Here is a 55,450-nt window from a genome sequence, read left to right as displayed (position 1 = left end):
ACCTCATGAGCCGCCGCCTCACCGGCGAATCCACTCCCACATGGCGGGGCACCTGACCCGAAATCAAACGGAACTCGCAGGATGAAACGCCCAGTAAGAGGAGCGATCATGGCGGCCACCAAGGACAGCGGTTACGAAGGCTTCACGGCCGAGGAGCGGGCCGCGATGAAGGAGCACGCCAAGGAGCAGAAGAAGGCGGCGAAGCGCGCCTCGGCGGCGGAGAAGGCGGCGGAGGCGGAGCGGGACGTGCTCGAGAAGATCGCCGCGATGCAGGACTCGGATCGGGTGATGGCCGAGCGGATCCACGCCGTCGTGAAGGCCGCCGCCCCCGAGCTCGCGCCGAAGACCTGGTACGGGATGCCCGCCTACGCGCTGGACGGCAAGGTCGTCTGCTTCTTCCAGAGCGCGGAGAAGTTCAAGGCGCGCTACGCGACGCTCGGGTTCAGCGACCTGGCGAACCTGGACGACGGCCCGATGTGGGCGGCCGGTTTCGCGCTGACCGAGGTGAACGACGAGGTCGAGGCCCGCATCGCCGACCTGGTGAAGCGCGCGGTGAGCTGACCGCAATGAGCAGTGGCGAGCCGACCGCGATGAGCCGTGGTGAGCCGTGGTGAGCCGTGGTGAGCCGACCGCGGCTAGCTGACCGCGGCTAGCGGACGGCCATGGGGGCGAGGTCGAGAACGGCGAGCGCGGCCTGCCCGGCGGCGGCGTGCTCGCCGCCGGCGAGCACCAGCGTGCGCGCCGCCTGGTAGCGGCAGCCCGCCGCGCCGAACGCCGCGGCGGCGGCGAGCTGCCGCGGCACGTCGCCGTCGAGGAGCGCCTCCGCCCGGTCCACCTGGGCGGACGCGACCGGGTTGCCGGCGACCAGGGCCCGCGCGGCGGCGATCCGGTCCGGGGCGTCCGGGTGCCCGGCGAGCACCGCCGTTTCCGCCCGCAGCGCCGCGTACCAGTGCAGCCACACCCAGCAGACCCACTTCCACACGTCGTCCGGCGCGGGGGCGACGCGTTCGAGCGCCGCCGCGGCGTCGCCGTGGTGGAGCAGGACCATGGCGTCGAAGACGGCGCCGTAGCCCAGCCGGTGGTCCGCCTCGGGCCCGGCCTCGTCGACGATCGCGAGCCACGCCTTCCGGGCGTCGCCGTCGCCGCGCAGGCCGTGGACCATCGCGACGGACGCGGCGGCCGGGCCGAGCGAGCGCGTCCGCAGCCGCCCGCTCTGCTCCCACGCGTCGTGGAACCGCACGCTGCTCGCGAGGACGTCGGCGGCGTTCCCGGCGAACGCGTCCGCGACCAGCAGCCAGGAGGTGGCGTGGTGGCCCGCCTCGGCCAGCAGCGGATGCCCGGCGAGCCGCCCGCCGAACCGGCGCGCGTCCGGCAGCTCGCCGACACCGACGGCGGTCCCGGCGGCCATCGCGAGGGCGTCCATCAGCTCGTGCGTCTCGGCCGGACCGGACGGCTCGGACGGCAGCAGGTCGATCCGGCGCCGGGCCGCCGCGGCGGCGCCGAAGGAGTCGCCCGCCCAGCTCAGGGCGCCGGAGAGCGCGTCGAGGGCGGCGGACTCGGCCACCGGGTCGCCCGCGCGCCGGGCCGCCTCGACCGCCCGTTCGGCCTCCCCGACCGTCTCCTGCGCGGGATTCTCCGGGTCCCCCTGGACGGAGCCGAACGCGTCGGCGAGCACCGCGGCCTCGGCCAGCGCAACGGCCGCCCCGGCACCCGGATCGTCGCCGGACAGCGCGCGCGCCTCCGCGAGCATGGCGGCCACCTCGTCCACAGGCGGCGTGTGCTCGAACGAGCTGGAGAAGCGGTACGCGACGGTCGCGGCGGTCGCCAGGTCACGGCCCGCCCCGGCGGTGTCCCCGGCCCGGCGGGCGGCCTCCGCGGCGGCGCGGTACAGGCGGAACATGTCGCCGTCGACGCTCCGGCACCCGGCGACGGCCGCGGCCTGCCGCAACACGACGGCGGCCTCGGCGTCGTCCGCGAGCGCCGCGGCCTGCTCGAACCGCTGCTGCGCCTCGCCGAGCAGCGTCCGCGCGAACGCCAGCTCGGCCGTCGACCGGGCGAGCCGGCACGCGTCCGCCCGGTGTTCCGGCTGGTCAGAAGCCCAGGTGAGGGCGGCGCGCAGGTCCTCGGCGACGGCGTCGAACCGGACCCGCCAGTCCGCGCCGCCCGCGCCGGACAGCGCGTCCGCGGCGTCCAGGCACCACGCCAGATGCCGCGACCGGACGTCCGCCGCCTCGCCCGCGCCGGCGAGCCGCTCCGCCCCGTACTGCCGGATCGTCTCCAGCGCGTGGTAGCGGGTGCCCGTCTCCGACGGCGCCACGGACAGCAGGCTCTGCTCGGCGAGCCGGCCGAGCCCGTCGACGACCGCCGCCGGCTCCAGCGGCCCGAAGCCCGCGACGTCCGCGGCGGCCTCCGCGGTGAACGGCGCGACGAACACCGACACCCGGCGCAGCAGCGCCCGGTCCTCCGGCTCCAGCAGGTCGTGGCTCCAGTCCAGCACCGCCCGCACCGACCGGTGCCGGTCGTCCGCGCGGGACCCGCCGGTGAGGATCCGCAGCTGGTCGGAGAGCCCGGCGGTGAGGCCGTCCAGCCCGAGCGTCGCCCACCGCGCCGCCGCCAGCTCGATCGCCAGCGCCATGCCGCCGAGCCGCTCGCAGACGGCCACGACCCCCTCGCTCACCGCCGGGCCCGGCGGCCACCCGACCGCCGCCGCCCGGTCCATGAACAGCGCCACCGCGTCCGACTCGTCGCCGCCCTCCCGCGACAGCGGCGGGACCGGCACCACCCGCTCGAACGGCACCATCAGCCGGGCCCGGCTCGTCACGAGGACCCGCAGCCGCGGGCACGCCGCCAGCAGCCGCTCAACGAACGGCGCGACCCCGTCGCGGACGTGCTCGCAGTTGTCCAGCACCAGCAGCGCCCGGCGGTCCGCCAGCGCGGCGGGCACCGCGTCGTCGATGCCGCGGCCCGGCTGCTCGCCGACGCCCACGGCCGACGCGACCGCCGCCCCCACCCGGCCCGGTTCGCTGACCGGGACGAGGTCGACGAACCACACCCCGTCAGGGAAGTCGCCCGCCACGTCCGCCGCCACCGCCAGCGCCAGCCGCGTCTTGCCGACCCCGCCCGGGCCGACCACGGTCACCAGCCGGTGCTCCCGCACCGCGCCGGCCAGCTCGCCGCGCTCGCGCGCCCGGCCGACGAACGCGGTCAGCGGCGCCGGCAGCGCGGGCGCCGCCTGCGCCTCCTCGGCGCGGGCGACCTGCGCGGCGTGCCGGGCGAGCGCCCGCCGGTCCGGCAGCCCGAGCTTGCGCAGCAGCGACGAGACATGCGACTCGACGGTGCGCACGGAGATCACCAGCCGCGCGGCGATCTCCGCGTTGCTGAGGTGCTCCCCGAGCAGCGCGAGGACTTCGGCCTCCCGGGCCGACACCGCTGGAACGGACACCGGTTCATTATCCGTGGTCGTTTCCGTGACCGGCACGGAGGCGGCCCGCACCCCGGCCGGGCGAGGCTGTGGACGACGGCGGCCGGCCCCTCCGGACCGGCCGCGATCCACGAACATCGGAGCGACCATGACCAGCCCTTCCGCGCAGGACACCCCGACCGCGGCCGAACCCCGCCCCCGGGACCGGCGCCGCCGCGACACCGAGCACCGCCTCGCCCACGACACCGACATCTGGGTGGCCACCGCCTCGCCCGACGGGCTCCCCTACCTGGTGCCGCTGTCCTTCGACTGGGACGGGGAGGCGCTGCTCGTCGCCACCCCCGCGGACGCCCCGACCGGCCGGAACCTCGCCGCCTCCCGCACCGTCCGGCTCGGGCTCGGCCCCACCCGCGACGTCACCGTGATCGACGGCGACGTCGAGGTCTTCGAGCTCGACGCGCTGCCGGACGAGCGGGCCGACCGGTTCGCCGAACGCTCCGGCTTCGACCCGCGCGCCTCGGCGGGGACGTACCGCTGGTTCCGCATCACCCCGCGCCGCGTCCAGGCGTGGCGGGAGGCGAACGAACTGCCCGGCCGGGACCTGATGCGCGACGGCCGCTGGCTCCCCTGACCCCCGGCGGCCCGGGGCGGTGATCGCGGCCCGCCGGGGCGCCGGGGCGGCGGCGATGGTGGGATCGTGGGGGACGTCGGATCATGGGCCGTGCGGGCGGGAGGCCGGGTTGAGCGGGAGGCCGGGTTGAGCGGGAGGCCGGGTTGAGCGGGCAGGAGACCGGGACGGGCGGGCAGGAGGCGATCGGCGAGGCCGTCGCGCGGACCGTCCGGGTGCTGCGGGCGGGGCACGGCTGGAGCCTGGACGAGCTGGCCGGGCGCTCCGGCGTCAGCAAGGGCGTGCTGGTCGGGCTGGAGCAGGGCCGCGGCAACCCCAACCTCGGCACGCTCATCCGCATCTCCGACGCGCTCGGCGTGCCGCTGACCCGGCTCGTGCAGGTCGAGGAGGAGCCGCCGGTGCGGGTGTTCCGCCCGGAACGGCACGTCGTGCTGTGGGAGGGCGAGAACGGCGGGACGGGCACGCTGCTCGCGGGCAGCGACCCGCGGCCGTCGCTGGAGCTGTGGCGGTGGGAGCTGCGGCCCGGCGAGGTCCGCGAGAGCGACGCCCACGTCCCCGGCACCAAGGAGATCGTCTACGTGGAGGCGGGCACGCTGACGCTCGGCGTGGACGGGCGCACCGACCTCATCGAGGCGGGCACGGCCGCCGTGTTCGTCGGCGACCGCCCGCACTCCTACGGCAACGCCGCGCGCGAGGACCTGCGCTTCGTCCTCGCCGTCCTCGACCTCTGACCCCCGCCGCGGCCGCGCGGGTGGGTCAGGCCGTGAGGCAGGCGGCTCAGCCGTGAGGGGGCAGGTCAGGCCGTGAGGCGGACGGGCATGGCGAGGTAGCGGAAACCGGTGTCCGACGGGTCGTCCGGGCCCGGCTCCTCACCGTCCTTACGGTCGGGGATGCCGGTGAGCAGCGCGGCCTTGGTGGGGCCGGCGCATTCGAGGCGGGCGTACTCGGTGTCGATGCCGGCGAGGCCGTCCAGCAGGTACTGGGGCGCGAACGCGATGTCGATGTCGTCGCCGGACAGCTCGACGCCGAGGCTCTCGTTGGCGCGGGCGGAGTCGCCGGACGCGGCGCGGATGCGGACCTCCCCGGCGGTGAACGCGAGCCGGATCGGGGTGCCGCGCTCGGTGACCAGCGCGGCCCGCTTGATCGCCTCGACGAACGGCGCGGTGCGGATCTCCGCGACCGACGTCCAGTCGCCGGTGAGCCGGGACCGGTAGTTGATGTACTGGTCGTCGAGGAGGCGGCTCGTCATGCTGCGGCCGCCGCCGGACACGCCGATCAGGGTGTCGGCGGCGCCGGTGAGGTCGAGGGCGACCTCGGCGCCGGGGCGGATGGCCTTGGCGGTGTCGGCGAGGGTGCGGGCGGGCACGACGACGCCGGCGGTGAACCCGGGCTCGGCGGGCGACCAGGTCAGCTCGCGGGCGGCGATGCGGTACCGGTCGGTGCAGGCGAGCCACATGGTGTCGCCGTCGATGTCGACGCGGACGCCGGTGAGCATGGGGAGGGTGTCGTCGCGTCCGGCGGCGGGGACGACCTGCGCGACGGCGGCGGCGAACAGGTCGCCGGGGACGGTGCCGGCGCGGGCGGGCGGCTCGGGGAGCGTCGGGTAGTCCTCGACGGGCAGGGTGAGCAGGCCGAACTCGGCGGGCCCGCAGCGGACGACGACCTCGGCGCCCTTGGTGGTGAACTCCACGGGCTGCGCGGGCAGGTTCCGGACGATCTCGGCGAGGAGCCGGCCGGGGACGAGGGCGCGGCCGGGCTCGGCGACGTCGGCGTCGACGCGGGCGCGGGTGGACACCTCGTAGTCGAAGCCGGCGAAGGCGAGCCCGCCGTCGGCGGTGGCCTCGACGAGCATGCCGGCGAGGACGGGCAGGGCGGGCCGCGCGGGCAGCGTCCGCGCCGCCCACGCCACGGCCTCGGCGAGGGTCTGACGGTCGACTCGGAACTCCACCTTGGTCTGCCTTTCCACGTCTCGCGTGCTCTCCGTGCACGGTAACTCGCGGCTCTGACAGAACGGTGATTCCCCCGTTCGGAGGGGGCCGCCGCGCCCGGCGGGGCGGCTCAGAAGAGCGCCGCCTCGACGCTGCGGGTCTTGCGCTCGAAGTCGAGGAGGTAGCGCTTGCGGTCCAGGCCGCCGCCGTAGCCGGTGAGGCTTCCGGTGGAACCGACGACGCGGTGGCACGGGACGATGACGCCGACGGGGTTCTTGCCGTTGGCGAGGCCGACGGCCCGGGACGCGCTGGGCTTGCCGAGTTCGACGGCGAGTTCCCCGTAGGTGGTGGTCTCGCCGTAGGGGATCTCCTGGAGGGCGGCCCAGACCCGTCCTTGGAACGGGGTGCCGCGCAGGTTGAGCGGCAGGTCGAACTCGGTCAGCTCTCCGGCGAAGTAGGCGGTGAGCTGCTCGGCGGTGGCGGCGAAAGGCTCGGCGTCGGGGTCCCCGGGGGCGCCGAAGGATTCCTCGGGTGGACGGTGCCGCTGGTCCACCATGTAGAGGCCGCATAGTGCGCCGTCTATGGCCACCAAGGTGAGCGGCCCGACGGGGCTGTCGATGACGACGTGCGTCGGTTCCATGGGTACGTCTCCTGGTCAGTTGGCGGGGAGAAGGTTGATGGGGTGGTCGCTCGTGGCCCACAGGTATTGCACGGCGTAGGCGCGCCATGGGCGCCACTGTGCGGCGTGCTTGGTGAGAGCGGCCGGTGTAGCGGGGAGGCCCAGTCCCTTGGCGGCGACCTTGATGCCGAGGTCGCCCGGTATGAACGCGTCGGGGTCGCCTAGTGCGCGCATGGCGATGGTCTCGATGGTCCAGGGGCCGAAGCCGGGGAGGGCGGAGAGGCGTGCGCGGGCCTCGTCCCAGTCGCTTCCCACACCGAGGTCGATCTCGCCGTTGGCGAGCGCGTCCACGAGGGTGGTGAGGGTGGTGCGGCGGGTCTTGGGGAAGGCGAGCGCCTCGGGGTCCAGTTCGGCGAGGGCGGCGGGGGTGGGGAAGAGGTGGGTGAGGCCGCCTCCCGGGTCGGTGATGGGGTCACCGTAGGCGGTGACGAGGCGCGCCGCGTGTGTGCGCGCGGCCGCCACGGAGACCTGCTGCCCGAGCACGGCACGTACCGCGAACTCCGGGGCGTCCATGGTGCGCGGGACACGGCGTCCCGGCGCTTTGTCGACAAGCGGCGCCATGACGGGGTCCGCCCGGAGCAGGTCGTCGACGGCCACGGGGTCGGCGTCGAGGTCGAGCATCCAGCGGCAGCGGCTTATCGCGATGGTGAGGTCGCGCAGGTCGCTCAGCGTCAGCGTGCAGGCGACGTGGTCGGGACGTGGGCTCAGGGCGGCGATGCCGTGCCCGTGGGGGAGCCGCATGGTGCGGCGGAACGCGCCGTCCCGCCACTCCTCCACACCCGGGACGGCGGTGGCGGTGAGGTGCCCGAACAGGTTGTCCGGGCACAGCGGCGCGCGGAACGGCAGCCGCAGCGACAGCGTCCCCGAGCCGGCGGGCGGATGCCCCTTGGCGACACGGTCGCGCAGCTGCGTCGGGGTGAGCGCGAACACCTCCCGGACGGTGTCGTTGAACGCGCGGATGCTGGCGAATCCCGCCGCGAACGCGATGTCGCCCATGGGCAGCGGGGTGGTCTCGATGAGCAGCCGCGCGGTCTGGGCTCGTTGCGCGCGCGCGAGCGCGAGCGGGCCCGCGCCGAGTTCCGCGTTGAGCTGCCGCTCGATCTGGCGGGTGCTGTAGCCGAGGCGTCCGGCGAGGCCGGGGACGCCCTCGCGGTCGACGACGCCGTCCGCGATCAGCCGCATCGCGCGGGCGACGACGTCCGCGCGGTGGTTCCATTCGGGGGAGCCGGGGCTGGTGTCGGGCCGGCACCGCTTGCAGGCGCGGAACCCGGCCTGCTGCGCGGCGGCGGCGCTCGGGTAGAACCGCATGTTCTCGGGCTTCGGCGGCACGACCGGGCAGCTCGGGCGGCAGTAGATCCCGGTGGTCACGACCCCGGTGAAGAACCATCCGTCGAAGCGGGCGTCCTTCGACTGGACGGCCCGCACGCACCTTTCCACGTCCTCGTGCATGCCTCCAGCATCACCGATGGTCAGGCATGTTCACTGGCGGAAAAACGACATCATCCCCTGGGGGCGGGGCGGCCCGCGAAGGCGTAGAGGACGACCCCGAGCGCGATCGCGGCGATGCCCGTCCATGCTACGGCGCCGGGCGGGTCCGTGGCGGTGAACAGCGGTTCCAGCAGGGCGACGAACACGACCTCGGCGGCCTGCGTCGCTTCCACGGCGGCGAGCCGCAGCGGGTGCCGGCGGACGCGGTGCGTCGCGGCGAAGAACAGGGACGTCGCGATCACCCCGGAGCTGACCGCGACGACCAGGCTCGCGACGAGCTGCCCCGGCGTCGGCGCCCCCGCCCGGACTCCGCCGACCGCGGCGACGGCGATCCAGAACGGCAGGCTGCCGATCGACATGGCCAGCAGCCGCTGGAAGGTGTCGAGGCCGGTCCCGGCGAGCTCCATCGTCCGCCGGTTCCCGACCGGGTAGGCGACGGCCGCGACCAGCACGACCGCGACCCCGACCGCCACGCCCGCCGACGTCCCGCCGTGCCCGCCGACCTGGCCGAGGAACACTCCGGCGAGGATCAGCAGCGACAGCGCGGCGCCCCGGCCCGGGATCCGGCCGCGCTCGTCGTCGTAGAGCAGCGGCGCGAGGAGCATCCCGCAGACGATGGTGACCTGCCAGGTCGCGGCGACGGTCCAGCCGGGCGCGAGGTCGGCGGCCAGGCACAGCGGCGCGTAGAAGAACCCGAACCCGACGGTGCTCCACAGCGTCCACGGCAGCGGGTCGGCGCGCAGTGCCCGCAGGACGGGCCGGACGCCGCCGCGCGCCCCCACGATCGCGAAGAAGATCGGCAGCGAGAAGAGGAACCGCAGCGCGCCGGTCCACTCCCAGGCGCCGCCGCCGACCGCCATCATCCGGTTCGCGATGAAGGAGGCGGAGAAGAACAGCGCGCCGAGCACGCCCAGGCCGATGGACGCGGTCGCGCCCGCGCGGCCGGTCACGTGCAGGGGGTGCGCGGAGGCCTCGGCGGTCACTGCTGGAACGTTCCTTCCCGGTGCGGGTCCGTCCCCGCGGGGTGGCCGTGGGGTGGCCGCCGGGGGAGTTCGCAGTCGGACACTATCCGGCATCAAGGCGGGCGAATCCGGTCGGCCCCCGCATGACGTCGCAGGTAATCGATCTCCGGCCGCCGGCCCGGCACCGTAGAGACCACCGGGGCGGACGAACCCGGACGAACGACAGGAGAAGCGAGATGAGCGACGTTCAGCAGCGGGTCGAGCAGTACCTGGCCGCCTGGAACGAGACCGACCCCGCCGCCCGCCGCGCCGCGATCGACGCGCTGTGGACCGAGAACCCCGTCTACGTCGACCCGCTCGGCGTCGCCGAAGGCCGCGCCGCGATCGACGCGTTCATCGCCGCCGCGCAGGGCCAGTTCCCCGGCCTGGTGTTCCGGGCCGCGGGCGACGTCGACGCCCACCACAACGTGGCCCGGTTCACCTGGGAGCTCGGCCCCGAGGGCGGCGAGGCGCTCGCGGTCGGCTTCGACGTGGCGACCTTCGACGACGACGGCCGCTTCGACCGCGTGACCGGCTTCCTCGACAAGGTCCCGGGCTGAGGCACGGCGACGGCCCGGGCTGAGGCACGGCGATGGGCCGGGCGCGCCCCGCGCCCGGCCCGTCACGTCGGTCAGATCTGCCGGAGGGCTCCCCCGTCGACCGCCCATTCGGCGCCCGTCACCTGCGCGGACAGCGGCGACAGCAGGAAGGCGATGACGCGCGCCACGTCCTCCGGCGCGCCGAGCCGTCCGGCCGGGAGCCGGCGCTCCTCCCGGACGAACCGGTCGATCGCCTGCTCCACCGGCAGCCCGTACTGCGCGGACAGCTGCTCGACGAACCCGCCGGGCTCGTCCCACAGCCGGGTGCGGGTGGGGCCCGGCGCGACGACGTTGGACCGGATGCCGCACCGGCCGAACTCCCCCGCCAGCGTCTTCGACACCGACAGCAGCGCCGTCTTGGACGCCGCGTAATCCACAAGCGGCGTGTCCGGGAACCGTGCCGCCTCGCTGGACACGTGCACCAGGCTGCCCGCGCCCTGGTCGATCAGCGCGGGGAGCGCGGCCCGGGCCATCCGGACGGCGGCGTGGAAGTTCAGCTCGAACGTGGCGTGCCACTGGTCGTCGGTGACGTCGAGGAAGCCGATCCGCGAGTCGAGCGCCCCGGCGTTGTTGACCAGGCCGTCCAAGCGGCCGTGCCGGTCGAGGGCGGTGTCCACGATCAGCTGCGCGGCGGACGGGTCGGTGAGGTCGGCGGCGACGCCGTTCCCGAGCGGGGTGCGGGCGACGCCGACGACGTGCGCGCCCTCGTCCGCCAGGAGCCGCGCGGTCGCCGCGCCGATCCCGGCGGACGCGCCGGTCACGATGATCACCTTGCCGTCGAGTTCGAGGTCCATCCGATTCGTCCTTTCCAGGGGGTCAGGAGCGGCGGAGGAACAGCCCGGCGAGGGCGCCGCCCGCGACCGCGATCAGCGCGTTGACCAGCGTCGCGGCGTGCACGCCGCCGAGCACGGAGGCGTGCGCGGTGGCGACCGCGCTCATCACCGGGATGCCGAGGGTGATCGCGACCTGCTGCGTCATGGTGGCGAGGCCGGTCGCGAGGCCCTGCTCGCCGTCCGGCAGCCCGGACGTCGCGGTCCCCATGAACGCGACGATCGCGACGAGGTTTCCGAACCCGCCGATCGCGGTCGCGGCGAGCAGCAGCGGCAGCGCCGAGCGCTCCGCGCCGAGGCCGAGCAGCGCGGCCGTCGCGGCGGCCTGCAGGACGAGCCCGCCGACGAGCGTCGCCCGCCCGCCGAACCGGCCCATGATCCGGGGCGCGGCGACGCCGCCCGCGAACGTCCCGGCGCCGAGGACGCCGAGCGCGAGGCCGGTGGCGAGCGGCGAGAAGCCCAGCACCCGCTGCAGGTAGAGGGTCATCAGGAACACCAGCGACGTCTCGGTCGCGAACGCCACGAACCCGCCCGCGTTGCCCCAGCTCACCGAGCGCCGGGTCAGCACGTTCAGCGGCGCGAGCGGGGCCGGGGAACGCCGCTCGACCAGCACGAACGCGACCAGCAGCACGACGGCGGCGGCCAGCGCGGCCAGCGCGACCGGGTCGCCCCAGCCGTGCCGCCCGGCCGTCGTGATCCCGTAGACCAGCGCGAGGAGGCCGCCGGTGACGGTGACCGCGCCGGGGACGTCCAGCCGCGCGCCGTCCCGCGCCCGGCTCTCGGCGACCAGCGACGGCGTCACCGCGAGGATCAGCACCGCGACCGGCACGTTGATCAGGAACGCCCAGCGCCAGCTCAGCAGGTCGGTGAGCACGCCGCCGAGCACCGCGCCGACGGTGAACCCGGCGGACATCAGCGCGCCGCTCAGCCCGAGCGCCCGCGTCCGCAGCGGCCCCTCCGGGAACGAGGTGGTCAGCAGCGACAGCGCCGCGGGCGTCGCGATCGCGGTCGCGAGACCTTGCAGGACGCGCCCGATCAGCAGCATCGCGGGCGACGCGGCGAGCCCGCCGACCAGCGACCCGGCGGCCAGCAGCGCCATGCCCGCGAGCAGCATCCGGCGGCGTCCCGCCAGGTCGGCGACCCGGCCGAACAGCAGCGTGAAACCGGCGGCGGGCAGCGCGAACGCCGTCGCGATCCACTGCAGCTGGTCCAGGCCGAAGCCGAGGCCCCGGCCGACCACGGGCAGCGCCACGTTGAGGATGGAGAAATCGATGGCGAGCATGAACTGCGCGCCGAGCAGCAGGGTCAGGATCAGCTTGTGCCGCGGCGACATCCGCTCGGGGGCGGTGACCGCGGCGCTCGTGAGAACGCTCATGGCCGCGACTCTCGCGCCGCCCCGCGCGCGCACCCAGCCCCCGCCCGTTCGTACCACCGGCAGTAGCAGGATCAGCGGATAGCCTCACCGGCATGGCGCGCAACACCGAACTCGGCGATTTCCTCAAGTCGCGGCGGGCCCGGCTGCAGCCGGAGGACGCCGGCGTCGCCTCCTACGGGACGCGCCGCCGCGTGCCCGGCCTGCGGCGCGAGGAACTGGCGCAGCTCGCCGGCGTCAGCGTCGCCTACTACATCCGGCTGGAGCAGGGCACGGCGGACGGCGTGTCCACCGAGATCCTCGACGCGATCTCCCGGGCCCTGCGGCTGGACGCCGACGAGCACGCCCACCTGCACCGCCTCGCGCACCCGCCGCGCCGGCCCCGCCCGCACGCGCCCGCCCGGCTGCGCCCGCCGCTCCAGCACCTGCTCGACTCGATCACCCACGCGCCCGCCTACGTCGTCGGCCACTACACCAACGTCGTCGCGTGGAACCGGCTCACCGCCGCGATCTTCGTCGACCTCGCGAGCGTCCCGCCGGACGAGCGGACGTGGTCGCACCAGATCCACCTCAACGCCGGCTACCGGGCCCGGCTCGGCGACAACTGGCCGACCGTCGCCCGCCGCAACGTCGCCTACCTGCGGTTCCGCTCCGGCCAGGACCCCGACGACCCGCACCTGCGCGCGCTCATCGACGACCTGCGCGCGCGCAGCCCGGAGTTCGTCCGGCTATGGTCGGCGCACCACGTCACGGACCTGACGCACGGCGAGGCCCGCATCGACCACCCCGACGTCGGACGGCTCGTCCTGCCCTTCGAAACCCTGCACCTGCCGGGCGACCCCGAGCTCAGCCGCCTGATGCTCTACGCCGCCGAACCCGGCTCACCGTCGGAAGCCGCCCTCCGCAAACTCGCCGAGACGTCCCGCCACCTCTCCAGCGCCGACCTCGCAACAGCTAGCGAGGAATCCCCGAGTGCAGCCGGCTGATCCCGAGGAGATGTCGGACGCCCGGATTGTCCGGCATCTCCGCCAAGGCCGGGACGTCCGCACCGGCGCGCTCCACTAGTACGATCGCGGTACCGGTGAACCCGTCCATGAGCGATTTCAGGACGGAGTGGTTCGACCGTGCGTACCTCCGGACCAGCTCGTCGACGAACGCGGCGAACACCGGGACGTCGACCTGGCACGCGTCCTCCGCCATCGGCCCCAGTCCCGACGGCCGCTCGACCAGGCGGGCGAGGGCCTCGGCCGTGTCGGTGAACAGCTGCGCGACGCGGGTCGCCGGGTTCCACAGGACGTCGTCACCGTCCTGGAAGTACTGGCTCACCGGGCGGCGGTGGCGCGGAAGGCGGCGTCGCGGTCGAGGGTGGCGAGGGCCGTGTTGAGGAGCGCGACGACCGCGAACGCGAGGGCGAGGGCCGGGTGGCCGGCGCCGTAGAGCGCGAGCGCGCCGGCGCCGAAGACGACCGCCTTCACCAGCAGGACGAACGGCAGCGCGACCTTGAAGCGGGCGCGGGGAGCGGCGAACATCCCCCACAGCGCCATCGCCGCCACTGGCGTCCCGAGACCGAGGACGATGTGGACGATCACGTTCCCGCCCGCGGTGAAGCCCCACCAGGCCAGCGCGGCCAGCGCGGCGAGCTCCAGCAGGAAGGCCAGGCCCTCGTTCAGCACGTGCAATGGACCTGGTAGATGCATGGAAGCGATCGTCCCACCGGCCCGTCGCCGCCGCTACCCTGCTCGGTGTGGACGAGCGGACCGTGATCGGCTGGCGCGAGGACGGCCGGGACCGCTCGGCGCGGTGGCGGTCGGAGAGCGGCGCCGCCCCGCCCCGCCGCGTGGTGATCGCCGACGACGCGACGCGCGCGGACGAGGCGTACCGGCTGGCGTGCGAGGGGACGGCGCTGCTGTGGCGCGGCGACTTCCAGAACGCGCGGCAGCTTCTCGCGGCGATGGCGCGGCGCATCGACCGGACGCCCCGCAAGCGGAAGAAGGGGAAACCGGAACCGTCGCAGGTGCAGGCGTTCCACCTCTACCGGCAGGCGCGCGCGCAGCGCGCCCGTACGCTCGGCATGCTGCTCATTCCGTTCGAGCCCGGTCACACGATCCCCTTGCGGCGTGCACCGGACGTGGCACAGGCCTGCACGGAGGCGTACGGGCCTGATGACGAGCCTTACGTAACGTCCCTGCGGGAGCTTCTCGGTCTCATCGGTGCGCACGAATGGCGCGAGAAAGGCGTTCCGATCCCCGCACTGGGGGGCGACCGTATCCACCCGCACTACGGGGTGTTCTCGCCTGTGCGTGGCGAGTACGTCGACTTGGTCGCGCAGGCGCCGCTGCCCGCGACCACGGTCGGGTTCGACATCGGTACGGGAACCGGTGTGCTCGCTGCGGTGCTGGCCCGCCGCGGAGTGCAGCGCATCGTCGCGACGGACCAGGACCCGCGCGCGCTTGCGTGCGCCCAGGAGAACATCGAGCGGCTGGACGTGGCTAAGCAGGTCGAGCTCGTCGAGGCGGACCTGTTCCCGGAGGGCCGCGCCCCGCTCATCGTGTGCAACCCGCCGTGGGTGCCCGGGAAGCCGACCACGCCGCTCGAACACGCGGTGTACGACCAGGACGGCCGGATGCTGCGCGGCTTCCTGGCCGGCCTCGCGGACCATCTGGAACCGGGCGGCGAGGGCTGGCTGATCCTGTCCGACCTGGCCGAGCACCTCGGCCTGCGCACCCGCGACGACCTGACGGGCCTGGTCGGCGCCGCCGGCCTGGCCGTCGCCGGGCGCCTCGACACCCGGCCCGCGCACCCGCGTGCCGCGGATCCGGACGACCCGCTCCACGCCGCCCGCTCGTCCGAAACAACGTCCCTCTGGCGCCTCACGCCCGCCCGCTGACGGTCACACGTGGCTGCGGTGGGCGGTCTCGGGGCCGATGACGCGGAGGAGTTCGAGGGCCTCGATGCTGCTGGTGCCGGGCGGCGGGGTGAACACGAAGACCCGCTGGTCCTCGGCCGGGGTGAGCAGCGCCTCGGTGTCGAACTCGATGGCGCCGACCTCGGGGTGCAGGACCTTCATGCGGCTGGTCCGGTGGACGGCGACCTCGTGCCGTTCCCATAGCCGGGTGAACTCGTCGCTCGCGCCGTGCAGCCGTTCGACCAGCGCGGACGCGGCGGCGTCGTTGCCGCGGCGGGCCACCGCGGCGCGCAGGCCCGCGACGTGCAGGCGGCTGTAGTGCTCGTGCTCGTCCTCCGGGTACGCCGACCGGACGAACGGGTCGGTGAACCACCGCCACACGATGTTCCGGTCCGGCCCCTCGACCGTGCACACGCAGCCGAAAAGGGCCTCGGCGAGGGCGTTCTGCGCGAGCAGGTCGCCGAGATCGCCGATGATCTGCGCGGGCGTCTCGTGCAGCCGGTCCAGCAGGTAGAGCAGGCTCGGCCGGACGTACTCGCCCGCGAACGGACCGGCGGGCGGCCGGTGCCCGGCGAGCAGGTACAGGTGGTCGCGCTCGTCCAGGGTGAGGCGGAGCGCGCGGGCGAGGGCGCCGAGCAGCTGCGCCGACGGCTGCGGGCTGCGGGCCTGCTCGAGCCGCATGTAGTAGTCCGCGGACATGCCCGCGAGCTGCGACACCTCCTCGCGGCGCAGGCCCGGCGTGCGGCGGCGCGGCCCCGCGGGCAGGCCGACCTCCTGCGGGCGCAGCCGCTCCCGCGAGCGGCGGAGGAAGTCGGCGAGCTCCGAGCGGTCCATCTCCATGCCCCCCATGATTCCGCGCCCGGCAGCAGGTCAGAACGGTCGAGACTGGGATCGGTTGTCCTAGCCAAAGCGGTCCGCTCCTCAATGCGGACCGGCGGTGGCAGCGTCGAGAACGTCCGGAACCGATCCGGACGCGAACGACCACCATCGAAAGGACGGCCGAAAATGGCGACGCTCACCGTCGGGAACGCCCGCGTGCCCTACCGCACCGAGGGCTCCGGCCCCGCGCTGGTCCTGGTGCACGGCGCCGGCCCCGGCTCGGTCATGTGGGACGGCCTCCTCGACCGGTTCACCGGCGACCGCACCGTGATCCTGCCCGACCTGTCCGGCAGCGACCCGGCCGAGGACGACGGCGCCCCGCTGACCATCGAGACGCTCGGCGCGCAGGTCAACGCGGTGATCGAGGACGCCGTGGGCGGCCCGGCGGACGTGGTCGGGTTCTCGCTCGGCGCGCCGACCGTCGCGGCCGCGGCGGCGCTGCGCCCCGACCTCGTCCGGCGGCTGGTGCCCGTCGCGGGCCTGACCCACGCGGGCGACGAGTACGTCAGGCAGTACATGACCACCTGGCTGGAGCTCGCGGGCGCCCCGGACGGTTTCGGCCGGTTCGCGACGCTCACCGCGTACAGCCGCCCGTTCCTCAACCAGATCGGGCCCGACGGGGTCGAGGAGATGCGGACGTTCATGCGGCCGACGGAGGGCCTGCTGCGCCAGATCGACCTCGTCCGGCGGCTCGACATCCGCGGGCTGCTGCCGAGGATCACCGCGCCGACGCTGGTGATCGGCGCGACCCGCGACCAGACGGTCCCGGTCGAGAACCACCGGGAGCTGTTCGCGGCCATCGCCGGCAGCGAGTACGCCGAGCTGGACACCGGCCACGTCGCGATGGCGGAGCGCCCCGACGAGTTCGTCAAGCTCGTCCGGGACTTCCTCGACCGGCCGTGACCCGCCGCCCGGGGGCGCCCAGCCTGTTGGCCCGGATACCAGGCTGGGCGTGCCCTGGTTACGGCCGCCGCCCGGCGAGCACGATGGGACCATGCGTCCCATCGACCAGCAGACCATCCTGATCACCGGCGCGACCGACGGCCTCGGCCGAGCCCTGGCCGGCGAGCTCGCCGCCGAGGGCGCGACGGTGCTGGTGCACGGCCGCGACGACCGGCGCGGCGAGGACACCCTGAAGGAGATCGGCGGCACGGCGTCCTGGTACCGGGCCGACCTGTCCTCGCTCGCCGAGACGCGCGCGCTCGCCGAGGCGGTCCGCGCCGACCATCCCCGGCTGGACGTCCTGGTCAACAACGCGGGCATCGCCAACACCGGGCCCCGGCGGGAGAGCGCGGACGGCCACGAGCTGACCTTCCAGGTCAATTACCTGTCCGGATACCTGCTCACCCGGCTGCTGCTGCCGACGCTGACCGCCTCGGCGCCGGCGCGGATCGTCAACGTCAGCAGCCTCGGCCAGACCGCCATCGACTTCGACGACCCGATGATCACCCGTGGCTACGGCGGGATGCGGGCCTACTGCCAGAGCAAGCTCGCGCAGATCCTGTTCACCATCGATCTCGCGGACGAGCTGGCCGGGACGGGCGTCACCGCGAACGCGCTGCACCCGGCCACCTACATGCCGACGAAGATGGTCGCCTCGCCGATCAGCACCCTGGAGGAGGGCGTCCGGGCGACGCACCGGCTCGTCACCGACCCGGCCCTCGACGAGGTGTCCGGCCGGTTCTTCGACGGGCTCCGCGAGGCCCGCGCGGACGGCCAGGCCTACGACCCGGCGGCCCGTGCGCGCCTCCGCGAGCTGTCCGAGCGGCTCACCTCGCCCTGATCAGGCGGCGGGCAGCTCCCAGACCACGGTCGAGCGGACGCCGGCGATGCGCCATCCGTCCGGCGTCCGCGCTGCCCGGAGGTCGTAGCGCTCGCCGACCACGCGCGGCCCGCCCTCGTGCGCGAAGACGACCAGCAGGTCGGCGCCGATCTCGGCCCGGTCGCCGTCGATCTCGATGAGCGGGCCGGTGATGAAGTGCTGGGTCGGGACGGCGTGGTTGCGGCGGGCCTGCGCGGCGAGCGCGCCGGCTCCCTTGGACGTCCCGCCGGGCGTCGTGACCTCGGCGTCCTCGGTGAAGACGGCGCGCGGGTCGTCGAAGTGCTTGCCGTCCAGCCACCGTCCGAGCCGGGCGGCCAGGTCGGTCAGCTCGTCGCGGTCGCGCAGTTCCATGACTCCTCCTATTTGTTGGCACTGCCAACGTTGGTTATGCCAACGCTACACCTATTCATTGGTGCCGCCAACAAGTAGACTGGCCCGCATGATCACCGACGACGCCCGGCAGCCCGAGCGGCTCCGGCACGCCGCCAGCTGGCTGATCAACCAGGCGTCCGCGCACAGCCACCGGCTCGTCGCCGACGGCTTCGCCGCCGCCGGCGCCCGCGGCTACCACTACCGCCTGCTCGCCACCCTCGAGGAGTACGGCCCCGCCAGCCAGGCCGACCTCGGCCGCCGCGCCGCCATCGACCGCAGCGACGTCGTCGCCGCGCTCAACCAGATGGCCGGCAAGAAGCTCGTCGAGCGCGCCCCCGACCCCGCCGACCGGCGCCGCAACATCATCACGATCACCCCCGCCGGCCGCCGCCACCTGCACGAACTCGACCGCGTCCTCGCCGGCATCCAGGACGAGCTGCTCGCGCCGCTGTCCCCGCCCGAACGCGCCCAGCTCACCGAGCTGCTCACCCGCGTCACCGACCACCACGCGCGGAACCGGGCCTGACGCCGGCTCAGCCGATCGGCATCGTCACGGCGATCGGCCAGGCCAGCAGCACACCGCCGACCAGCGCCGTCACCCACACCGGCGCCCGCAGCGCCCGCAGCGCCGCCGCCTGGACGCCCTGCCAGACCAGCAGCCCGGCGATCAGCGGCGCCACCAGCAGCACCAGCCACGACACCAGCCCGAGGACCGCGGCGAGCCCCAGCCCCGCCAGCGCACCCGCCGCCGTCCAAGCGTGGATCAACGCGGCGGCGCGCGCGCTGTACCCGCCGCACAGCAGCTCGATCCCGGCGAAGAACACCATCGCGCACACGGCGACCGGCAGCAGCGCCCACACCCTCGGCCCCACCGGAACGGCGTGCGCCCAGCCCAGCTGGGCGGGCACGGCGAACGACACCACGGTCAACGCCACCAGCACGACGGCGGACACGGCAGTCCGCTTCCCACCGCCCTCGTCCCGCCGCCACGACACCGCGCCGCACAACAGACCGACAACACCGAAGAACCCGGCCAACGGCCCCGCGATCCCCACTGGAAGCACCCCTCGCGGGATCACCCCGACGACCGCGACCGCCGCCAGAACGGCCCCCACCGGAACTCCCAGCGCAAGCGCCAAAGGAACCTTCGCGCGCGCGCCGCGCTCATCACCAGGCCGTCCTAGAAGCGCCGACGCGACCACCGCGAAGCTCAACACCGCCGCCAGATGCAGCAGCATCGCCGAACCCGCCCGCTGGAAAGGCCGGACCCCGACACCGGACACCCGGCCCCCACGCCCGAACGCCCGATCGAACCAGGTCGCGACCTCACGATGGGTGCGCGGCTGGAAGAGCACCCCCACATGCTCGGCGCCGCCCACGATGACCGCCCGCCGCGCCGTCCCCGCCGCCGCGTCCCCGTACGTGACCCCCGTCCGCCCCCGCGGATAGGCCGCCCGCACCCCCTCCACCGCCCCCTCGCGGTAGCCGGCGAACTCCAACCCGCCCGCGACCAGCAGCAGATCCCGCGGACCCGACGCGCTGAACGGCATCGTCCCCTGCGAGATCGCCACCGTCGCCGCCACATCCGGATGCGCGCTCGCGTAACGCACCACGGCGGCCGCGCCCATCGAATGCCCGAGAAGCCCGATCCCGTCCACGCCCGGCACGGCCCGCAGATGCCGCACCGCGACGTCCAGGTCCCGGTCCAGCCGCGCGTCCGCCGCCGGCCCGTCCCCCAGGTCCGGCAGCCGCTCGGTATTTGCGCCCCCGCCCGCCAGGTCGACCAGCTCGACCACGTACCCCCGCCTCGCCAGCGTGTCCGCGAAACCCCGCATGAGCTGCATGCTCGCCGACAGCCCATGCGCGACCACCACCCCCGGCAGCCGCCCTGCCGCCCCGTCCGGCCGCACCACCTCGACCGGCACCCCGGACACCACCGCCGACCGCCGCTCGATCCCCCGGTCCGCCGTCCCCAGCCCGACGCCGCCCACCACCGCCGCGACCACGGCCACCACCACGCACACCCACCGCACCCCCAAATGGACGCCCCCAACCCCCACCCAAGTTCACGCAACCTAGGGTCGTTGCGTGGCGACGCGCAAGCACCGATGGCCGAAGACGCAGGACGGCATCGAGGACGCCGCCCTGCCCATCCTGGAATGGCTCGCCGAACAGGGCGTCCACGCCACCCTCAGAGTGGACGCCGACCGCCTCGCCGAAAACCGCCCCTCCTGGACCTTCGCCGCGAGCGGCGGCCCCCTGCCACACGGCATCCGCGCCGACGGCGCCACCCCCGACCAGTGCCTCTCCATGGCACTGGCCGAACTGCGCACCGCCGGAATCAACGTCCCCTACTGAAGCCCGGCACTAAGACCGCGCCGTCCACCCCGCCGCCCGTCATGCCCCCGGTGGTTCCGGTGGCCGTCCAAGATGTGCGGCAACGCGCCCGCTCAGCAGCAGGTACTCCTCGTGACGCCGCGGCAGAGGCCCTGGCGGACGCTCGACGACCCGCCCAGCGGTGACGATCTGGCCATCCCGGAACTGCTCCCGCGTCAGATCAAGCTGCACCCCGCTCGGCAACCGATTCCACCAGTGGTACCCCTGCCGCTCTTCACCATGGTGGACCTCACCGACCATGAACTCGCCGCCGAAGACGTCGTGTACGACCAGGGCCGCGATGTCGCAATGACCCCAGGCAGGGTTGTCAGGGCGCCAGCCGGCGCGGGCGAGGTCGTCCGGCGAGCATGTGTCGGCGGCCCAACTTGCTCGAAGCGCCTGGGCAAGGGCTTCCAGGTTCCATGGGGACACGTCCGCAGCATCGCAGCCGCCACTGAGCACAAGTCCGTCGGCAACGGCCTGCCGGTAGCGCGTCCGACGCGGGGCGCCAGACGGCCAGCAGGTTCACCATGCTGCCGCCGGACACGAAGATGACGTCCTGCTTCAGCAGGTGCGCGGCCACGTCAGGGACGTTGGGCCGGACGAACAGCTCCAGGTGCGTCACCTCGGCCGGCCCGTAACGAGAGGCCCGTTCGTGGGCTACTGGGCCATGTCGACGAAGCGGCTGTAGTGGCCCTGGAAGGCGACCGTCACCGTGGCGGTCGGGCCGTTGCGGTGCTTTGCGACGATCAGGTCGGCCTCGCCGGCGCGGGGCGACTCCTTCTCGTAGGCGTCCTCGCGGTGCAGCAGGATCACCATGTCCGCGTCCTGTTCGATGGATCCCGATTCGCGCAGGTCGGACACCATGGGCTTTTTGTCGGTTCGCTGTTCCGGACCACGGTTGAGCTGCGAGAGCGCGATGACGGGGACGCCCAGCTCCTTGGCGAGCAGTTTCAGCGAACGGGAGAACTCCGACACCTCGACCTGGCGGCTCTCGACCCGCTTGCCGGACGTCATCAGCTGCAGGTAGTCGATGATCACCAGGCGGAGGTCGTGCTGCTGCTTCAGCCGCCGGCACTTCGCCCGGATCTCCATCATCGACATGTTCGGCGAGTCGTCGATGAACAGCGGCGCCTCGGCGACCTCGCTCATCCGGCGGGCGAGGCGCGTCCAGTCCTCGTCCTGCATGGTGCCGGACCGCATCGCGTGCAGCGCCACGCGCGCCTCCGCCGACAGCAGCCGCATCGTGATCTCGTTGCGGCCCATCTCCAGGCTGAAGAACGCCGAGGTCAGGCCGTGCTTGATGGACGCGGCGCGGGCGAAGTCGAGCGCGAGCGTCGAGTTGTGCGTCGGGATGCAGGACCGTCCGGCGAGGTACATGTGGTCGGGGTTGTCGACCTGGACGCACCGCACCGGCACGCTCGGGACCGGCCGCACGTCCACGATGTACCGCACCCGCGCCGGGCGGTGCCGGTCGGCCTCGCGGCGGGCCCGGAACACCGGCTCGTGCGGGGTGAAGGCGACGTGGTGCACCGGCTCGTCGCGCGGGTCGAGGGCGGCGAGGTGGCCGAGGCCGGCGAGGAGTTCACGGATCCCCGCGGCGAGCCGCGCGGACGGGAGGGCGACGTCGACGCGCCCGGCCGGGGACGTCTTGCCGCACACGTCGAGCAGCCCGGCCAGCAGCGCGCGCCGCTGGGCGGAGGACGCCCGCAGGTAGGCGGCGGGGACGTGCCTGCCGTCCAGCAGGCCGAGGGCGGCGAGCCGGCCGTCGATGCCGGGCAGGGCGTAGCAGCCCGGGAGGGGTTCGGGGACGACCGGCTGGCCGGTCAGCTCGATCTGGGCGATGACGGCCCCGTCGAGGCAGGTGATGCGGCCGTCGCCGTCCTCGCCCGCGCCGAGCCACACGCCGAGGACGTACGGGTCGACGGGCAGGTCGGCGTCGGGCAGGTCGAACGCGGCGGCGACCTCGACGGCGTGGCGCGCGCCGCGGCGCAGGCCGGAGAAGATCTCCTCGGTCGTCCGGATCCGGGCCCGCCCTGACGGGCCGCCCGCGCGCGCGCCGGCGCGGCGGTCGCGGCAGGCGGTGCCGCTGTGGCGGGCCGCCTCCACGATGACCTGGGCGGCCCACGGAGTCACGGCGGCGCCGACCGGGACAGGGGTGCGGGCGGTGAGGTGCGCGGCGGCCCTGCGGCGCGGGGCCGCGCCGTGCCGGGCGTGCGGACCCCAGCCGGTGGGCGGTGTTCCGTCCCGAGGTGCGGGGTGCTCGGCCGTTCCGGTGCCGTGCGCGCGCGCCGTGAAGAACGCGCCGTGCCCGTCGTCGGTGATGGTGCGCCACTGGTGCTCGGCGTCGGCGACGATGACCTCTCCGTCGGAGAACTCGACCTCATAGCAGGGGCGGCCGTGCATCACCTCGGTCGCCGCGACGACGCGGGTGGGCCTGCCGTCGGCCCCGATGAGCCGGTCGCCGACCTTGACCTCGCCCATCGTCGTCCAGCCGGTGGGAGTCGGGAGCGGCGTGCCCAGCTCTAGCGCCTTTCCCATCGCGGGGCGGGCGGCGACGACGATCATCTGGCCGGGGTGCAGGCCATTGGTGAGGGCGTCGAGGTCGGCGAAGCCGGTGGGGCAGCCGACCATCTGGCCGCCGCGGCTGCCGATCGCCTCGATCTCGTCGAGGGCGCCGGGCATGATCTCGCTGAGCGGGACGTAGTCCTCGCCGGCGCGCTTCTCGGCGATGGCGAAGACCTCGGCCTGGGCGCGGTCGAGGACCTCGTCGGCGTCGGCGCCGTCGGCGGCGTAGCCCATCTGGACGATGCGGGTGCCGGTCTCCACGAGGCGGCGCAGCACCGAGCGCTCGTGGACGATCTTGGCGTAGTAGCCGGCGTTGGCGGCGGTGGGCACCGAGGAGATGAGCGTGTGCAGGTACGGGGCGCCGCCGATGCGGCCGATCTCGCCGCGCTTGGTGAGCTCGCCGGCGACGGTGACGGCGTCGGCGGGGTCGCCGCGGCCGTACAGGTCGAGGACGATGTCGTAGATGATCTGGTGCGCGGGGCGGTAGAAGTCCTGGGTGCGGAGCACCTCGACGACCTCGGCGATGGCGTCCTGGGAGAGCAGCATGCCGCCGAGGACGCCCTGCTCGGCCGCGATGTCGTGCGGTGGGGTGCGTTCGAACTCCTGCTCGTGCGGTCCGAGCTCGGTCACGCTCACCTGGCGCACCCCCTTCCTCCCGGCCGCCGGGCGCCCCGTCCGCCCATCGCCGGCCGTTCCTCATCACGTCTACCTCAGGCGTCCGACATTCTCGCGAGCCCACGCGGGCGGGGGCAAAGCGTCCTGTGGAGGAACCTGTGGAATACCTGTGCAGACACGCGGGACACGTTGTGCACGACCTGTGGACAACTCTGGGGAAACTTCGTTCGCTGCTTTACCGGTACGGTCGTGAGCTGCGAAAACGTCGTCCACCGGGTGTGGGGGAGAGAAAGTCGGCCGATCCGGGTGCTGTAAGGTGTGAACTTCTTTGAAGAGTTACAGAGGCCGGAGTGCGCATGGTGAGGTTCCGGGCGAGCCGGCATGACCGCGAGATCCTGCGGCTGGCGGTGCCGGCGTTCGGCGCCCTCGTGGCGGAACCGCTGTTCCTGCTGTCCGACTCGGCGATCGTCGGGCACCTCGGGACGGCGCAGCTCGGCGGGCTCGGCGTCGCCGGGCAGGCCCTGAACACGCTGGTCTACCTGTGCGTCTTCCTCGCCTACGGCACGACGGCGGGCGTCGCGCGGCAGATCGGCGCGGGAGACCGGCGGGCGGCGGTCCGGCAGGGCATCGACGGGATGTGGCTGGCGGTCGCGATCGGCGCGGTGCTGATCGCGGCGGGCTGGCCGCTGATCCCGCCGATCGTGGACGCGTTCGGCGCGTCCGCCGCGGTGGCGCCGTTCGCGGGGACGTACCTGCGGATCAGCCTGTTCGGGATCCCTTCGATGCTGGTGGTGCTGGCCGGGACGGGCGTGCTGCGCGGCCTGCAGGACACCCGGACACCGCTGGCCGTCTCGATCGGCGGGTTCACGCTGAACCTGCTGCTCAACGCGGTGTTCGTGCTGGTCCTCGGGTGGGGGATCGCCGGGTCGGCGTGGGGCACGGTGCTCGCGCAGACCGGCAGCGCGGCGGTGTACGTGGCGGTGGTGCTGCGCGCGGCGCGGCGGGAGGGCGCGCCGGTCCGCCCGGACTGGGCCGGGTTGCGGACGTCCGCGACGGCCGGTTTCGGGCTGCTGCTGCGGACGGCGGCGCTGCGGATCGTGCTGATCGTCGGGACCTCGATCGCCGCCCGGATGGGCGACGCGGAGATCGCCGCGTACCAGGTCGGGTTCCAGGTGTGGACGCTGCTGGCGTTCGCGCTGGACGCGATCGCGATCGCCGGCCAGGCGATCACCGGACGGTACCTGGGCGCCGCGGACGTGTCCGGAACCCGCGCCGTGACCCGCCGGATGGTGGGCTGGGGCGTGGTGTGCGGGGTGGTGTTCGGGCTGGCCGTGCTCGCGGTGCGGCCGTGGCTGCCGGACCTGTTCACCTCCGACGGCGACGTCCGGCATCTGCTGCTGGTGTCGCTGGTGCTGGTGGCGGTGCTGCAGCCGGTCGCGGGGGTGGTGTTCGTCCTGGACGGGATCCTCATCGGGGCGGGCGACGGCGCCTATCTGGCGGTGACGACGCTGGTCGCGACGGTCGTGTTCCTTCCCGCGGCGCTGCTGCTGTACGGGGCGGACGCGGGGATCGTGGGGCTGTGGGCGGCGATCGGGCTGTGGATGGCGACGCGGATGGTCACGCTGGGCCTGCGGGCGCGGGGCGACCGGTGGATGGTGACGGGCGCCGTCCGGTAGCCGTCCCACGGGCGGCGAGGCGCGCGCGCATGCCGTCGATGAGCAGGCCCAGCCCGTACTCGAACGCGTCGTCCGGTCCTTGGACCTCGGCGACGGCCGCGCCGAGCAGGCCGTCGGCGGCCGGCGCGCCTTGGAGGCGTTCGAGCCCGTCGTCGTCGCGGCCGAGCCCTGCCTGCTCCTCGAGGACGGCGCCGCCGACGTAGTCGGTGATGACGAGCAGGTTGAGCAGCGCCTCGCCGGGCGTGAACCCGGCGTCGCACAGGGCGCGGAGCATGCCCTCGACGGCGGGCGCCCGGTCGGCGGTGGGACGGCTGCCGGCGGCGAGGCGGACGGCGTCGCGGTGGGCGCGGTATCCGTCGCGCAGTGCCCGGGCGCGGCCGGCGAGCCAGTCGTCCCACGGCTGGCCCGGGGCGGGGGCGTCCGGCCCGTAGCCCTCGGCGGCCATGGCGGTGACCATCTGGTCGAGGAGCTCCTGCTTGCTCGCGAAGTGCCAGTAGAGCGCGGGCGCCTGGACGTGCAGTTCGCGGGCCAGCCGGCGCAGGCTCAGGCCGTCCAGTCCGACCTCGTCCAGCAGGCGGATCGCGGTGCGGACGATCTCGTCCCGCTCCAGCTTCATCGGGGTCCTCTCGCTCCGGGGTTGACAGCTTAACAGCGTTAAAGCGATGCTTAACGCTGTTAAATTTAACGGCGTTAAGGAGGTCGCCATGGAGCGGCAGCACACCGAGGTCGTCATCGCCGGCGCGGGACCGGCCGGCCTCGCCCTGGCCGTCGAGCTGCGGACGCACGGCGTGGAGGTGATCGTCCTGGAACGGCTCGCCGAGGTGGACCGGCGCGCGAAGGCCGGTGCGATCCACGGGCGCGCCGCCGAGATGCTCGACCGGCGCGGCCTCGGCGGCGCCATCGCGCGCGTCCAGGAGTCGATCATGGCCGCGCTCGGGAAGCCCGCCCAGCGCGGCGGCAAGGGCGGTGGACCGGCCGCTCAGGGCCACTTCGCGGGCATCTGGGCGCTGCGCGAGGCGCCCTACGCGACGGCCGGGTTCACGATCATCCCGCAGGACAGGCTGGAGGAGGTGCTCGCCGAGCACGCCGCCGAGCTGGGCGCCGAGATCCGCCGCCGCCACGAACTGGTCGCCTACGAGCAAGACGGCACGGACGTCACGCTCACCGTCGACGGCCCGGACGGCCGGTACGAACTGCGCGCCGGGCACCTGGCGGGCGCCGACGGCGGCCGCAGCCGGGTCCGCAAGCTCGGCGGGTTCGCCTTCCCCGGCACGGACGGGATCATCACCGGCTACCAGGCGCTCTGCGAGACGGACGACCCGGACTTCGCCCCGCGCGGCTGGAACCGCTACCCCGGCGGCCTGCTGGTCAACGGCCCGGTGCCCGGGCGGCTGCTCATGGTGGAGTTCGACGGCCCGCCCGCCGACCGCGACGCGCCCGTCACCCTGGACGAGGTGCAGGCCGCCGCACGGCGCATCACCGGGACGGACGTCACGCTGAGGTCGGCGGCGTCCCTCACCCGGTTCACCGACAACGCGCGGCTCGCCGACACCTACCGCGACGGCCGCGTGCTGCTGGCCGGAGACGCCGCGCACGTGCACTCGCCGTTCGGCGGCCAGGGGCTCCTGCTCGGCATCGGTGACGCGGTGAACCTCGGCTGGAAGCTGGCGCTGGTGGCGCGCGGCGACGCGCCGGACGCCCTGCTCGACACCTACACCGAGGAGCGGCGGCCCGTCGCGGCGCGGGTGCTCGACAACACGCGCGCGCAGGTGGCGCTGATGCGGCCGGGCCCGCACGTGGACGCGCTGCGCGAGATCTTCACCCGGATGCTCGACCACGACGGCGCGAACCGGTACCTCACCGGCCTCATCACCGGATCGGACGTCCGGTACGACCTCGGCTCGGCGCAGGACCTCGTCGGCCGCTGCTACGCGCCGGACACGTCCGTCCGGACGCCCGAGGGCGACGTGCGGCTCGCCGACCTGCAGCGGACGGGGTGCGGGCTCGTCATCGTCGCGGACGAGGCGCACGCCGCGGTCGCGGCGGGCTGGGCGGGCCGCGTCGACGTGGTGGCCGGGACGTCCGAACTGGCGCCCGGCGCGTCGATCCTGGTGCGGGCGGACGGGTTCGTCGCGTGGACGTCCGACGACCCGGCGCCGCTGGAGGACGCGCTGACCCGCTGGTACGGCGCCGCCCGGGTCCCGGTGGCCTGAGGCCGGGAGCGGGAACGGCCGGCGCGCGGGCGGGGGCCGGGGATTTCCGGAAGCCCACGCGCCTCCCCCGCCCCACTCGCTACTATTCGAACATGTGTTCCACCCACGGTGAGCGGATGGCCCGGCTCACGCAGGCGATCGACGACCTGGCGGCGGAGGGCCTGGCCGGGCTGCCGCCCGAGACGCTGGTGGAACGCGTCGCCGGCATCTGGTCGCTCGTCGAGGGCATCGACCCCGAGATCGCCCGCCGCCGCACCCGCTACACCACCCCCGAGACGTGACCGGCGGCAAGACCTGACCGCCGGCGAGACGTGACCGGCAGGGCGCGGGCGGCCCCGCCGGATCACCAGTTCAGGTTCAGCAGCCCCGGCCAGTCGCCGTCGCCCTGGTAGTACTGGTTCGGGTTCCCGTAGTCCTGCCCGCCGTCCGGCTTCGGCGGAGCCTTGGGCTTGCCCTTCGGCTTCCCCTTGGGCTTGCCCTTCGGCTTCGGCGCCGCCGACGACCCCTCCAGCCGGTCCGCGACCGCCCTGCGCAGCGCCGGCAGCCGCGAGTACAGCACATCACCCGGACACGAGGTCTCGTTGTAGTCGCGGTGCCCGACGATGGCCTCGCCCGGATCGAGGTCGTACTCCCGGCAGAGCCACACGCACACCTCCATCAAGGAGGCCCACAGGCGGCCCGGGACCGCCGTCCTCATGTAGTTGCCCTCGTTCTCGATCCCGAGGGTGTGCTCGTTGTTGTGCAGCACCTGGGCGCCCACCGCCAGGTCACCGGACCGGATCGACGCCAGGCTCCGGTTGCGGCCCTCCATCACGACGCCGCCCCGGCTGATCGTGAGCTGCTGGCCGCTGTCGTCCCAGCCGCGCTTGTCCATGTGGAAGTTCTGGATGTAGCGGGACAGGCTGAACGCGTGCCCGACCGAGTAGTCGGTGGAGTTCCCCGTGTCGGTGTGGTGCACCACGATGTGGTCGGGCGCGCGGTCCAGGACCTTGGCCGGACGCTTGGGGGGCCGCGCCTTCCACTGCGCGCGCGAGTAGACGCGCGGTGCGTCGGCCGTGAACAGGGGCGCCTGCTCGTCTAGCAGGCGGCCGGCCGCCGGGTCGGGCGGCACCGTGCCCGTCACGCCGTCCAGGTCCGGGCCCGCCGGAACGCCGTCCGCCGTCGCCCTGCCGCCGAACGGCGAGCCGAACGCCAGCACCTCCAGCAGCCCCGCGCCCACCACGCCGCCGATCACCGACCGCCGCGTCACGGCCGTCCCGTCGCGTTCCCGGCCGGCCGCGCCGTCCCCCGATTGCGCGATCAACACCGTCCCCCTTCGCCCCGCGATGATCTGATCACGGAACGTAATGGCCGCTCAGACGATCACCCAAACACCGGGCGGTTCAGGGACGTTTCACATGAAACCCAGAGAGATCCGGGACGTGCCAGCCCTGTTCTTGTGCAAGAGATTGCGGGGACAAGAGGCGACTCGGACCGGAAACGGGGGCCGCGCCGAACGCAGAACGACCCCCGCGTCCGGGTTGATCCCGGTACGCGAGGGTCGTCCTGAACGCGTGCGCCGCCGGAGCGGCGCGGCCCCTCTCAGGCCGCCGGCCTCCGCCCTCGGGCGGAGGCCTCAGGCCTCAGGCGGACCTCAGGCCTCGACGACGTTGACGTCGATCGTGGCGTTGACGTCGCTGTGCAGCCGCACGCTGACGCGGTGGGTGCCGACGGTCTTGATCGGGTTGCCGATCTCGATCCGGCGGCGGTCCAGCTCGGGGCCGTCGGCCGCGCGCACCGCCTCGGCGATGTCCGCGGCGGTCACGGCGCCGAACAGGCGGCCGTTGCTGCCGGTGCGGGTGCGCAGCGTCACCCGCAGCGCCGCCAGCTGGCCGGCGACCTCCTTGGCGTGCTCGACGGTCGCGATCTCGCGGGCCGCGCGCGCCTTCTTGATCGAGTCGATCTGCTTCTCGGCGCCCCGGGTCCACTGGATGGCGAACCCGCGCGGGACGAGGTAGTTGCGGCCGTAGCCGTCGCGGACCTCGATGACGTCGCCGGGCTCGCCGAGCCCGGAGACCTGCTGGGTCAGGATGAGCTTCATGATCGTTACCCCCGGCCTCAGCGCGCGGTGCTGGTGTACGGCAGCAGCGCCATCTCGCGGGCGTTCTTGATCGCCGTGGCGACGTCCCGCTGGTGCTGGGTGCAGTTGCCGGTCACCCGCCGGGCACGGATCTTGCCGCGGTCGGAGATGAACTTCCGCAGCAGGCCCGTGTCCTTGTAGTCGACGTAGGAGATCTTCTCCTGGCAGAAAACGCAAACCTTCTTCTTCGGCTTGCGGGGAGGTGGCTTCGCCATCGTGGTGCTCCTTAGAGAGAGCCCCGCTCACGCGGGAATGGACGTGGAAATGTCGTTGGTCTTGCTGTGCGGTTAGAAGGGCGGGTCGTCGGAGAAGCCGCCGCCCCCACCGCCGCCGCCGGTGGCCCAGGGGTCGTTGGCCTGGCCGCCCTGCTGGCCGCCGCCTCCGAAGCCGCCGCCGCCACCCTGGCCGCCGTCACCGAAACCGCCGCCCTGGCCACCGCCGCCGCCGAAGCCGCCGCCGCCCTGGCCGCCGCCTCCGAAGCCGCCGCCACCGCCCTGCCGCTGGGTCTTGTTGACCTTGGCGGTGGCGTTGCGCAGCGACGGGCCGACCTCGTCGACCTCGATCTCGAAGACGGTGCGCTTCTCACCCTCGCGGGTCTCGTACGAGCGCTGCTTGAGCCGCCCCTGCACGATCACCCGCATGCCGCGCTGCAGGGTCTCCGCGCAGTTCTCGGCGGCCTGCCGCCAGACGTTGCAGGTGAGGAAGAGCGCCTCGCCGTCCTTCCAGTCGTTCGACTGGCGGTCGAAGAACCGCGGCGTCGACGCGATGCGGAAGGACGCGACCGCCTGGCCGCTGGGGGTGAAGCGCAGGTTCGGGTCCTCGACGAGGTTCCCGACGATCGTGATTACGGTGTCGCCTGCCATGGGGCTCGCTCCGGCTGGTGTGAGGGCTGAGCCGGGCTCAGTGGACCTCGGGGCGGATGACCTTGGTACGGAGGATCGACTCGCTCAGGTTGAGCTGCCGGTCGAGCTCCTTGACCGTGGCAGGCTCAGCCGACAGGTCGACCACCGCGTAGATGCCTTCGGACTTCTTCTGGATGTCGTACGCCAGGCGCCGCCGGCCCCAGACGTCGACCTTCTCGACGCTGCCGCCGCCGTCCTTGACGACCTTCAGGAACGGGTCGAGCGCCGCGTTCGCGGTGCGCTCGTCGATGCCGGGGTCGAGGATCGCCATCAGTTCGTATCGACGCATGCTGTGTCCCTACCTCCTCTGGACTGGCGGTCACGGTCTCTCCGTGACAGGAGGGCTCTTGCGTCCCCCGCGGCCGCGCCGGACCCGGATTCGCCGGGCGCACCTGCCGCGGGACCGGTACAGGCTACCAACAGTCGGCAGCGTACGAGCCGGTTCCGGGTCGGCCGGGAGCCCCGAGGGGCCCGGGAACCGTGCCGGCCCCGGGAACCGTGCGGACCCAGGGACCGTGCGGGGCCCAGGGACCGCGCCGGACCCGGGGGACGGTGCGGCGGCTAGCGCCGGGCGGCCGGATGGCCGGGGCTGCTGCGGCGCCGCCGCTCCAGCTCCGCCATGATGTCGGCCATCCTGGCCCGCATCCGGGCCGTCTGGGTCGTCAGCATGGACAGCTCCTCGACGAGCTCCGCGTCGCCGATGACCCCGAGTTCGCTGGAGTTCATCGCCTCGCCTCCGCTCCCCGGCCCGCGCGGGCCGGCACGCTCTCCCTCACGGTGTGCTCCTCCCGGACCCGGCGTCCCCCCGGATCCCGGCCGGTGTTCTCGAATCCATGTTCGACCGTACCGGGTGGCACCGACATTTCCGAGCGCCCGCCCCGGTTGATCTTCCCGTCCGCTGGGCATTCCTTTACGCACATGGTCCGTCCGGTCCCGCGCTCACCATGCGTCCCGCGCGGGGCACCACGAAGTGAGGAGGTCCGGATGCCTGAGCAGGTAGCCGGCACTGGGCACGCGACCACCGGGAGCCGGGCCGAGCCCGAGAGCCACCGGCTCCAGGACGTCCTCGCCGTCCTGGCGTTCACCCTCGGGATCGCCGCGCTCGTCCTCGGCGGGGGCGTTCCCGCGGCCCACTTCGTCGGCCTGCTGGTCGGCGTCATCGGCCTGCCGCTCGCGCTCGTCTCGCAGATGATCTCGGCGACGACCAACGAGCGGTGGCTGAACGTCATCGGCATGGTGGGCTCGTTCGTCGGCGCCGGCTTCGCGATCAGCCACGGCGGCTTCTCGATCTGACCGCACCGCCCGGGCCGTGGAGCGCGTTGCGGGGCGAAACGTCGGAGGGCGCGGCTAACCTCGGTGCCATGCGCATCGGAGCCCACGTCGACCAGACCAACCCGCTCGACAACGCCCGCGCGGTCGGAGCCGACGTCGTCCAGTTCTTCCTCGGCGACCCGCAGGGCTGGAAGAAGCCCGTCCTGCCGGAGGGCGTCGAGGCGCTGGAGGGCTCCGGCGTGGACGTCTACGTGCACGCCCCCTACACGATCAACGTCGCGACGTCCAACAACCGGATCCGGATCCCGAGCCGCAAGAACCTCGCGCAGCAGCTCGAGGCGGCCGCGTCGATCGGCGCGAAGGGCCTGATCGTGCACGGCGGGCACGTGCTGAAGGACGACGACCCCGAGACCGGCTTCGAGAACTGGCGCAAGGTGTTCGAGCGCACCGAGTGCCCGATCCCGGTGCTCATCGAGAACACCGCGGGCGGCGGCAACGCCATGGCCCGCAAGTTCGACCGGATCGCCCGCCTGTGGGAGGTGCTGTCCGGCGTCCCGGGGCTGGACGACAAGGTCGGCTTCTGCCTCGACACCTGCCACGCGCACGCCGCCGGCGAGGAGCTGGTCGACGCCGTCGACCGGATCAAGGCCATAACCGGCCGCATCGATCTCGTGCACTGCAACGACAGCCGGGACGCGTTCGGCTCCGGCGCCGACCGGCACGCCAACCTCGGCAGCGGCAGCATCGACCCCGAGCTGATCCTCGCCGTCGTGCGGGCCGCGGACGCGCCGGTCGTGGTGGAGACGCCCGCGGCCGGGCAGGCCGGCGACATCTCCTGGCTGCGCGACAAGGTCTGACCCCGGCTGGCAAGATCAGGCCACCCAGGGAACCCGGACGGCGCTCCCGGCATCCAACCCAGTGACGACCGGCATGGCGACAAACTCGCGATGGCACGTCACACTGGCATAATCCGGAACCCCAGCCCATCAGCGCACGCGCGTCCTCTCGGCGGCGGGCGCGCGAACCGATCGGGAGCCCCCCATGGCCCAGCCCCCGTACGATCCCTACGGCTACGGGTCGAACGACCCCTACGCTCCCCAGCCGTACTCGCAGCCGCCCGTCCAGCACCACTACTACAGCGGCGGCGCGCCGGCCTCCCGCGGCACCAACGGCATGGCGACCGCGTCGATGGTGCTGGGCCTGGTCGGCTTCGTCAGCTGCGGCCTGACGTCCGTCCTCGCGATCATCTTCGGGCACGTCGCGCAGAGCCAGATCAAGCGGACGCGCGAGGAGGGCTCGGGGATGGCCGTCGCCGGCCTGATCCTCGGCTACATCGTCACCGCCGGCTGGGCGATCTTCTGGATCTTCTACGTCTGGCTGTGGGCGATCATGTTCGGCAGCGCCGCGACGACCGGCACGACGTACTAGGGCGCGCCCCCGGCTAGAACGCGAGCCGGGGGACGCCCGCGACCTCCACGCCCACGCTCGCCAGCAGCACCACCATGGGCGTGGGGGTGTCCCGCCACGCCTTGACCGCGCCTCCGAGGACGTCCAGGACGGTCCGGAAGGCGCCCTGGTCGGCGTCGGCGAGCTCCGCCCACGACTCGTAGAGGACGAGGTAGCCGCTCTTGGCGGGCGTCCAGGACAGGTCGGAGAGGCAGTCCTCCAGGGCGTCCCAGTTGCCGCCGAACCAGTCGGGGAACTCGAAGGCCTCCGCGCAGAGCCGCAGGAACGCGTCCTTGCCGGGAGCGCGGCGGCCGTCCAGGTGGACGGCGTGCCAGCCCGCCTCCTCGGCCCGTTCCATCCAGGACGTGTCGCCGACGGCGCCGGGGACGGCGGGCGTCCGCCACTGGTAGACGCCCGGCCGCAGCCGTCCGGCGAGCAGCTCGTCCAGTGCTCGATTCGCGTTCACGTCGTCTCCCGGTAGCCATCTTCCCGCGCGCGCGGGACGTCCCGGGGCCGCTCGCCCCCACCGGCCGCGATCATCCCCGGCATTCCCCTACGAAATCCTCAAGTCGCCGCAATCGTCGCGGCGATCCCTCGCGTCTCCGGCCGACCTGGCGCGATGCCCGGCCGCCAGGATGCGGCCGTCGCAGCGCTTGACGCGCGCCGACCTCTGCCCTATTCTCTCGTAAGTAGAGAGACTCTTTCAAAGAGCAACTCTCAGAGCGAGGTAGTTGCCCGATTCCGCGAAGGAAGCCTGAGATGAACACCACGCCGACCACCACGACCGACGACACCACCGCCGCCGACACCACCGCCGACCGGACCGCCGCCGAGCGCGTCCACGCCTACTACGGCGCCGTCAAGAAGCTCGGCCACTGGACGGACGCGCGCCGCTTCGAGGTGCGCGCCCGCCGCGCCTCGGCCGTCCTCGACCTGCGCTCGCCGCACATCCCCGACGGCGACATCGAGATCGAGGTCGGGATCGACCACTCGATGGTCAAGCTGCTCGTCCCGCAGGACGCCGAGATCGACCACTGGGACCTGCGCTACACCGGCCGCGGCCGGGTCAAGGACTGGACCGGGGAGAACGGCGGCGGCCGCCGGATCCGGATCACCGGCGAGATCAAGCACGGCGAGATGCGCGTGCACCGCGGCGGCGTCGCGACCCTGTCCGCGCTCTTCACCAAGGAGTTCGTCCAGGACGCCCGGCGCGCCCGCCGCGAGGGCACCACCCCGGTCATCGCCGACCCGTCCCACACCGGCTGACCGATCCACCGGCAGAGAGCGCGCGCGGCCTCCCCGCGCGCTCTCTGCGCATGCTCTCCCGTCACACTCTCCCGGGCCCCGGCGTTGCGGGTTCGCGGACGCGGCGCGGACGGGCTTGAGTCTCCACCGACTGGAGCCCGCAAGGTGGAGGACATGGACGGCGACACCCTGTACACGATCGGGGAACTGGCCCGGCGGACCGGCCTCCCGGTCCGGACCATCCGGTTCTACTCCGACTCCGGTGTGGTGCCGCCGACCGACCGGTCGCCGGCCGGCTACCGGCTCTACGACATCGCGGCCGCCACCCGCCTCGACCTCGTCCGCACGCTGCGCGACCTCGGCATCGACCTCGACACCGTGCGGCGGGTGCTGGCCCGCGAGGTCACCGTCGGGGACGTCGCGGCGACGCACGCCGAGGCGCTCGACGCGCAGATCCGCACGCTCCGGCTGCGCCGGGCCGTGCTGCGCGCGGTGGCGAAGCGCGGTTCCGCCCCAGAGGAGGTCCAGCTGATGCACAAGCTCGCCAAGCTGTCCGACGAGGAACGCAACCGGATCATCACCGGCTTCATCGACGAGACGTTCGCCGGGCTGGAGGTGAACCCCGGGTTCGCCGCGAAGATGCGGGCGACGCTGCCGGAGCTGCCCGACGACCCGTCACCCGAGCAGGTCGACGCGTGGGTGGAGCTCGCCGAGCTGGTCGGCGACCCCGGCTTCCGGGCCTCGGTCCGGCGGATGGCGGAGTTCCAGGCCGAGGAGTCCGCGCGCGGCGCCGCGCAGGAGGGCTGGCCCGGCCTGACGGAGATCACGGTCGAGAAGGCGAGCGCGGCGATCGCCGCAGGCATCGACCCCGCGTCGGAGGCCGCCCGGCCCGTCGTCGACGACCTCGCCGCCGCCTACGCGGACGCGTTCGGCGAGCCGGACGGCCCGGAGTTCCGCGCGCGGCTGCTGCACCGCCTCGAGGTCGGCAGCGACCGGCGCGCCGAGCGGTACTGGCAGCTCCTCGCCGTGATCAACGGCTGGCCCGTCCCGCCCTCGCTGGTCCCGGTGTTCGAGTGGTTCATCGCCGCGCTGCGCCGCTGACCCTGCGCGGCGTCCCTGCTCCGAGACCGGTCCGGCGTCAGGCCGGGTCGGCCGCGAGGTGCCGGGCGCCGCGCCACCGGCGGAGCGACACGACGTCGTCCGCGCCGTCGAGCACCCCGCCCGCCGGATCGTCCTCGCCGCCCGTCCGCACGATGTCGCCGGACGGGCGCAGGACGTCCCACACCACCAGCACCGCCAGCGCCAGCACCGTGACGAACCGGGCGAGCAGCGCGAGGGTGTACACGTCCTGGCTGATCCCGCCCTCCGGCGCGCCGAGGTGCGCCGCCGCCGACAGCGTCGACGACAGGTCCGCGCCCGGCACCTGCAGCGACACCGACATCAGGTACCACCAGATGCCGAAGAAGTAGACGACCTCCCCGGCCTGCCAGAGCACGAACGCCGGCAGCTTCGGCCGCGCCAGCACCACGAGCGGCAGCAGCCACAGCACGTACTGCGGCGACCAGACCTTGTTCGGCAGCATGAACGCGACCAGCACCAGGAACATCAGCTGCGGCAGCCGCGGACGGCGCGGCGCCGCGAGCGCGAGCACCGCGATCCCCGCGGCGAGCACCAGGAACGTTCCCGTCCCCGCCAGGTTCAGCTCGTCGGTGTCGGACGCGAGCCCGGACAGCCCGTGGTCCTGCAGCACGAAGAAGATCGAACCCCAGTCGATGCCGCGCTTCTGGCTGAAGCTGTAGAACTCCACCCACCCGTCCCACGCGAACACCATCACCGGCACGTTCACGGCCAGCCACGCGCCCGCGGTGCCCGCGAGCATCCGCCCCATCGCCCGCCACTGCCCCGCGCGGACGCACAGCAGCACCAGCGGCCCGAGGAACAGCAGCGGATAGAACTTCGCCGCGATCGCCAGCCCGAGCATCGCGCCCGCAAGCGCCGGGCGCCGCGCCGACCACGCCGCCAGCGCCAGCGCCGCCAGCGCCACCGCCAGCAGGTCCCAGTTGATGTACGCGGTGAGCAGCAGCGACGGCGACAGCGCCACCATCAGCCCGGCCCGCAGCGACCGCCGGCCCGCGACGTACGCCGTCGCGAGCACCGCGACGATCGCGAGCACCGCCAGCAGCAGCGCCGTGACGTTGTAGAACGCCATCCCGCGCTCGTCCACCCCGAACGGCTTCACCAGCCACGCGACCAGCTGCATGAAGCCGCCGCTCAGCACCGGGTACTCGACGTGGTGGATGTCGGAGCCGGTGAACGAGTCGAAGTACGGGATCTTCCCGTCGTTCAGCCCGCGCACGTAGTACAGCGGGTACACATCGGTGTAGCAGGCGTGCTTCGTCGTCTTGATGAAGTCGAACTTCGCCGACGCGCACGGCTGCTTCTGCACCCAGCCCAGCGCGCACACCACGGCCGCGACGCCCGCCATGACCGGCGCGAGCCGCGCCATCCGGCCGCGCTCCCGCGCGGGACCCGTCCCGGTCCCGGCGCCGGCCATCGCGACCCTCTCAAAAGACGACGACATGGACAGCAGACTATTGGTCGGCGCGCAAAGAACACGCCCGCGCACCGCCCGCGCATGCGGACGTCCAGGAAACCTTCAGGAACGGCGTCCGGCGAACCCGCGGAAAGCGGAACGGCCCGGAGCCGCCATGGGCTCCGGGCCGTTCGCTCGCGCTCGGGCGTTCAGTTGGTCCCGTTCGGAGTGGTCGGGTCCTGTTCCTTGGTGCACGCCGAGTTGTCCGGGTGCGTCTTGCACCACTGTTTCCGGGCGGCCGGGTCGGTCGGCGGGAGGTTCGGATTGCAGCCGGGCGGCAGGCCCAGACCGTTGCAGGGCTGCTCCGTCGTCGGCGCCGTCGGCGTGTTGGTCGGGTTCGGCGTCTTGCCGGCGCAGGGCCGCCCGTTCTGCTGCTGCCCCTGCCCGTTGTTGGTGCAGGTCGGCGTGTTCGACGGGGTCGGGGAGGTCGTCGGCGACGTGGTCGGGTCCGGCTTCGCGACCGCCCACGGGGCGACGGTGCCGCCGTAGACCGGCGGCGGGAACGGCGTGATCTCCTTGCCCTCCAGCGCCTTCGTCATCACCATCTTGAACAGCTCGGCCGGGACGGTACCACCGTAGACCTGGCTGTAACCGCCGACGCCGACCAGGGACAGGCGATTGCCCTTCTTGTCCTGCCGCCACATCGACGCCGCCGTCACGAGTTCGGGCGTGTATCCGACGAACCAGGCGGACTTGTTCTGCGACGACGTACCGGTCTTACCGGCGACCGGACGGGAACCGAGGCTCGCCCCGGTACCGGTGCCGTGCGTGACGACTCCGCGCATCGCCTCCGTGGCGTCCGCCGCCACACCCGCGCTGAAGACCTGGGTGTCCTTCTTGCCCCACGGCTCCTTCTTCACCGGCTTGCCCGCGTCGTTCAGGACGGGATTGCCGTTCGCGTCCGTGATCGACTGGATCACGTGCGCCGGCCGGTGCACCCCGCCGGCGGCGAACGTCTGGTAGACGCCCGCCATCGTGACCGAGGTCGCGTCGATGACACCGAGGGGCAGCGAGGTGTAGGTCGCGTTGAGGCCCGGCGTGTTCGACGGGATGCCCATCTTCTCGGCCATGTCCACCACCTTGTCCAGCCCGACCTTCTGGCCGAGGTCGACGTAGGCGGTGTTGATGGACTTCGCCGTCATCTCCTTGAGGTCGAAGACGCCGTTCTCGGACGGGCTGTCGTTGGTGAACTTCGTCCCGTTGATGATGCGCCGGTAGTGCCCGTCCATCGTCGTCTTCAGGCTGACGTCGTTGTCCAGCGCGGTCGCCAGCACGATCGGCTTGAACGACGAACCCGGCTGCACCGCGCCCTGGAAGGAGTCATCGAACTGCTGCTTCTCATAGCTGGGGCCGCCGTAGGCGGCGATCACGCCACCGGTCTTCGGGTCGACCACGGTGAGGCCGAAGTGGATGGTGCTGTTGAAGTTCTTCTGGTCCTTCAGCTGCTTGACGGCCGTCGCGGTGTAGTCCTGCAGATCCTTGTCGAACGTGGTCCTGATCCGCAGGCCCGCGGTCTGGACGCGCTGCTTGGAGATGCCGAGCGTGGCGAGTTCGGAGATGACACGGTCGGTGAGGTAGCCGGTCTGACCCGTGTCCTTGATGTCGCTCCACTTCTTGTACGTCTGCGGGAACTTCGCCTTGGCCTTCTCGTCCGGCGTGAGCCACTGCTTCTTCTCCATGCCGGAGATGACGTAGTTCCAGCGGGCGATCAGCGCCTGCTTCGCCGGGTCGGAGTCGGAACCGTAGGACTTGAAGTACGTCGGGCGCTGGATCATCGCGGCCAGCAGCGCCGCCTGGGAGGCGTTGATGTCCTTGACGGGCTTGTGGAAGTACGCGCGCGACGCGGCCTGGACGCCGTAGGCGTCGCGGCCGAAGAACACGGTGTTCAGGTACTGCTCGAGCACCCAGTTCTTCGACTTCTCGTTGCCCATCCGGACGGAGATCAGGATCTCCTTGAGCTTGCGGCTGACGGTCCGCTTCTGGCTCAGGCCCTGGTAGTAGTTCCGGGCGAGCTGCTGGGTGATCGTCGACGCGCCGTTGACGTCGCCGCCGGTCGCGGCCCGGTACAGCGCGCCGGCGATGCCGCTCGGCGAGATGCCGGGCTCGTTGTAGAACTCGCGGTCCTCCGCGGCGAGCACCGCGTGCTGGACGACCTCCGGGATGTCCTTGAGCGGGAGGATCTCGCGGTTCATGCCGACCCGCGCGATCGTGCTCTTGCCGTCGTCGTAGGTGATGACGGACGCCTGCTTCGTGACGTCGGCCTGCCGGGCCTTCGGGATCGGGGTGTTGGCGTAGGCCACGCCGACCAGCGTCGCGATCCCGAGGATCCCGACCGTGACGACCGCGGTGACGATCTTCCAGTTCGGGACGTACTTCCGCCAGCCGGTCTTCTCCGGCTTGTCCTTGCGCCGGCCGCGCCGGCCGCTGCGTCCGCCGCCCCCGCCGAAGCCGCCGGGACCGCCCGGCCCGCCGGGGCCTCCCGGCCCGCCCGGACCGCCGGGCCCGCCCGGGCCGCCGGGACCGGACCGCATGCCGTTCGGAGGCGCGGCCCGGCGGCGTCCGCCCGGCCCGCCCGGCCCGCCGGGTCCACCGGCGCGCGCGGGACCCGCGCCCCGCCCGCCCGGCCGTGCCCCGGGCCGCGGCGCCGCCCTCCCGGGCGTCGGCGCGCCCATCTGCGATCCGCGCGGCGCCCCCTGGGCTCCGCGCGGCATGCCCTGACCCCCGCGCGGCGCGCCCTGGGACATGCCCTGGGCGCCGGGGCGGGGGGAGCCCCTCCTGGGCGGGGGGCCCTCTCCGTATTCGGGTCCGTAACGGCTTGGGTTGCTCACGCGACCTCATCAACTGGGGTACGGCTTTGCGTCGTCCGAGCGTACTGCTCACCCGGAGGCGTGGGGGGCGGGGGAGGAACGATGCCGTCCCCCGTCCCGGACGAACGCACTGGAACGTGCCCGTTGGGTCCGGGATGTCCGGACCGGTGGCGGGCGGGGCCGGCCAGGCGGGACGACCAGCCCCGCCGTGGCTCGGCATGCCCCGCCGGATCCGGGTGCGCGATGCCCGCCGCCGCGCCGCACGGCGTTACGCGGACATGGCTCATGTCACACCCCGATCCGTCGAGGGGTCTCTGGGCACGGCCGGGGCGGGCCGGGTCCCGCCTCCCTGCGGACGGGGCCCGGCCGTCGGCCATGAATACGTTCACGGACGCCCCCACCGGTTCATCCGCGGCCGATCCGTCCGCAGCCGATCCGTCCGCAGCCGGTCCGTCTGCGGCCGATCCGTCTGCGGCCGATCCGTCTGCGGCCGCCGCGCGCGCGGGCCGTTCATTCGGGCGGCCTCGTCAGCGGCAGCAGCGGCGCCACCGCCGCGCTGTTCGGCTGGTTGCCGCCGCGCTGCTTGCGGCACGCCGGGTCGCCCCGGTGGATCGTGCACCACCACTTCGGCGGCGGGTCGCTCGGCGGCTTGTTCGGGTCGCAGTCGGTCTGGAACGGCGTCTGGCACGGCTGCCCGTTCCCCTGGCCGTTCCCGTTGCCGTTGCCGTCGCCGTTGCAGCGCGGGTCGAACTTGCCGATCGGGCTGTTGCACCACGGCGGCCGGTCGTCGTGCTTCTTCTTCTTGGGCGGCAGCTTCGCCCACTTCTGCACGATGCCGCCCCACACCGGGTTCGGGAACGGCTCGATGTCCATGCCCCTGGTCGCCTGCGCCATGTACGAGCGCCAGATGCGCGCCGGGATCGTCCCGCCCTCGACCTCGCCGATCTGCGGCAGCACCACCGACTGCTTCTTGTGGTCCGGCCCGAGCTTGTCGTTGTACATCGTCACCGCGGTCGACACCTGCGGGACGAACCCGATGAACCACGACGACACGTTCCGGTCGGTGGTCCCCGTCTTGCCGGCGGCGGGACGCCCGTCCGGCAGCGCCGCCGCCGTCGCCGTACCGCTCTTGATGACCTGCTGCAGCGCGTACGTCGCGTCCGCCGCCACCTTCGCGTCGAACACCCGGTGCGTCTCGAACTTCGGCTTCAGCCGCACGGTCCTGTTGTCGCTCTGCTTGACGACCCGGATCACGTGCGGCTGGTGGTAGACGCCGCCGTTCGCGAACGCCTGGTAGCCCGCGGCCTGCTCGATCGGCCGGATGTCGTTGACGCCCAGCGCCAGGTTCAGCTGGTGCTTGTAGCCCTCCAGCAGCGTGGACGCGACCCCGGCGTCCTCCGCCGTCTCGATCGTCTCCGGGACGCCCACCTTCGCGATGAGCTGGATGAACGCGGTGTTCACCGACTCCTTCAACGCCGTGACGAGGTCGACGGCCGGCGCCACGTCATGGCTGTTCGGCACCGTCACCGAGTTCGGCGACCCCTTCGGCACGACGTTGCCGGTGGTGATGTCGATCGGGGTGTTCGACTTGCCCTCGACCATGCTCTTCAGGCTGTAGTTCTGCTTCAGCGCCGTCGCCAGCACGTACGGCTTCATCGCCGACCCCGCCTGCGCCGACCCGCTCCACACGTTGTCGAACGCCTGCTGCAGGTAGTCCGGACCGCCGTAGAACGCCACGACCTCGCCGTTCGCGGTGTTCACCGACACGAGCCCGACCCGGATGCCCTTCTTCGCGAGCTTCTTCGGGTTCACCTGCGGGACGGTGTGCTCGGCGGCCTTCTTCGCCATCGCCATCCGCTTGCGGTCGAACGTCGTGTAGACCCGCAGGCCCTTGGTCGTCAGCTCCTGCTGCTCGATGCCCTGCCGGCGCAGCTCCTCCTTCGCGCGCATCAGCATGTAGCCGCGCTGGCCGCCGTACAGCTGGTCGCCGGTGCCCGCGTCCTTCACCTTCGGGACGCGCTGCATGTACTTGTCGGCGTCGGCCTTCGACATCTTGCCCATCGAGACCATGCCCTTGAGCGTGTACTGGTACCGGCTGGTCACGTACGCCTTGTTGGCCTTGTCCGCCGGGTCCCGGTTCGCGTCCTGGATCATGCCGCCGAGCAGCGCCGCCTGGTCCGGCTTGAGCTGCCACACGTTGACGCCGAAGTACTCCCGCGACGCGGCCTGGATGCCGTAGGTGTCGCGGCCGAAGTAGATCGTGTTCAGGTACAGCTTGAGGATCTCGTCCTTGGACCGGCTCTTGTCCAGCTTCACCGCGATGAACAGCTCCTTGAACTTCCGGCTCATCGTCCGGTTGTTCGGGTCGGAGTAGTAGTTCTTCGCCAGCTGCTGCGTGATCGTCGAGCCTCCGCCGTGGCCGCCGGTCAGGTTCACCCACACCGCGCGCCCCGTGCCCTTGATCGAGAACCCGGGGTCGGTGCGGAAGCTCCGGTTCTCCGCCGCGAGCACCGCGTCCTGCACGAACGTCGGCACCTGCTTAAGCTCGACGCTCTGCCGCTTCTTGCCGATCCGGCCGATCTCGGTGCCGTCGGTGTAGTAGAAGATCGACGCCTGGTCCTCGACGCCCGCCACCGTCGGCTCCGCGGGCGTCGGCGTGTTCGCGTACGCCACCCCGATCATGGTGACGACGCCGGCGACGCCGAGCAGGAAGACCCCGGCCACGACCTTCCACGACGGGAGGAACCGCCGCCAGCCCGTGCTGCGGGACCGCAGGTGGTCGATGAAGCCCTTCTTCGGCGCGCGCCGTCCCGGCCCGCCGGGCCCGCCCGGGCCACCGGGTCCTCCTGGACCGCCCGGGCCTCCCGGGCCGCCGGGCTTGCCGGGGCCGCCGGGCGCGCCACCGCCGCGGAACTTGGCGAGCACCCCGCCGACCGCGCCGAGCGCGGCGGTCACGCCCGCGCCCACCGCGGCCCCCGCGCCGCCCGCAGCACCGGCACCGCCGGGCCCGCCGGGCATTCCGGGGGAGTTGAACCCGGCCGGCCCGCCGGGGCCGCCCTGCATCCCAGGACCACCCGGACCGTTCGGCCCACCGGGCCCGCCCATCACACCGGGACCACCCGGCCGACCAGGGCCTCCGGCACCCATCGGACTTCCCGGCCCGCCGGGACCCATGGGGCCACCGGGACCGCCCGGAGCGCCCTGGCCGCCGGGACCGGCCGGGCCGCCCATACCGGCGGGCGTCCCCGCACCGCCAGGGCCGGGCTGACCGCTCGGGGCACCCGGACCGGCCGCGCCGCCAGGAGCAGGCGGGCCACCGTGGGAACCCATCGGTCCGCCGGGGACGCCCATCGGGCTGCCTTGAGCACCCGAGTTCATCGGGTTGTTCGGGGTGCCGGGGCCCGCGGGTCCGCTCGCCTGCGGCGTGCCGGGGGCCGGGTGCGGCGAGACCGCGGCGCCGTGGAGGTCGGGCATGGTGAGCGGCCCGGGGTCGCCGCCCACCGGGGGACCGGCGTTGCCGGGAGGGGCGCCGAGCGGGCCGGACGCACCGGCGCTGGACGGGGCGGGACCGCCGAGCGGGTCCTGGCCGAGGGGATCCCCGGCAGGACCGGCGGACGGGCCGGGCGCGGACGCGGCGGATCCGAAGGCCGGCCCCTGTCCCAGCGGGTCCCCGCCGTAGTCGTTGGAGGCGCTGCCCGAGCCGGCGTTCTCCGCGCTGCCCGATGCGGCGCCCGTGCCGGTGCTGCCCATGAAGGACGAGCCGAGCGGGTCGTCCGGAAGGAAGGCGGCGCCCGGCTGCGGGCTCACCGGCGCGGACGGCGGCGCGGGTGCGGCGGGCGGCTGGAGGCCGGATGAGCCGATGTTCACCGTGCGCTCGGCGTCGAAGTTCTGCGGGCCGCCGGAAGCGGACGGCGGCTCGGCGCCGGCCTCCCCGCCCGGCGAGCCGGACGGGCCCGGCGAGCCAGAGGGGCCGGACGGCCCGGACGGCGGGGGGCCGAAGACGGCGGTCGCGTCGAGTTTGATCCCCGAGGGGTCCACGGGCGGCGGCGGGGAGCCGAGCGGCCCCGGGCTCTGGCCGGGCGTGCCCGGCGGAGGCGGGGGCGTCGGCCCGCCGGCGGCGGGGTCGGCGGCACGGCGCTGGGCGTCCGGGACCTCCGGTTCGCCGGTGCGGCCGAGACGGGGGATCTGGTGCCCGCCCGGCCCTGGCGACCCGGACTCCGGTCGGGGCTGGCTTGGATTACTCACGCGACCTCATCAACAGGGGACGACGACGGGCGGCGGGCCGTGCGCACCGGAGGGGGCCCCGGTGCGGCGGCGGCTCGTGCGCCGTCCGAAGAGTACTGTGCGGGCTGGTGAGCGGGGGGAGCACGGTGCAGGGCAGGGAACCGTTCCCGCAGGTCGGACGCCCTCTCCTCGGCTGCTCCTCCTTATCCGGCTACCGCTGCGGGCGCTGCTCCCCGCGACCGAGGACGTAGGACACGGTCAGGTGGTTCCAGGCGCAACTTTGGCACACTTCCACCACATACACCCTGAATTCGCCGTATTCGCGGTCCATCCGGGCGAGCTCCGCGGCCGCCGCCGCCCGTCCGGCGGACCGGCCCAGCTCGTCCCCGTACACGTAGGCGACGTGGGTGAGGTGCGCCCGCGCGCAGACCGGGCACGGAGTCTCGGTGGGCTCGCCGTGGTGCCGGGCCGCGCGCAGCAGGTAGGGGTGCGCGTCGCACGCGTCGTCCCGCGTGAGGGCCCCGGTCCGCAGGTCCGCGAGGACCGCGCGCTTGGCCAGCCCGTAATCGACGACGAGCCGGCGTCTGATGGGCGGCTCGGACCCCGGCATACGAGCAGGGTAAGCCGCGGACCCGGAGCCCGGTAGATCACCGCGAGGGGCCCGTTTTCGGCGGGCGGCTTGCCAGGATGCGACCGGGTACGTATCTTTGCGATGTATCGAGCCGATACATTCACTCGATACATCGAACGGAGACATCGACTCTGCGGAGGGACTCGCCATGGCGGGCAAGAAGGGCGCGGGCGTGCTGGAGCTCGCCGTGCTCGGCCTGCTCCACGAGTCCCCGATGCACGGGTACGAGCTGCGCAAGCGGCTCAACACCCTGCTCGGCATGTTCCGCGCCTTCTCGTACGGGACCCTCTATCCGTGCCTCAAGCAGCTCCTCGCCAACGGGCTGATCGTCGAGGACCGGCCGGAGGAGCCGAACGCGACGCTGGCACTGCAGAGCCGCCGGTCGAAGATCGTCTACAAGCTCACCGCCGACGGCAAGGAACGGCTCCAGAACCTCCTGACCGAGGCCGGTCCGGCGTCCTGGGAGGACGAGGGGTTCGGCGTGCACTTCGCCTTCTTCTCGCACACCCGCGCCGACGTCCGGCTGCGGATCCTCGAAGGCCGGCGCAGCCGGCTCGAGGAACGCCTGGAAGCCGTCCGCGCCGCCCTCGGCCGGACCCGGGAACGGGTCGACTCCTACACCCTGGAGCTGCAGAACCACGGGCTGGAGTCGGTCGAGCGCGAGGTCCGCTGGCTCAACGAGCTGATCGGGCGCGAGCGGGCCGAGCAGGAACAGCAAGCCAGATCTTTCGAAAGCAATAAGGACATGCCTCGGGACAAGGGCCGCTGAGGAGCGGCCCCACCTGGGACGGGTGAACTCCACCTCAGGTCCCGCCAGTGGTGGCGTTCGCCCTCCGGGGCGGGCGAGGATCGCAACCGCAAGAGAGTTAAGGAGCAATCGGATGGGTTCCGTGCGCGTAGCCATCGTGGGTGTGGGCAACTGCGCCTCTTCGCTCGTCCAGGGTGTCGAGTTCTACAAGGACGCGAGCCCCGAGACGCGGGTCCCCGGCCTCATGCACGTCCAGTTCGGCGACTACCACGTCGGCGACGTCGAGTTCGTCGCCGCGTTCGACGTGGACGCCAAGAAGGTCGGGATGGACCTGTCCGAGGCCATCCACGCCAGCGAGAACAACACCATCAAGTTCGCGGACGTCCCGCCGACCGGCGTCACCGTCCAGCGCGGCCACACCTTCGACGGCCTCGGCGAGTACTACCTCGACATCATCGAGGAGTCCGACGCCGAGCCGGTCGACGTCGTCCAGGCGCTGAAGGACGCGAAGGTCGACGTGCTGGTGTCGTACCTGCCGGTGGGCTCGGAGGAGGCCGACCGCTTCTACGCCCAGTGCGCCATCGACGCCAAGGTCGCGTTCGTCAACGCGCTGCCGGTGTTCATCGCCTCCGACCCCGAGTGGGCGCAGAAGTTCACCGACGCGGGCGTCCCGATCGTCGGCGACGACATCAAGTCGCAGGTCGGCGCCACCATCACGCACCGCGTCATGGCCAAGCTGTTCGAGGACCGCGGGGTCGAGCTGCTGCGCACGTACCAGCTCAACTTCGGCGGCAACATGGACTTCATGAACATGCTGGAGCGCAAGCGGCTCCAGTCCAAGAAGATCTCCAAGACGCAGTCGGTCACCTCGCAGATCCCGCACGAGATGGCGAAGGCCGACGTGCACATCGGCCCGTCCGACCACGTGCCGTGGCTGGACGACCGCAAGTGGGCCTACGTCCGCCTCGAGGGCAAGTCCTTCGGCGACACCCCGCTGAACCTGGAGTACAAGCTGGAGGTCTGGGACTCCCCGAACTCCGCCGGCGTCATCATCGACGCGGTCCGCGCCGCGAAGATCGCCAAGGACCGCGGCATCGGCGGCCCGATCCTGTCCGCCAGCAGCTACTTCATGAAGTCGCCGCCGGAGCAGTACAACGACGACCAGGCCCGCCAGGCCGTCGAGAAGTTCATCGCCGGCGAGGTCGACCGGTGACACGCGCCTCCGCGCGCTGAGAGTCTCGTCACAAAGCTCTCCGAGGACGCCCTGACAGTGGACATCCCGCTGTCAGGGCGTCCTTACTTCTCTACATAAAACGGTGATGTAGCGGCTCTTTGTCACGCTCTGGCCCTACTGTGACACCGCCGGTTATCGCACACCAGCTGCCGAGTGCCGGACTGGAGGACGAGATGGCGCGCGAGGTGATCAAGGTGACGGCGGGCATCGCCGGGCTCGCGGTCGGGCTTGCCGCGTGCGGCGGCGGGGGCGACGGCGCGTCCGCCGACGGCCCGCCCCGCGACGGCGGGACGCTCCGCATCGTCGGCTCGTCCGACGTCGAGCACCTCGACACCGCGTCCGTCGCCAGCGTCGGCGGGTACGGGCTCGTCCGCACGTTCGCGCGGACGCTGTTCTCCACCCGCGCGTCCAACGACTTCGCCGAGACGCTCCCGGTGCAGGCCGACGTCGCGGCGCGGCTGCCGAGCAGGGAGAACGGCGACGTCAGCAAGGACGGCCGCGGCTACACCATCCGGCTGCGCGACGGCGTCATGTGGAACTCCTCGCCGCCGCGGCCGGTGACCGCGCAGGACTTCGTCCGCGGGTTCCAGCGGCTGTGCAACCCGGCGTCGCCGTCCGCCGGCAAGGGCTACTACATCTCGACGATCAAGGGGATGGACGGGTTCTGCCGCGGCTTCGGCGGCGTGAACGCCAGGGACGCCCGGGCGATCGCCGCCTACCAGCGCGCCCACCCGATCGAGGGGGTCCGCGCGAAGGACGACCGGACGCTGGTGTTCCGGCTGAAGCGCCCGGCCAGCGACTTCCTCAACCTGCTGTCGCTGCCGTTCACGGCGGCGGCGCCGCGCGAGTACGACGCGTACGTGCCCGACAGCCCCGGCCTGCGCCAGCACATGATCTCGGACGGCCCGTACCAGATCGCCCAGTACCGTCCGGGGATCTCCTACCTGCTGACGCGGAACCCGGCCTGGCGGCAGGACGCCGACCCGATCCGGGAGCGGCACGTGGCGCGGATCCAGATCACCCTCGGCCAGGACTCGGCGGAGACGGTCCAGCAGCAGATCGAGCAGGGCGCCGCCGACCTCGCATGGGACCAGCCCGTCCCGACGTCGGCGATCCCGCGGCTGCGCGACGACCCGCGGTTCGCGATCCGGGAGACCCCGAGCAACAGCCCGTACCTGGTGTTCAACCTGCACAGCCCGAACAACGGCGGGGCGCTCGGCGACCGGGCGGTCCGGCAGGCGCTGGAGTACGCGGTGGACCGCAGCGCCCTCATCAAGATCGTCGGGGGGCCGTCGGTGGCGCAGCCGCTGCACACCGTGATCCCGCCCGGCAACTCCGGGTACGCCGCCTCGAACCCGTACCCGACGCCGGACGAGGCCGGCGACCCGGGCAAGTGCCGGCAGCTCCTGGCGAAGACGGGCCACCGGAAGCTCACGCTGAAGTTCCCGTACCGCACCAACAGCGTCCACAAGCTCATCGCCCAGTCCATCGCCGAGAACCTCTCCGCGTGCGGCGTCGAGACCAGGCTCACCCCCGACACCGGCGGCTCGTTCTACTCCAGCACCATCGCGACGCCCGCGCGCGCCCGCGAGGGCCAGTGGGACATCGCCGCGCCCGGCTGGACGCCCGACTGGTACGGCAACAACGGCCGCTCGATCATCCAGCCGCTGTTCGACGGGCGCGGCTACGGGCAGAACTCCACCGACTACGGCGGCTACGACAACCCGCAGGTCAACGCGCTGATCGACGGTGCGCTCACCGCCCCGGACGCGGGCCGCGCGGCCGGGTACTGGCAGCAGGCCGACCAGCTGATCATGGCGGACGCGGCGATCGTCCCGCTGCTCGACCGCGCGCACACGATCTTCCGCTCGTCGCGCGTCCACGGCGCGCTGTTCGTCCCCACGGCCGCCGGTTACGACTACACCAGGCTGTGGCTGTCGTAGCGGTCGCCCTGTCGTAGCGGCCGCCGGAGGCTCCGGGTCGCCGGCCGCTCGGCAAAGGACCGTTCCGGCCGCGCCGCGCCGGGGCCGCGGGAGTCCCCGCCCCGGGTACTTTGATCAGGTGAAAGCGGGTGAGCTGGGCGCGATCGTGCGGGGGCGGGACTTCCGCCGCCTGTACGCGACGCGGCTGACGTCGCAGCTCACCGACGGCGTCTTCCAGGTCGCGCTGGCCGGCTACGTGTTCTTCTCGCCGGAGCGGCAGGCGACGGCGGGCAAGGCCGCGGCGGCGTTCGCGGTGACGCTGCTGCCGTACTCGGCGCTCGGGCCGTTCGCCGGGGTGTTCATCGACCGGTGGCAGCGGCGGCAGATCCTGGTGTGGACGCCGGTGCTGCGGGCGATGGTCGTGCTGGTCGTCGCGGCGCTGGTGGCGAGCGGGCGCGACGGCGCCGGCTTCTTCCTGGCCGTGCTGGTGGTGCTCGGCGTCAACCGGTTCTTCCTGTCGGCGCTGTCGGCGGCGCTGCCGCACGTGGTGCGGCGCGAGCAGCTGGTGACGGCGAACGCGTTCTCGGTGACGAGCGGGACGGTGATCGCGTTCGTCGGGGGCGGCGCCGGCTACCTGCTGCGCGCGCTGTTCGGCGGCGGGGAGCGGGGGACGGCGCTGATCCTCGCGGCGGGCGCGGGCATGTACCTGGCCGCCGGGGCGATCGCGACGCTGCTGCCGCGCGGGCTGCTCGGCCCGTACCCGGCGGAGGCGGAGGCGCTCGCGGGCCGCGGCCCCGGCCGGGACGCGCCGGGCGTGCGGGACGCGCTCGCCGCGGTGCTGTCCGGCCTGGCGGACGGGGCGCGGCACATCGCGGGACGGCGGCAGGCGGCGCTGGCGCTCGGCGCGATCTCGTTCCACCGGTTCGTGTACGGGATCATCCTGATGATGACGCTGCTGCTGTGCCGCGGCCACTTCTCCGACGACGCCGACGAGGGGCTGGCGACGCTGGCGCTGATGCTGGGCGTGTCGGGGGCGGGGTACTTCGCGGCGGCGCTCGTGACGCCGCCGGTGGTGCGGCGGATCAGCAAGCAGGCGTGGATCGCGCTGCTGCTGGCCGCCGCGGCGGCGGGGATGCTGCTGCTCGGCCTGCCGTTCTCCGAGACGGCGTGGACGGCGGGCGCGTTCGGGCTCGGCGTCGTGTCGCAGGGCGTGAAGCTGTGCGTCGACACGACGCTGCAGGAGACGATCGACGACGCGTACCGGGGCCGCGTGTTCTCGGTGTACGACATGCTGTTCAACACGACGTTCGCGGCGGCCGCGGCGCTCGCCGCGACATGGCTGCCGCCGGACGGCGTGGCGTCGATGACGCTGGTCGCGGTGGTCGTCGCATACGCGGCGGGCGCGGCGGCCTTCTGGACGGCCTCCGTCCGCACCCCCAAGCCCGTCCCGGTCCGGGACTAGGCGTCCTGCGCGAGGATCAGCTCCTCCAGGAGCGACTCGATCGGTGCGCTGGTCTGCGCGTCGTAGTTGCAGAGGATCACCGTGGTCCACCCCGAGTGCGGGTACACGTACCAGTTGGCGTCCACTCCCGGAGAGCCGCCGTTGTGGCCGAGGAACCGGTGGCCGCCGACGAACGTGGAGTCCGGACCGTACCCATCGAAGTGCGACTTCGCGGGCTTCCCGTCCTTGGCGGGAAGCGTGCCTCCCGGCACTTTGGGACTGGTGATCAGCTCGGTGTAGGTGCGGCCGACGAGCTTGTAGCCGTTGAGGGCGTCGGTGAAGCGCCGCAGGTCCGGCGCGGTGGCGAAGGCGCCGCCGTCCGGCAGGCCGATGAAGGCGCGCTCGCCGACCTGGTTCTCGCGCTGTCCTGACGGCGTGGTGGTGTAAGGCCGGGCGATGCGCCGGTCGTTCTGCCACTGCGGCCGGGTGGAGAAGCCGGACGCGTTCATGCCGGCGGCTCTGAAGATGTACCGGCGGACGTAGTCGAAGTACGACATGCCGGAAACCTTCGCCACGATCGCGCCGAGCGTGACGTAGGCCGAGTTGCTGTACAGGTGGCTCGTCCCGGGGGTGTAGTGCGGCTTCGTCGTGCGGATGAACGCCATGGTGCCGTCCATGACCTCTTCCGCGCTGGTCCAGGCGGCCTCCGCCTTCCGGTAGTCCGGGACGTCCTGCCGGTAGTCGCCCATGCCGGAGGTGTGCGTGAGCAGCTGGTGCACGGTGACGTTCTCGGCGATCTCGGCGGGGAAACCGTCGAGGTAGGCGCCGAGCCTCCCGTCGTAGGCGATCTTGCCCGCCTCGGCCAGCTGCGCGATCGCCACCCCGGTGAAGACCTTGGTGATCGAGCCGAGCGAGAAGATCGTGTCCGGCCCGTTGCGGATCGAGCGCTCCTTGTCCGCCATGCCGTAGGACCGCGACAGCACGGTGCGTCCGCGGTTCACGAGCAGGACCGTTCCGGAGAACTGGTCCTTGGCGGCCTGCTGCCGGACGAACCGGTCGAACTCGCCGCCGGGCTTCAGGCCCGCGGGGATCCGTCCGCTTCGGCCGGCGGCGACCGCCGTTCCGGGAGCCGCCAGCAGCCCTCCCGCGGCGAGCGGCACGGCCCCCATCACCCCGAGCGCGGAACGCCGGTTCATGCCCATCCTGCTTCTCCCCTCACAGCGGTGACCCGGTGAGGAGAGGCAACATGATCGCGTGTTTCCCGGCCGTTACCCCAGAGGGGCACGGCTCAGAAGGCACGGCTCAGAAGGCAGGGCTCAGAGGGATTCGGCGATCGCGTGGAGGGCCGAGCCGATGTGGGCGACCTCGTCCTCGGTGCACACGTACGGCGGCATCGTGTAGATCAGCTTCCCGAACGGGCGGAGCCACACGCCGTGCGCCGTCGCGAGGTCCTGGACGGCGGCCATGTCGACGGGTTCGCGGGCCTCGACCACGCCGATCGCGCCGAGGACCCGGACGTCGGCGACCCCCGGCAGCTCCTCGGCGCCGGAGAGCTCGCTGGTCAGGACGGCCTCGATCGTGTCGACCTCCGTCCGCCAGTCGCGCGACAGCAGCAGGTCGATGGACGCGGACGCGACCGCGGCGGCGAGCGGGTTCGCCATGAACGTCGGCCCGTGCATGAGCGCGCCCGCCGAGCCGGACGTGATGCCGTGCGCGACGCGGTCCGTGCACAGGGTCGCGGCCATCGTCATGTACCCGCCGGTCAGGGCCTTGCCGACGGACATGATGTCGGGGACGACCTCGGCGTGGTCGCAGCCCCACAGCTCGCCGGTGCGGCCGAAGCCGGTGGCGATCTCGTCCAGGACGAGCAGCAGGCCGTGCTCGTCGGCGATGTCGCGGAGGGCGCGCAGGTACTCGGGGGCGTAGAAGCGCATGCCGCCGGCGCCCTGGACGATCGGCTCGGCGATGATCCCGGCGAGCTCGTAGGCGTGCTCGGCGGCGAGCTTCGCGACCTCGTCGATGTAGGTCTGGTCGGGGTCAGCGGTGTAGCCGAGCGGCGGCACGGGCGCGAACACGTGCCGCGCGAGGACGTCGCTGAACTCCCGGTGCATGCCGTTGAAGGGGTCGGCGACCGCCATGTCGCCGAAGGTGTCGCCGTGGTAGCCGCCGCGGACGGTCAGCAGCCGGCGCCGTTCCGGGCGCCCCTGCGACCGCCAGAACTGCATCGCCATCTTGATCGCGACCTCGACGGCGACGGAGCCGGAGTCGGCGAAGAACACCTTGGTCAGCGGCTCGGGCGTCAGCTCGACGAGGCGCTCGGCGAGCCGCACCGCGGGCGGGTGGGTGAGCCCGCCGAACATGACGTGCGCCATCTTGCCGAGCTGCCCGGTGACGGCGGCGTTCAGCTTCGGGTGGTTGTAGCCGTGGATCGCCGCCCACCACGACGACATCCCGTCGATCAGCTCGGTGCCGTCGGCGAGGGTGAGCCGGACGCCGTCCGCGGACACGACGGGCAGGGCGGGCGCCGTCGCGGGCATCGGCGCGTACGGGTGCCAGATGTGGTCGCGGTCGAACGCGAGCATCCGCTCGGTCTCGGCGGGGCTCATCCGGCCCAGCTGCAGCGGGATCACGCGGACTCCTCGGGCTTGATCCCCTCCTCGGCGGCCCAGCGGCGCAACTCCCGCTCGGCGGCCTCCTTGCCGATCATGCCCTGGTCGAGGCGGAGCTCGAGGAGGAACCGGTACGCCTTCCCGACGAGCGGCCCCGGCCGGATCCCGAGGATCGCTTGGATCTCGTTCCCGTCGATCTCCGGCCGGATCGCGGCGAGCTCCTCCTCCTCGGCGAGCCGCTCGATCCGCGCCTCCAGGTCGTCGTAGGTGCGGCGGAGCCGGTCGGCCTTGCGCTTGTTGCGGGTGGTGCAGTCGGCGCGGGTCAGCTTGTGCAGGCGGGTGAGCAGCGGACCGGCGTCCCGGACGTACCGGCGGACGGCCGAGTCCGTCCACTCGCCGGTGCCGTAGCCGTGGAACCGCAAATGCAGCTCGACCAGGCGCGACGCGTCGGCGACGACGTCCTTCGGGTAGCGCAGCGCGGTCAGCCGTTTGCGGGTCATCTTCGCGCCGACGACCTCGTGATGGTGGAACGACACCCGGCCCCCCGCCTCGAACCGGCGGGTCCGCGGCTTGCCGATGTCGTGCAGCAGCGCCGCGAGCCGCAGGACGAGGTCGGGCCCCTCCTTCTCCTGCGCGATCGCCTGCTCCAGCACGATCAGCGAGTGCTCGTAGACGTCCTTGTGCCGGTGGTGCTCGTCGATCTCGAGCCGCAGCTTCGGCAGCTCCGGCAGCACGTGCGCCGCGAGGCCCGTGTCGACCAGCAGCGCGAGGCCCTCCCGCGGGTACCGGCCGCAGATCAGCTTGGACAGCTCGTCGCGCACCCGCTCGGCGGAGACGATCTCGATCCGCCCGGCCATGTCCTTCATCGCCTGGACGACGTCGGGCGCGACGGTGAAGCCGAGCTGCGCGGCGAACCGGGCGGCCCGCATCATCCGCAGCGGGTCGTCGCTGAACGAGTCCTCCGGCCTCCCGGGCGTCCGCAGCACCTCGCGCTGCAGGTCGGTGAGGCCGCCGAACGGGTCGACGAACTCGTATCCGGGCAGCCGCGCCGCCATCGCGTTCACCGCGAAGTCGCGGCGCCGCAGGTCCTCGACGAGGGACGTCCCGTACGACACCTCCGGCTTGCGGGACTTCGGGTCGTAGGACTCGCTGCGGTAGGTGGTGATCTCCAGCTCGTGGCCGCCCTTGCGGAGCCCGACCGTGCCGAACTCGATGCCGATCGTCCAGACGTTGTCCGCCCAGCCGTCGATGATCTCCAGGATCTTCTGCGGCGGCGCGTCGGTGGTCAGGTCGACGTCCTTGGACGGGCGGCGCAGCAGCGCGTCCCGGACCGGCCCGCCGACCAGCGCCAGCTCGTGCCCGGCGGCGGCGAACCGCTCGCCCAGCTCGTCGGCGACCGGCGCTATCCGGCGCAGCAGCTCCGCGATCGCGGTCCTGCGGCGCGCCGCGGCGCTGGGGTTCTCGTTGTCGTCGGGCACCTGGTCGAGCACGGCCATCGAGCGTATTTCCTTGGTGAGCGGGCTGACAAAGGACTTTCGGCGGGCGCGGGCCCTTCACACGGCGTCGGCCCCGGGTTACGTTCTGGGCACCCCGATGCCGCCGGCGCGACCGCCGGTGAGCCTCCCGTACGCACCACGGTAGCGGGATCCCCAGGCGGTACGGTCCGCCGCACCTGCGGCGCAGGCGCATCGGGAGGCTTCACCTGGCGTTCGGCGAGTGTTGATCCGACCACCTCGGGTATGTGGGGGCATTCCCCGCAGAGTGCAACGTACGGGGGCACAGGGAGACCGGCACGGGGCTGTGCGGGGCGCCGCCCCGCGGGATGGAGCCAGATCATGAAGGACGCGCTCACCCTCCACCGCGCGCTGCTCGAATGGGAGGCCGTGCACGAGATCGTGCGGCTCCCCATCGGCATCGCCCACGCCGACGAGCTGCCGAAGGCGCTCGGCCTCCCGGCGGACCGGTGCCTGGTGACGCGCGTCTTCGCCTGCGACGACTCCACCTGCGACGACTCCGTCCCCGGCGGCGTGCCCCTCGGCGATCTCGGGTACGGCGATCCGCCGCACGCCGACCCGGCCCGCGACGAGGCGGCCCGCGAGGCCCTGGCGCGCGACGCCCCGGGGCGCGGCGACCCGGCGCACGACGCGGCGGTGCAGGACGACTTCGACTGCGGCGGCACGCATCCCGGCAGGTGCTTCCTGACGGGCGTGATCGTCCGGGCGGGGGACCGGCCGCCCGGCGAGGCGGTCCGCCGCGCCATGGGCGCCCGGCGGGTCGGGCCCGCCCGCGCCGACCTGGTCAACGCCGTCACCGAGTACGCGGCCGGGCTGGTCTGCCCGCTGCTGCTGCCGGAGTCGATGCCGCTGCTGATCGACCAGCGGCTGGTGGACGGCCCGCCCGGCCCGGACGTCGTCTACACCCCGACCGGCGAGCCGTCCACCGCGCTCGGCATCCGCGGCCATGACCTCGCCGCGTTGTGCCAGGCCAAACCGGTCGACCTGGCCGCCGTGCCGGGCGTCCCGGCGCGCGCGGCGCGCGGCGGGCGGCCGAACACGCCGGGACGGCGCCATCCGGTGGGCTGATCCGCCGCGGAAGTCCGGCGCCCGGCCGGTCCCGACTACCATCGGGGCCGTGGTGCGGGAAAACGACGTCCGCCCCGAGGCGGACCCGGCGCCGGGCGGCCATCGGGCGGACCGGCCGGCGGACCGGCTGGCGGACGAGGCGTGACGGCGGGCACGGCGTGAGAGCGGTCAGACGCGCGGTGACGCTGGCCGCCCTGCTGCCCTGGCTCGCGGTGGGGGCCGGCCCGGCGCTCGCCGCCGCGCCCGGCACCGCCGCGCTTCCCGGCACCGCAACCACCGCCACGCTCTCCGGGGCCACGGTCG

The 55,450-nt window shown here is 73.2% G+C and carries 53 protein-coding genes (1 of these 53 running past the window's edge); 24 read left to right on the top strand and 29 right to left on the bottom strand.

Translation table 11 applies throughout. The features are described from left to right. Positions 1–108 precede the first annotated feature (108 nt). A complete protein-coding gene (locus tag AB0C78_RS24735; RefSeq protein WP_360751768.1) occupies positions 109–561 on the top strand; it encodes a DUF1801 domain-containing protein in 453 nt (150 codons plus the stop codon). 88 nt (positions 562–649) lie between these two features. Here the strand turns inward: AB0C78_RS24735 and AB0C78_RS24730 are convergent, their stop codons facing one another. Continuing rightward, the gene (locus AB0C78_RS24730; protein WP_360751765.1) at positions 650–3,442 is read right to left on the bottom strand and encodes a LuxR C-terminal-related transcriptional regulator; all 2,793 of its coding nucleotides are present in this window, start codon (positions 3,440–3,442) and stop codon (positions 650–652) included. 127 nt (positions 3,443–3,569) lie between these two features. Here AB0C78_RS24730 and AB0C78_RS24725 point away from each other — a divergent pair, with 127 nt between their 5' ends. Next, on the top strand, positions 3,570–4,052 hold the full coding sequence (locus tag AB0C78_RS24725) for a pyridoxamine 5'-phosphate oxidase family protein (protein ID WP_360751763.1): 483 nt from the start codon (positions 3,570–3,572) through the stop codon (positions 4,050–4,052). Between the two features lie 143 nt (positions 4,053–4,195). Beyond that, positions 4,196–4,780 (top strand): XRE family transcriptional regulator, encoded by a 585-nt coding sequence (locus tag AB0C78_RS24720; protein ID WP_151540965.1) that lies wholly within the window; start codon positions 4,196–4,198, stop codon positions 4,778–4,780. 65 nt (positions 4,781–4,845) lie between these two features. Here AB0C78_RS24720 and dnaN read toward each other — a convergent pair whose 3' ends face one another. The 4 genes from dnaN to AB0C78_RS24700 all read right to left on the bottom strand — a co-directional run bounded on the left by dnaN (position 4,846) and on the right by AB0C78_RS24700 (position 9,127). Beyond that, entirely contained in the window at positions 4,846–5,997 is a 1,152-nt protein-coding gene (dnaN, locus tag AB0C78_RS24715; protein ID WP_360751779.1) for a DNA polymerase III subunit beta, read from the bottom strand. Positions 5,998–6,107: 110 nt separating this feature from the next. Continuing rightward, entirely contained in the window at positions 6,108–6,617 is a 510-nt protein-coding gene (locus tag AB0C78_RS24710) for a methylated-DNA--[protein]-cysteine S-methyltransferase (protein ID WP_360751759.1), read from the bottom strand. Positions 6,618–6,632: 15 nt separating this feature from the next. Next, positions 6,633–8,105, bottom strand: coding sequence for a DNA-3-methyladenine glycosylase 2 family protein (locus tag AB0C78_RS24705; RefSeq protein WP_360751757.1), 1,473 nt, complete (start codon positions 8,103–8,105; stop codon positions 6,633–6,635). A 50-nt stretch (positions 8,106–8,155) separates the two neighbouring features. Beyond that, entirely contained in the window at positions 8,156–9,127 is a 972-nt protein-coding gene (locus AB0C78_RS24700) for a multidrug resistance efflux transporter family protein (RefSeq protein ID WP_360751754.1), read from the bottom strand. Positions 9,128–9,342: 215 nt separating this feature from the next. Here AB0C78_RS24700 and AB0C78_RS24695 point away from each other — a divergent pair, with 215 nt between their 5' ends. Next, positions 9,343–9,705 (top strand): nuclear transport factor 2 family protein, encoded by a 363-nt coding sequence (locus AB0C78_RS24695; protein WP_151540968.1) that lies wholly within the window; start codon positions 9,343–9,345, stop codon positions 9,703–9,705. A 71-nt stretch (positions 9,706–9,776) separates the two neighbouring features. Here the strand turns inward: AB0C78_RS24695 and AB0C78_RS24690 are convergent, their stop codons facing one another. Next, the gene (locus AB0C78_RS24690; RefSeq protein WP_360751751.1) at positions 9,777–10,538 is read right to left on the bottom strand and encodes an SDR family oxidoreductase; all 762 of its coding nucleotides are present in this window, start codon (positions 10,536–10,538) and stop codon (positions 9,777–9,779) included. Between the two features lie 22 nt (positions 10,539–10,560). Further along, complete coding sequence (locus AB0C78_RS24685) at positions 10,561–11,949, bottom strand: MFS transporter (RefSeq protein WP_360751749.1); 1,389 nt, start codon at positions 11,947–11,949, stop codon at positions 10,561–10,563. 92 nt (positions 11,950–12,041) lie between these two features. On the opposite strand from AB0C78_RS24685, the gene AB0C78_RS24680 reads away from it, so the two are divergent. Beyond that, complete coding sequence (locus AB0C78_RS24680) at positions 12,042–12,932, top strand: helix-turn-helix transcriptional regulator (protein ID WP_360751747.1); 891 nt, start codon at positions 12,042–12,044, stop codon at positions 12,930–12,932. Here the strand turns inward: AB0C78_RS24680 and AB0C78_RS24675 are convergent. Together AB0C78_RS24675 and AB0C78_RS24670 are read right to left on the bottom strand one after the other, a co-directional pair. Next, complete coding sequence (locus AB0C78_RS24675) at positions 12,901–13,272, bottom strand: DUF6086 family protein (protein ID WP_360751745.1); 372 nt, start codon at positions 13,270–13,272, stop codon at positions 12,901–12,903. The genes AB0C78_RS24680 and AB0C78_RS24675 overlap by 32 nt on opposite strands. Then, positions 13,269–13,643: a YrdB family protein gene (locus AB0C78_RS24670; protein ID WP_360751742.1), complete on the bottom strand. Its 375-nt coding sequence runs from the start codon at positions 13,641–13,643 to the stop codon at positions 13,269–13,271. Before AB0C78_RS24670 ends, AB0C78_RS24675 begins: the two co-directional genes overlap by 4 nt. A gap of 47 nt (positions 13,644–13,690) precedes the next feature. Here AB0C78_RS24670 and AB0C78_RS24665 point away from each other — a divergent pair, with 47 nt between their 5' ends. Further along, the gene (locus AB0C78_RS24665; RefSeq protein WP_360751740.1) at positions 13,691–14,833 is read left to right on the top strand and encodes a class I SAM-dependent methyltransferase; all 1,143 of its coding nucleotides are present in this window, start codon (positions 13,691–13,693) and stop codon (positions 14,831–14,833) included. Positions 14,834–14,836: 3 nt separating this feature from the next. Here AB0C78_RS24665 and AB0C78_RS24660 read toward each other — a convergent pair whose 3' ends face one another. Continuing rightward, positions 14,837–15,691: a helix-turn-helix transcriptional regulator gene (locus AB0C78_RS24660; protein WP_360751738.1), complete on the bottom strand. Its 855-nt coding sequence runs from the start codon at positions 15,689–15,691 to the stop codon at positions 14,837–14,839. Positions 15,692–15,856: 165 nt separating this feature from the next. Here AB0C78_RS24660 and AB0C78_RS24655 point away from each other — a divergent pair, with 165 nt between their 5' ends. Then, positions 15,857–16,633, top strand: coding sequence for an alpha/beta hydrolase (locus AB0C78_RS24655; protein WP_360751735.1), 777 nt, complete (start codon positions 15,857–15,859; stop codon positions 16,631–16,633). A gap of 91 nt (positions 16,634–16,724) precedes the next feature. After that, positions 16,725–17,513, top strand: coding sequence for an SDR family NAD(P)-dependent oxidoreductase (locus AB0C78_RS24650; RefSeq protein ID WP_360751732.1), 789 nt, complete (start codon positions 16,725–16,727; stop codon positions 17,511–17,513). On the opposite strand, the gene AB0C78_RS24645 is transcribed toward AB0C78_RS24650, so the two are convergent. Continuing rightward, positions 17,514–17,903, bottom strand: coding sequence for a nuclear transport factor 2 family protein (locus tag AB0C78_RS24645; RefSeq protein WP_360751730.1), 390 nt, complete (start codon positions 17,901–17,903; stop codon positions 17,514–17,516). An 88-nt stretch (positions 17,904–17,991) separates the two neighbouring features. On the opposite strand from AB0C78_RS24645, the gene AB0C78_RS24640 reads away from it, so the two are divergent. Then, positions 17,992–18,450 (top strand): MarR family transcriptional regulator, encoded by a 459-nt coding sequence (locus tag AB0C78_RS24640; protein ID WP_360751727.1) that lies wholly within the window; start codon positions 17,992–17,994, stop codon positions 18,448–18,450. A gap of 7 nt (positions 18,451–18,457) precedes the next feature. Here AB0C78_RS24640 and AB0C78_RS24635 read toward each other — a convergent pair whose 3' ends face one another. Next, positions 18,458–19,948, bottom strand: a complete 1,491-nt coding sequence (locus tag AB0C78_RS24635) for an alpha/beta fold hydrolase (RefSeq protein ID WP_360751725.1) — start codon at positions 19,946–19,948, stop codon at positions 18,458–18,460. Between the two features lie 64 nt (positions 19,949–20,012). On the opposite strand from AB0C78_RS24635, the gene AB0C78_RS24630 reads away from it, so the two are divergent. After that, positions 20,013–20,282, top strand: a complete 270-nt coding sequence (locus AB0C78_RS24630) for a hypothetical protein (protein ID WP_360751723.1) — start codon at positions 20,013–20,015, stop codon at positions 20,280–20,282. A 39-nt stretch (positions 20,283–20,321) separates the two neighbouring features. Here AB0C78_RS24630 and AB0C78_RS24625 read toward each other — a convergent pair whose 3' ends face one another. Both AB0C78_RS24625 and dnaB read right to left on the bottom strand, forming a co-directional pair. Beyond that, positions 20,322–20,732, bottom strand: coding sequence for a hypothetical protein (locus AB0C78_RS24625; protein ID WP_360751720.1), 411 nt, complete (start codon positions 20,730–20,732; stop codon positions 20,322–20,324). 228 nt (positions 20,733–20,960) lie between these two features. After that, positions 20,961–23,504: a replicative DNA helicase gene (gene dnaB, locus AB0C78_RS24620; protein ID WP_360751717.1), complete on the bottom strand. Its 2,544-nt coding sequence runs from the start codon at positions 23,502–23,504 to the stop codon at positions 20,961–20,963. A 335-nt stretch (positions 23,505–23,839) separates the two neighbouring features. Here dnaB and AB0C78_RS24615 point away from each other — a divergent pair, with 335 nt between their 5' ends. Continuing rightward, positions 23,840–25,159 (top strand): MATE family efflux transporter, encoded by a 1,320-nt coding sequence (locus AB0C78_RS24615; RefSeq protein ID WP_360751714.1) that lies wholly within the window; start codon positions 23,840–23,842, stop codon positions 25,157–25,159. Here the strand turns inward: AB0C78_RS24615 and AB0C78_RS24610 are convergent. Then, complete coding sequence (locus AB0C78_RS24610) at positions 25,101–25,775, bottom strand: TetR/AcrR family transcriptional regulator C-terminal domain-containing protein (RefSeq protein WP_360751712.1); 675 nt, start codon at positions 25,773–25,775, stop codon at positions 25,101–25,103. The genes AB0C78_RS24615 and AB0C78_RS24610 overlap by 59 nt on opposite strands. An 88-nt stretch (positions 25,776–25,863) precedes the next feature. Here AB0C78_RS24610 and AB0C78_RS24605 point away from each other — a divergent pair, with 88 nt between their 5' ends. Then, positions 25,864–27,372 (top strand): FAD-dependent monooxygenase, encoded by a 1,509-nt coding sequence (locus AB0C78_RS24605; RefSeq protein WP_360751709.1) that lies wholly within the window; start codon positions 25,864–25,866, stop codon positions 27,370–27,372. Positions 27,373–27,464: 92 nt separating this feature from the next. Beyond that, positions 27,465–27,653: a hypothetical protein gene (locus AB0C78_RS24600; protein ID WP_052357975.1), complete on the top strand. Its 189-nt coding sequence runs from the start codon at positions 27,465–27,467 to the stop codon at positions 27,651–27,653. 62 nt (positions 27,654–27,715) lie between these two features. Here AB0C78_RS24600 and AB0C78_RS24595 read toward each other — a convergent pair whose 3' ends face one another. From AB0C78_RS24595 to AB0C78_RS24570, 6 genes are all read right to left on the bottom strand, one after another. Then, positions 27,716–28,456, bottom strand: a complete 741-nt coding sequence (locus AB0C78_RS24595; protein ID WP_360751776.1) for a peptidoglycan recognition family protein — start codon at positions 28,454–28,456, stop codon at positions 27,716–27,718. 549 nt (positions 28,457–29,005) lie between these two features. Then, positions 29,006–29,452, bottom strand: coding sequence for a 50S ribosomal protein L9 (gene rplI, locus AB0C78_RS24590; RefSeq protein ID WP_151540985.1), 447 nt, complete (start codon positions 29,450–29,452; stop codon positions 29,006–29,008). 17 nt (positions 29,453–29,469) lie between these two features. Continuing rightward, entirely contained in the window at positions 29,470–29,706 is a 237-nt protein-coding gene (gene rpsR / locus AB0C78_RS24585; RefSeq protein WP_019631633.1) for a 30S ribosomal protein S18, read from the bottom strand. A gap of 72 nt (positions 29,707–29,778) precedes the next feature. Next, complete coding sequence (locus AB0C78_RS24580; protein WP_151540986.1) at positions 29,779–30,354, bottom strand: single-stranded DNA-binding protein; 576 nt, start codon at positions 30,352–30,354, stop codon at positions 29,779–29,781. Positions 30,355–30,391: 37 nt separating this feature from the next. After that, positions 30,392–30,682 carry a 30S ribosomal protein S6 gene (rpsF, locus tag AB0C78_RS24575; protein WP_151540987.1) on the bottom strand — a complete coding sequence of 97 codons (291 nt, stop codon included), beginning with the start codon at positions 30,680–30,682 and terminating at the stop codon, positions 30,392–30,394. Positions 30,683–30,954: 272 nt separating this feature from the next. Next, on the bottom strand, positions 30,955–31,119 hold the full coding sequence (locus tag AB0C78_RS24570) for a hypothetical protein (protein ID WP_192808826.1): 165 nt from the start codon (positions 31,117–31,119) through the stop codon (positions 30,955–30,957). 258 nt (positions 31,120–31,377) lie between these two features. On the opposite strand from AB0C78_RS24570, the gene AB0C78_RS24565 reads away from it, so the two are divergent. The 3 genes from AB0C78_RS24565 (at position 31,378) to AB0C78_RS24555 (ending at position 33,093) form a co-directional block, all read left to right on the top strand. Next, positions 31,378–31,686, top strand: coding sequence for a hypothetical protein (locus AB0C78_RS24565; RefSeq protein ID WP_192808827.1), 309 nt, complete (start codon positions 31,378–31,380; stop codon positions 31,684–31,686). A gap of 68 nt (positions 31,687–31,754) precedes the next feature. Then, complete coding sequence (locus tag AB0C78_RS24560) at positions 31,755–32,522, top strand: deoxyribonuclease IV (protein WP_360751704.1); 768 nt, start codon at positions 31,755–31,757, stop codon at positions 32,520–32,522. 184 nt (positions 32,523–32,706) lie between these two features. Beyond that, complete coding sequence (locus AB0C78_RS24555) at positions 32,707–33,093, top strand: DUF4190 domain-containing protein (RefSeq protein ID WP_360751701.1); 387 nt, start codon at positions 32,707–32,709, stop codon at positions 33,091–33,093. 13 nt (positions 33,094–33,106) lie between these two features. Here the strand turns inward: AB0C78_RS24555 and AB0C78_RS24550 are convergent, their stop codons facing one another. After that, positions 33,107–33,577, bottom strand: a complete 471-nt coding sequence (locus AB0C78_RS24550; protein WP_360751699.1) for a barstar family protein — start codon at positions 33,575–33,577, stop codon at positions 33,107–33,109. A gap of 293 nt (positions 33,578–33,870) precedes the next feature. Between AB0C78_RS24550 and AB0C78_RS24545 the strand changes: the two genes are divergently transcribed. Both AB0C78_RS24545 and AB0C78_RS24540 read left to right on the top strand, forming a co-directional pair. Further along, positions 33,871–34,377 carry a hypothetical protein gene (locus AB0C78_RS24545; protein ID WP_360751696.1) on the top strand — a complete coding sequence of 169 codons (507 nt, stop codon included), beginning with the start codon at positions 33,871–33,873 and terminating at the stop codon, positions 34,375–34,377. Between the two features lie 153 nt (positions 34,378–34,530). Next, positions 34,531–35,457: a MerR family transcriptional regulator gene (locus tag AB0C78_RS24540; RefSeq protein WP_360751693.1), complete on the top strand. Its 927-nt coding sequence runs from the start codon at positions 34,531–34,533 to the stop codon at positions 35,455–35,457. 37 nt (positions 35,458–35,494) lie between these two features. On the opposite strand, the gene AB0C78_RS24535 is transcribed toward AB0C78_RS24540, so the two are convergent. The 4 genes from AB0C78_RS24535 to AB0C78_RS24520 form a co-directional block, all read right to left on the bottom strand. Then, positions 35,495–36,937 (bottom strand): glycosyltransferase 87 family protein, encoded by a 1,443-nt coding sequence (locus tag AB0C78_RS24535; RefSeq protein ID WP_360751691.1) that lies wholly within the window; start codon positions 36,935–36,937, stop codon positions 35,495–35,497. 161 nt (positions 36,938–37,098) lie between these two features. Next, positions 37,099–39,480: a transglycosylase domain-containing protein gene (locus tag AB0C78_RS24530; RefSeq protein WP_360751689.1), complete on the bottom strand. Its 2,382-nt coding sequence runs from the start codon at positions 39,478–39,480 to the stop codon at positions 37,099–37,101. A 786-nt stretch (positions 39,481–40,266) separates the two neighbouring features. After that, positions 40,267–44,001 carry a transglycosylase domain-containing protein gene (locus tag AB0C78_RS24525; protein ID WP_360751686.1) on the bottom strand — a complete coding sequence of 1,245 codons (3,735 nt, stop codon included), beginning with the start codon at positions 43,999–44,001 and terminating at the stop codon, positions 40,267–40,269. A 190-nt stretch (positions 44,002–44,191) separates the two neighbouring features. Continuing rightward, the gene (locus AB0C78_RS24520; protein WP_360751683.1) at positions 44,192–44,590 is read right to left on the bottom strand and encodes a DUF5318 family protein; all 399 of its coding nucleotides are present in this window, start codon (positions 44,588–44,590) and stop codon (positions 44,192–44,194) included. Positions 44,591–44,759: 169 nt separating this feature from the next. Between AB0C78_RS24520 and AB0C78_RS24515 the strand changes: the two genes are divergently transcribed. The 4 genes from AB0C78_RS24515 to AB0C78_RS24500 all read left to right on the top strand — a co-directional run bounded on the left by AB0C78_RS24515 (position 44,760) and on the right by AB0C78_RS24500 (position 49,977). After that, positions 44,760–45,380 carry a PadR family transcriptional regulator gene (locus AB0C78_RS24515; RefSeq protein ID WP_151545906.1) on the top strand — a complete coding sequence of 207 codons (621 nt, stop codon included), beginning with the start codon at positions 44,760–44,762 and terminating at the stop codon, positions 45,378–45,380. 112 nt (positions 45,381–45,492) lie between these two features. Then, entirely contained in the window at positions 45,493–46,572 is a 1,080-nt protein-coding gene (locus tag AB0C78_RS24510; protein WP_151545907.1) for an inositol-3-phosphate synthase, read from the top strand. A gap of 194 nt (positions 46,573–46,766) precedes the next feature. Next, a complete protein-coding gene (locus tag AB0C78_RS24505; protein ID WP_360751679.1) occupies positions 46,767–48,536 on the top strand; it encodes an ABC transporter substrate-binding protein in 1,770 nt (589 codons plus the stop codon). A 118-nt stretch (positions 48,537–48,654) separates the two neighbouring features. After that, a complete protein-coding gene (locus AB0C78_RS24500) occupies positions 48,655–49,977 on the top strand; it encodes an MFS transporter (protein ID WP_360751677.1) in 1,323 nt (440 codons plus the stop codon). Here the strand turns inward: AB0C78_RS24500 and AB0C78_RS24495 are convergent. The 3 genes from AB0C78_RS24495 to AB0C78_RS24485 form a co-directional block, all read right to left on the bottom strand. After that, on the bottom strand, positions 49,974–51,152 hold the full coding sequence (locus tag AB0C78_RS24495) for a serine hydrolase domain-containing protein (protein ID WP_360751674.1): 1,179 nt from the start codon (positions 51,150–51,152) through the stop codon (positions 49,974–49,976). The genes AB0C78_RS24500 and AB0C78_RS24495 overlap by 4 nt on opposite strands. Positions 51,153–51,272: 120 nt before the next feature. Further along, entirely contained in the window at positions 51,273–52,538 is a 1,266-nt protein-coding gene (locus tag AB0C78_RS24490) for an adenosylmethionine--8-amino-7-oxononanoate transaminase (RefSeq protein WP_360751773.1), read from the bottom strand. A 44-nt stretch (positions 52,539–52,582) separates the two neighbouring features. Beyond that, the gene (locus AB0C78_RS24485; protein WP_360751672.1) at positions 52,583–54,061 is read right to left on the bottom strand and encodes a CCA tRNA nucleotidyltransferase; all 1,479 of its coding nucleotides are present in this window, start codon (positions 54,059–54,061) and stop codon (positions 52,583–52,585) included. A 339-nt stretch (positions 54,062–54,400) separates the two neighbouring features. On the opposite strand from AB0C78_RS24485, the gene AB0C78_RS24480 reads away from it, so the two are divergent. Both AB0C78_RS24480 and AB0C78_RS24475 read left to right on the top strand, forming a co-directional pair. Continuing rightward, a complete protein-coding gene (locus AB0C78_RS24480) occupies positions 54,401–55,147 on the top strand; it encodes a YbaK/EbsC family protein (RefSeq protein ID WP_360751670.1) in 747 nt (248 codons plus the stop codon). A 158-nt stretch (positions 55,148–55,305) separates the two neighbouring features. After that, a protein-coding gene (locus AB0C78_RS24475; RefSeq protein WP_360751668.1) for a DUF6049 family protein crosses the window boundary here: on the top strand, positions 55,306–55,450 show its 5' end (the start). Its footprint extends 2,618 nt past the window's final position; only the first 145 of its 2,763 coding nucleotides appear in the window; its start codon is at positions 55,306–55,308; the stop codon falls past the right edge of the window.

Origin of the sequence: Actinomadura sp. NPDC048394 (genome assembly GCF_040651755.1) — a bacterium.
GTDB classification, from domain to species: domain Bacteria; phylum Actinomycetota; class Actinomycetes; order Streptosporangiales; family Streptosporangiaceae; genus Spirillospora; species Spirillospora montaniterrae.
Note: the sequence above shows the minus strand (reverse complement) of the source record. Positions and strands in the feature narration are given on the sequence as shown.

Excerpts from the sequence above, each read along its gene's own strand:
- AB0C78_RS24725 (WP_360751763.1), top strand. The coding sequence starts at position 3,570 with ATGACCAGCCCTTCCGCGCAGGACACCCCGACCGCGGCCGAACCCCGC.
- AB0C78_RS24670 (WP_360751742.1), bottom strand. The coding sequence starts at position 13,643 with ATGCATCTACCAGGTCCATTGCACGTGCTGAACGAGGGCCTGGCCTTC.
- AB0C78_RS24555 (WP_360751701.1), top strand. The coding sequence starts at position 32,707 with ATGGCCCAGCCCCCGTACGATCCCTACGGCTACGGGTCGAACGACCCC.
- AB0C78_RS24535 (WP_360751691.1), bottom strand. The coding sequence starts at position 36,937 with ATGTCGTCGTCTTTTGAGAGGGTCGCGATGGCCGGCGCCGGGACCGGG.
- AB0C78_RS24520 (WP_360751683.1), bottom strand. The coding sequence starts at position 44,590 with ATGCCGGGGTCCGAGCCGCCCATCAGACGCCGGCTCGTCGTCGATTAC.
- AB0C78_RS24560 (WP_360751704.1), top strand. The coding sequence starts at position 31,755 with ATGCGCATCGGAGCCCACGTCGACCAGACCAACCCGCTCGACAACGCC.
- AB0C78_RS24515 (WP_151545906.1), top strand. The coding sequence starts at position 44,760 with ATGGCGGGCAAGAAGGGCGCGGGCGTGCTGGAGCTCGCCGTGCTCGGC.
- AB0C78_RS24655 (WP_360751735.1), top strand. The coding sequence starts at position 15,857 with ATGGCGACGCTCACCGTCGGGAACGCCCGCGTGCCCTACCGCACCGAG.
- AB0C78_RS24735 (WP_360751768.1), top strand. The coding sequence starts at position 109 with ATGGCGGCCACCAAGGACAGCGGTTACGAAGGCTTCACGGCCGAGGAG.
- AB0C78_RS24480 (WP_360751670.1), top strand. The coding sequence starts at position 54,401 with ATGAAGGACGCGCTCACCCTCCACCGCGCGCTGCTCGAATGGGAGGCC.
- AB0C78_RS24660 (WP_360751738.1), bottom strand. The coding sequence starts at position 15,691 with ATGGAGATGGACCGCTCGGAGCTCGCCGACTTCCTCCGCCGCTCGCGG.
- AB0C78_RS24705 (WP_360751757.1), bottom strand. The coding sequence starts at position 8,105 with ATGCACGAGGACGTGGAAAGGTGCGTGCGGGCCGTCCAGTCGAAGGAC.
- AB0C78_RS24650 (WP_360751732.1), top strand. The coding sequence starts at position 16,725 with ATGCGTCCCATCGACCAGCAGACCATCCTGATCACCGGCGCGACCGAC.
- AB0C78_RS24510 (WP_151545907.1), top strand. The coding sequence starts at position 45,493 with ATGGGTTCCGTGCGCGTAGCCATCGTGGGTGTGGGCAACTGCGCCTCT.
- AB0C78_RS24530 (WP_360751689.1), bottom strand. The coding sequence starts at position 39,480 with ATGCGGTCCGGTCCCGGCGGCCCGGGCGGGCCCGGCGGTCCGGGCGGG.
- AB0C78_RS24640 (WP_360751727.1), top strand. The coding sequence starts at position 17,992 with ATGATCACCGACGACGCCCGGCAGCCCGAGCGGCTCCGGCACGCCGCC.
- AB0C78_RS24570 (WP_192808826.1), bottom strand. The coding sequence starts at position 31,119 with ATGAACTCCAGCGAACTCGGGGTCATCGGCGACGCGGAGCTCGTCGAG.
- AB0C78_RS24485 (WP_360751672.1), bottom strand. The coding sequence starts at position 54,061 with ATGGCCGTGCTCGACCAGGTGCCCGACGACAACGAGAACCCCAGCGCC.
- AB0C78_RS24710 (WP_360751759.1), bottom strand. The coding sequence starts at position 6,617 with ATGGAACCGACGCACGTCGTCATCGACAGCCCCGTCGGGCCGCTCACC.
- rpsR (WP_019631633.1), bottom strand. The coding sequence starts at position 29,706 with ATGGCGAAGCCACCTCCCCGCAAGCCGAAGAAGAAGGTTTGCGTTTTC.
- AB0C78_RS24540 (WP_360751693.1), top strand. The coding sequence starts at position 34,531 with ATGGACGGCGACACCCTGTACACGATCGGGGAACTGGCCCGGCGGACC.
- AB0C78_RS24680 (WP_360751747.1), top strand. The coding sequence starts at position 12,042 with ATGGCGCGCAACACCGAACTCGGCGATTTCCTCAAGTCGCGGCGGGCC.
- AB0C78_RS24645 (WP_360751730.1), bottom strand. The coding sequence starts at position 17,903 with ATGGAACTGCGCGACCGCGACGAGCTGACCGACCTGGCCGCCCGGCTC.
- rpsF (WP_151540987.1), bottom strand. The coding sequence starts at position 30,682 with ATGCGTCGATACGAACTGATGGCGATCCTCGACCCCGGCATCGACGAG.
- AB0C78_RS24580 (WP_151540986.1), bottom strand. The coding sequence starts at position 30,354 with ATGGCAGGCGACACCGTAATCACGATCGTCGGGAACCTCGTCGAGGAC.
- AB0C78_RS24615 (WP_360751714.1), top strand. The coding sequence starts at position 23,840 with ATGGTGAGGTTCCGGGCGAGCCGGCATGACCGCGAGATCCTGCGGCTG.
- AB0C78_RS24505 (WP_360751679.1), top strand. The coding sequence starts at position 46,767 with ATGGCGCGCGAGGTGATCAAGGTGACGGCGGGCATCGCCGGGCTCGCG.
- AB0C78_RS24495 (WP_360751674.1), bottom strand. The coding sequence starts at position 51,152 with ATGAACCGGCGTTCCGCGCTCGGGGTGATGGGGGCCGTGCCGCTCGCC.
- AB0C78_RS24685 (WP_360751749.1), bottom strand. The coding sequence starts at position 11,949 with ATGAGCGTTCTCACGAGCGCCGCGGTCACCGCCCCCGAGCGGATGTCG.
- AB0C78_RS24690 (WP_360751751.1), bottom strand. The coding sequence starts at position 10,538 with ATGGACCTCGAACTCGACGGCAAGGTGATCATCGTGACCGGCGCGTCC.
- rplI (WP_151540985.1), bottom strand. The coding sequence starts at position 29,452 with ATGAAGCTCATCCTGACCCAGCAGGTCTCCGGGCTCGGCGAGCCCGGC.
- AB0C78_RS24605 (WP_360751709.1), top strand. The coding sequence starts at position 25,864 with ATGGAGCGGCAGCACACCGAGGTCGTCATCGCCGGCGCGGGACCGGCC.
- AB0C78_RS24565 (WP_192808827.1), top strand. The coding sequence starts at position 31,378 with ATGCCTGAGCAGGTAGCCGGCACTGGGCACGCGACCACCGGGAGCCGG.
- AB0C78_RS24600 (WP_052357975.1), top strand. The coding sequence starts at position 27,465 with ATGTGTTCCACCCACGGTGAGCGGATGGCCCGGCTCACGCAGGCGATC.
- AB0C78_RS24490 (WP_360751773.1), bottom strand. The coding sequence starts at position 52,538 with ATGCTCGCGTTCGACCGCGACCACATCTGGCACCCGTACGCGCCGATG.
- AB0C78_RS24695 (WP_151540968.1), top strand. The coding sequence starts at position 9,343 with ATGAGCGACGTTCAGCAGCGGGTCGAGCAGTACCTGGCCGCCTGGAAC.
- AB0C78_RS24610 (WP_360751712.1), bottom strand. The coding sequence starts at position 25,775 with ATGAAGCTGGAGCGGGACGAGATCGTCCGCACCGCGATCCGCCTGCTG.
- AB0C78_RS24545 (WP_360751696.1), top strand. The coding sequence starts at position 33,871 with ATGAACACCACGCCGACCACCACGACCGACGACACCACCGCCGCCGAC.